The following is a 57,671-nucleotide window of genomic DNA, read 5'->3' as shown; positions in this document are numbered from 1 at the left end:
GGGTATCGACACGCTGCGGCCCTTGCGTCGGAGCGCTATTTGATAGTTGCAAGCGCCAAAAACCTGCAAAAGACCGATGCAGCTGCAATGGCAGCAACCCAGTAGCCCTTCGTCACGCAGGATCAAAAAATGTCTGTCTCATCTTTAGGCGCATCTATAGCGCAACCCATTCCAAACGACTCCGTTCGCGCCCATAAACCGGACACGGTCATCGACTTTGAGAGGGGGCCAACCGATACCATTATCGAGATGCTCGATGACATCATCCCAGCCGAGCAGAGAAGCCCGCTTTCGTCGGAACAGTTGAGGTTTGGACTGAAGGGGGTTGAGGAAGCATTCAAGACAATCATTACAGAGCGAGAAGATCAAGCCGACTTGCACGCTTATACAGCCTTTAGGGAAATCCTAAAGGAGACATACGATGAAGATTTCGTGATTGATATGGAGATGTTCGAAGGCTCAAAGCATTCGTCAGATTCCGACACATTCATACAACGCGCCCTGACCATCCTTAATTGGATCAGTGATTGCCTAGGCAAACTGGCCAACAACGAATTCGAAGGCAATCTCGGACGCTGGGCGAGCAACTTGACCATTTCCGGCCTACGCACCGGCCTGGTCACCGGTGCCCTTACGGTGATCAGGCAACTGTCCGGGTTCATCCTGGAAAAAACCCTCCAATCCAATGCCGCTTCGCCGCTGACACGCAGCGTGATGGGCGGGGTTACCCAGTGCATCGGGCCACTGCTGAACATCCTCGGTGCGATTCGGGACGAGTGCAAGGGAACCGCAAACGCCGAAACGCGCCTGGCGCGCGCCATCACTCTCGGAATGTCAACCTTGGCTCTGGTCGCTGCCATAGCGGCGCCCTCCGCACTGCCAGCATTGGCATCCTCCGGCTCGGCCATGTTGTTCTATACGTTTGCCCAGGATCTGGTGAGCCTGTTTTGTCCCACCGGCGACAATACAAAACCCAACCCCAGCGGCACGGCGGCAGCAGGCGTGCTGAACGGTATGCTCCAGTTCCTGTCCTTTACCGGCATGAACTACACCGCCCCACACTCAGGTGCCGGGTATGCCATGGCCCAAGGTAACAAGCCTCCATCGTCAGAAACGGAAGGCTTTACCTTTCAACTGTGGGCCTGGATGGAACAACAGGCCAATACGCCGCATGATCCAAATCTGTCGGCTGAGGCCCGGGCCGAGCAAATTGTCGAATCCCTGGCCCCGGAACTAGGAGACGATTTATTACGGGGCGTCTACAACGCCGGGGCCGACGTCGCCGGGCAACTGCTCATGGGCACAGCAATGCACGCCTTGAAAAAGGATCCGTCTGAAGAAGCCTTTCGTGTCAAGCCCTTGGAATTACGAATACCCTCTGTCGAGCAGGTGAAAGATCAGCTCCTGTCCACCAATGCGATACGAACCTCCATCGGCCAGATAATCGTGGCCGTCGTCACCTCGGCATCCCGATACTTTTCAACTTTGCCCATCTCAAAAGAAATGGTCGACCATATTGCCAACGCGCTAGTCGCCGCCGTCGTGTTCGCGGTACGTCCCGGCACGGCTTACGTCAACGCACGCACCACTCCCGCAGCAAACGCTTGATTCATCGGCTTGCCTGGAATACGCGCAACCGTGGCGAGGGAGCTTGCTCCCGCTGGGCTGCGCAGCAGCCCCAAGAAAGGGCCGCTTCGCGCCCCAGCGGGAGCAAGCTCCCTCGCCACGAAATCACTGTTTACCTTCTCTTCCTTTACCAGGTGGGCATCGCCCATTTTGCCGCCTTCACCACTCACTCTTCTCCCAAGCCTCATCCCCCATCGGCTGGAACACATCCCGCATAAAACCCTTGACGAAAACATCCATCCCGAACGCCAACCCATTGGCCCCACTGACCTCCTTATAGATCTGCGACTTTTCCAACCCCTCGTCCTTCAATCGCACCAAGACCTGCAAGGTGATCGCCATCAACGCCTGGGCGGTGGGGTACGCCGCCGTTGTGCCATCCGGCCCGCGCAACGTACGGAGGAATTCATGAATCGCCTTTTCCCCCTGCCCCTCCATCGCCAGCAGCAATTGATACAAATGCTCGAACTCGGGATCGGGGCGTTTGCTGTCAGGTGCTTGCTCGCGGGCCGCCAGCAGCCGCGATTCCAGGGTCTGGACCGACTCATTCACGTCGTGATCGAACAGGCTGGAAACCATCATGGATTCAATCTTCATGGCGAAGCTCGGCAGGGTCGGTTGGCGCGAAATCGGTGAAGCTTGCGTACACGTCCGCCAGCGCCTGCCTTGAGGCCTGATCCAACAAGCGCACCGTCTCCGGCAGGTTGGCGAGGCTCGCCAGCAACCGGGGCGCCAGCCGTTCCCGGCTCGCCTCGACATCGAATTCCAACAGTTGATCCGCCAGCCGCAGCACATAGCGATCCTGCGGGTGATATTCCACAATCAGCTCGCCGGTCCAGCACCGGCCCAGGGTTTCGCGCAGCGCAGGACCACGCGGACGACAATGCAGCGGCAACAACAAATGCAGCACCGCGCCCAAGTCTCCCGGTTGCCCGGCCAGCCAGCGCTCCAGCATTTCATCCAGCCACTCGGGGCGACTCAAGGCTTGCCCGAGCAGATCACCGGCGGCCCGGGCCAGGTCGTTGCGCAATTGCAGCCCGAGGGTTTGCGTCTTCAGCAAAGTGTCAGCCAGGTGCCCGCTCGCCCGCAGAATGCCCTCGGCATAACCTTGTTGGAACGCCAGCGCGTGCACGGCATCGGCCTCACGGCGGGCCTGCTCGACACATTCGCGCGCGCGGCGCTGGGCTTCGAGCTGCAAGGCGTGACGGCGACGGGCGGCGACGATGTCTTCGCGAGCCAGGTGCACCTCTTCGCCAACAGGCACGTCAGTCAGGGTTCGGATGGAGTCGAGCATGCTGCACCGCCAAAAAGAACAGGGTGGGATCAGGTTGGGTGACCGGCCATCGCCGGTGCATGCGAACAACCGATTCGGAAAATTGCAATTCCAGGCGTTCGAGTAACGGACGAGGAACATGCTCGCTCCAGCTCCACAACGCATTGAGGCCGGCCGCTTCGACCTGCTCCACTGAAACCTTAGCGCGCTCGATCGGCAGGCCGCCTCGCGGACCCAGGCTGAAGCTGGCGAACCGGCGAACCGCCCCGGGCAAGCCCAGCAGCACCGCGCCGCGCGCCAGGTCGGGCATCAGGCGATAAGCGCCCATCAACAGGGCGATATAAGGCAGTTGCCGCCAGTGGCGAACCCATTGTTTCGCCACGCCGCTCAACGGCATCGAAGGCCACGGGCCTTGCAGTTCCAGCCCTTCGAGCACGATGCGGTTGAGCACGGCATGGGCTTCGATTCCGTCGAATCCCGCCGGTACAACCAGACGCTGGGGGTGCAGATACCCCAAGGGCTCGACGAGAATTCGCTCCAGCAACTCAAGCTCCGACATCACGCCGCCCTGCGCTTGACTGGCGATAGACCCAAGCGCCGCCACCGGCCAACAGCACCGCGCTGATCGCCGCCAACCACCACGGCCACGGCGAATGCCCCCGCGTCACAGCCACCGACGGCGCGACATGCTGGGTCGCCGAGCGCTTGGACAGCACCACCGAGACGTTTTCGTACTCCACCGTCGCGAAACTGTTCTTGAGAAAACGCTTGATGTCGGTGATCAGCAACTGCGGTTCGACATCGCGCTCATGCAGCACCACCGCCGAGAGATGGACAGGCGGCGACTTGCGCCCGCCCTCGCCGGCATCCAGGTCATAACTGACATGGACCCGAGCCGACACCACGCCTTCGAGCACACCCAGCGACTGTTCGATGCGCTGCTCCAGCGCCGAATACAACCGGGCTTTTTCCGCGCGGGGCGAAGCCACCAGGGAATCGGCAGGAAACATCTCGGACACTTGCAAGCGCGGCCGGGAAGGCAACGAATAAAGATTGAGCAGATCGACCGCCGCGGAAAAATCGAGGGCGTCGATTTTTACCGCATAACCGGTTTTACCGGTGTCGACTTTCACCGCCGCAATGTTGTTGCGTTGCAACACCGACAGCACTTCATTGGCCTGCTGCTGATCCAACCCTTCCAGCAGGTTCGGCTGGCGACACCCCGCCAGCGCCAGGCACAACAGCAGCACCAGGACGCTCGTCTTCATGATGCCCGCAACAGGGTTTCTGCCGTGCCCACGGCTTTGCGCACCAGCACGTTGAGCAAGTTGATATCCACGTTGTATTGCCCCGTCAGTTCCTGCAGCTGCGCCAGTACTTCAGGGTCGGTGATGTCCGGGCGCTGCAACAACTGATCGATCGCCGAGACCTCCTGTTGGCTATCGACTGCCGAACCGGCAAACGCTTCGATCAATCGCGATTCAAGTGAAACGACCGGACCTTCCTGCGGGCCACGCAGTTCAATGAAGGCAGACCGCTGGATAAGCGACAGGTCAAGACTCTGGATGGACATACAATGCACTCATGAAAATGGCCATCTTCATGAGCGATGGCCGGTCGAAAGGGAAAGCGTCAGCGCGCCGCCTGGATGATCGCCATGTCGATATCCTTGAAGCCCTTGATCGTGTTGGTCTGGGCGTTGCGAAATACCGTGTAGGAGGAGAACGCGGTCTGGTACGCCGCCAGTTTTCCAGGGTCCGAGGCGTCGAGCTTGAGCTCATCCAGCGCATGATCCAGGGCCTCCTTCAGGCCTTGGGCGCCACGCTCGAACGCAGCGGCTTGTTCGCCGAGAAAGTCGTCAGGAAATTCGGGAAGGAAGGGCGGGATACCAGCCATGAGTCACCTATTTTGCTTATCGGAAAAAAGCCAGGACGAAGGGCTCGTCTTGACGTAGCCCTGCGGGCCGGTTTGGAACGACTTGCCCTTGAGCGCGTCGTCCCTGAGCTCGACCGTGAAGTGCACGTAGCGATCACCCCACTGCCGGTAGAAATCTTCGACGTACTGGCGCGCAGCGGCCAGCTCGACGTCCTGCAGATTGCCGCCGATGGCGTACGAGACAGCATCCGTGTGTTCGACCCGGCTGAACGTCAGCGCAAGACGCTGCAAACCGCCCTGCGCAAGGTCGGCGAGCAGCGCGTCGTCCTGCATCTGCACCACTACGTCGCGGGCATAAGGCGCCGCCGCGAGCAGCGCATCGAGCAGCTTGGCCTGCTGGTCGGGCGTCAGCAGGTTGCGTTGCGCGCTGAGCAGCAGGCGCGGCTGCGACGGTTCCTTGAGATCGAGAAAATGCCAGGCCAATTGCGGATCGTGATCAACCAGTACTTGCTCCAGCCGACGCCGCTCCTGATCCGGCAGCAGGACCTTGCCGTGCAGGCTGGCATGCCGCGCCAGCACCTGTCGGCTCCAACCGGCATCGCGCTCCGAAGACACGAAGACATAAACCCCATCGTCACGACCGCGCAGCACCTGGACCGGCGCGCTGGCGCCGGCGATCAGGGCTCGAATATCGGTTTCAGGCGCCGGCCCCGGCATCGAGCCAATGCTGACCGCCACGACCAACGCAACCAGCGCCAGGGCACCGCCGCCCCATCGGGTCCAACGGGCATCAGGCCAACGGATGGCAGCGCCACCAGCGCGTGGGTTGTCCTGTGGCTGAGCGAGGCATTCGGGCGTCCAGGGTTGATCCCCAGGGCGCAGCGCCACTTGCAACCCGCCAAGCGGCACCCTGGCCTGGAACGCACAGTGGCGCATTTCGACCGAGTCACCGAGCAAACGCACCGGCACACCGTCCGGCGTGGCTTGGTCGGCCAGCACCTCGAAGTTGCAGCCGCTTTCCTCCAGGGGAATAAAAATGGCATCCGCCGGCACGCTGGCAGCACGTGCGCCATCCCCCCACATCGCCACGGCCCCGACGACGAACAGGGTCGTGCCCTCGCCAAGCGGAAACTCGCAGCCCTGCAACGGACCGTTGAGGATCCGCAGGACGCAGGGCTGTAATGGGAGGGCCGTCGGGACTGTCACCGTCCAAACTCCAGGAAGGTCGAATGAGCAGGTAGGTTAGAGGGGGCGGTCGCGGGATTCCTGATCCAATTCTGTCGATTGCGTGGTGGCATAGGATCAGAATCCCTCACAACGCCATCACTCTCGCCTCCGAGTGATCACCTGATAGCGCTGCCAGACCTTACGCGCATAGCGCAGCCGCGCGGCCTGGCGATGGGGCGAGTTGCCGGCGTTATAAGCACCGACTGCCGTCCAGTTATAGCCATAGCGGGCGATAAATCCGGCGAGCACCGACGCACCGACTTCCACCGACAGGCAAGGCTCATCCAGCAGGCGCTGCTCGGTAATCCCCTCGGTACTGAGGCGTGACAGATGAATGCTGTTGATCTGCATCAGCCCGATATCGCGGGTGCCGTTGCGGTTGTGATTGATGGCGTCAGGGCGCAGGCCTGATTCGACATCGGCAATCGCTTGGAGCAGTTCAGGTTCGATGGCATGCATCTGCCCCGCCTTGTTCCAGCACCAGGCGTGCGCCTGGGCCATGCCGAATCCCAGGCCAAGATACACCGGCAGGCACAGCCAGGTTTTCCGGCGCCGCTTCATGCCAGGCGCCTCTCGCCAATCCACGTCAGTTGCTCGTGAACGCGCACCCGCAGGATCTGCGCCCGGACACAGTCCGGATCATGTTCCAGGCATTGTTCGAGTATCTGCAGCGCCTGCTCGTTGCGCCGCCAGAACCAGTGATGCCACGCATGAAAGTACAGCACGTCGACCTGATCGGCCGACAGCAGGCAGCGCCGGAACAACACCTGGGCCGCCTGCTCGCAGCCACGCAAACTGGTGAGCAACGCCAAACGCGTCAATGCCGGAATGCTGCCGGGGTCCAGCATCAACGCACTGGACACCGCCGAATTCGCCTCTTCAATTGCCCGTACCGGGTCGCCCAGGCCCATCATCACCCGCCCCAGCCACACATCCGCCAAGCCACACCAGGGCGGCGCGTACCCGGCGTCGAGTTTCAAACACTGCCTGAACAATACAAGGGCATCGCGCAGGCTTTGCGCCGTGTGCTGCTGCACGCTGCACAACCCGTTGAGATACGCCACCGCCGCCGAATAGGACCCGCAGCGATCACCGACCGGCCGCAACCCGGGAACACGCTGGGCAACCAGGCTCGTCAACACACCCAGCGCCTCCCCAAGATCACAGGCATCCAGCGTCTGCCCATGCAGCAGAGACTGATCGCCGCCACGAATCAACTCGACCGACCAGTGTTGCAACCCGCCCGCACCGATAAAACGCCCGTTCAAGCAATAATCCGCCGGCAACCGCCCGGCCAACGCCCGCACATCATCCGCGGCCCCGCAGGCCGTGATCACCCCAGAGGGAATGACATGCAACGCCTCGCCGAACGCCGTGGTCAGCTGGCGAATCATCAGGTCTTGTAGATCCAGCGCGGCGATCTCGTCCAGATTGCGCAAAGGCAACACCGCCAACGACGGCGCTACCGCCCTCGCCTGGCTCGCCACGTCGAGCTCGACCACGGAACCGGTGAACCGATAGCCCTGGCCATACACCGTGGCGATGTAATCCTTGTTCTCCTTGAACAACTTGCGCAACGCGTAGACACACCGGGTCAACGACTCCTCCGCCGCATCCATCCTGGGCCAGACCTGGTCCAGCAGATAATCCTTACTCACGACCGTGCCCGCCGATTTCAACAACAGGCGCAGCACGTGCAATTCTTTGGGTGGAACATGAACTCCTTGTCCATCTCGCATCAGCGTTCCGTCGCTTTGCAGTAGCCAGTGGTCAAAAACGAATGACTTGACTGGGGTTTGATCAGTTGCACTGTCCATACGTTGAGACTTCTCTATAGAAAGTTACTGAAGCGCGATTGAGCCTGTGGTGGGCACAGGCTCGGGATGACGAGCTGCGTGACTATAGGAAGATGTGTGGGCGAATTCCGCAGGAAAATTACCTAGCGCTCCGACGATAACACGACAAACACCGTAGGAATATTCACATCCCTTCTAGTTTAAATAGTTATCCGATTTCCCTGCCACCCCTGACGATATTTACCCTCGATATCCATTTTCCAGCTGAAAACCAACCATCAATAACGCAGACCTTTATACGGAGAAAACAGCGCAACCGATCAGCGATAACAAACTGAAAAAATGACGCACCGCAACGACGATGAGCTTTTTTTGAATGCGCGGCTCGCGCCCTTTATTTCAATATGCAAAAGTATTTCCAAGAAAACTCTGAAAAATACTGACAACCGATAAAGTTGCTCCAATCACTTTTAAGAATGAGGCGAAAGCTATGGGTGTTTTTTTGGGGCCGGTCAGCGCACCGGCAACCAGATCGATTGCAGGGGGGAATCTGGAGCAACAAGTAAACAACAGATTGCCTGGAGCGCTCGTATCTACATTAAATCGAAGTAATAGCTTTCATGAACTTCGGCAAGTAGCGACTCCAACGGACCCCAGGAAACTTGAACCGCTGAATCAGGAAGAAAAAAGGCTGCTGTTAGTCGAGGTTACAAATCAGCTCGCAGGAAATGCAAGCCCAAAAGAAGAGCCGGTAGTGCACATCATAACCGGTCAAATGGGAGCGGGGAAATCAACGATTACAAACAACATTTCCACCGAGCTTAAAGGCGACTGCCTAATTATCGACTATGACGAACTAAAACAGTATATACCGGGATATACAGAAAAATCATCAAAGGGTTATCCAGGCACTGTACCTGGCTGTAAGGAAGCAGCACGCTATTTGGAAGACGGACTAAGAAAATATGGATTTGAAAACAGGCTAAACATGGTAACGCAAGCATCGATACAAGGAAACGGCACAGAAATGCTTACGTTGGTGAAGGCTTGCAAAGAAAACGGTTTTCGTACGTCCCTAACAGTTCTCGCTGTCGACAAGGCCACCAGTAACGTAGGGATACTCTCAAGATATGAGTCAGCATTAAAAGATATAAACTTGGGAGAACCTCCATCTGGAGGAGCAAGAAGAACGCCTGCGGAATATCATGAAGACGCCTATAAAAGCCTTACTAATCCGGAAAGGTATGAAGAACTCTCCTCGAAGTTGGACGAGGTAAAAGTTTGCGCAAGAAATGGAGACCCTCATTACCAATCCACTACAGCCATTTCACCTACAGAAATTGTGAGGGCAATTGAGAAAGGAAGACAAGACAAGACTCAGCAAAATCATGCCAAGTTATTTGAAAACCTGTCAAATGCCGTCAGCTTCAACTTAAATTACAGCAATCCAGAACTGAGACAATAAATACCACTCCACACTGCCTATCATTTAACATCTGAAAAGTCACCGATATTTGTTATCCCCTTCGTTGGAGACTCAAAAAATCGGTGACCCGATAAAAATCACGCTTTGGTGCTTTTTAATTTATGCCTTCGACTTGAGCTGCATGTTTATTCGATACACTTCACGCAGCTTTTCCCTGCTCACGACTGCACTCGCCGACTTCAGCAGCAGGTTGCAGCACGTGCAATTTTTTGGGTGGAACATGAACTCCTTGTCCATCTCGCATCAGCGTTCCGTCGCTTTGCAGTAGCCAGTGGTCAAAAACGAATGACTTGGCTGGGGTTTGATCAGTTGCACTGTCCATACGTTGAGACTTCTCTATAGAAAGTTACTGAAGCGCGATTGAGCCTGTGGCGGGCACAGGCTCGCGATGGCGAGCTGCGTGACTATAGGAAGTTGAGTCAGAGCATGCCGTAGGATAAAAAGCCCGCAGCATGACGAAAACACAACAAAAGCCGTAGGAATACTCTTCAAGCATGTATTTTACCCGCCCGCACAACCATCTTCAGCAGACCGCTACCCACAGTTGACACAAGGAGCAAATCACTACATCGCATCGAGTTTTGACATAATTAATTGGGACGACGCCAAGGATTACCAACGAATTCAACGTCTATTCCATCAAATTGTTTTTTACCCCAAGCAGCAGTATACATGAAGTACTTTCCTGATTTAGTCTTGGGCACCGAATCCAAAACAGCCATCATAATATCATCGTCCTTCACACCCTCATCTTTTAGAATCGATATCAGCGTATCAAGTTTTAGAGCATTGGTATCTAACTCGCCAGCCGGCAGTCGCTGATTGACCCGGACATGAATATGGAGACCTGCCGTTTTATTCCCATAAATCGGACTATGCAGATAAAAATCAACTCTATCTTTATCGGTCACCTCAAACACCTTGAAGAGATAGTCTAATGCACCAACCTTAAACTCCTCCAACATTGACAAGTGCGCTTTCTTTACATCTATTGCATTGGTGATATGACCTAAACCTGTTCTTGTCTTGTACTCATCAATTGTTTCCCTACGCGAACAGTCACCCTCGGCAGCACTTCCACTGATATTGAACAGCTTTTCAAATACCAACTGAGCCTCATAGACCTTCGGCGGCACCCAGTAAGCCACCAAAGCAAAGCCTCCTTTATTCAAAGTATCTTTCCTGACAGAGCCAGGCTCAGGAAAAACTTCAAATTTCCCAGGAATATGCTTTGAGTTAGGCATTATGAAAATTCCACCAACCTCTTCAGAGAACCGAGTAGCGGCAAACTGCTCAGGACATTTAAAAAAACTTTGCGCCTTTTTGCTTTCTGGATTAGTCAGAAATTCGTGAACAAAATCCGGCACTACTTTATTTTCGCCATACCGTGCCACCCGCAATTTCAAAGCTTGCAAAGCTACAAGCCCCACCTCGTCACGGTCATATTTCTTTGCAGACTTTTCAGGCACTTTATAAGTACCACTGTCTGAAGCTACCCCTCGCAATGAAACGCGACCTCGCTCCCCACCGAGCTCTTCCTTGGCGGGTTCAGCCCATACATTGGGAACCTCCTTAAACTTCAAACCGCTAAGTTTCATTTCCTCAACAGAAAACTCTAAATAGCTACCCTCAGCGCCCCCAGAAAAATTGATTCGCCCACAACCATCTAACTCCTTAACCACATCATCAATATTAAATATACGAAGATCCGTTTCCAAGGGGTGCTGCGGAACATTAACCCTGATATGAACATGAAATCCGCAGCTATTTTTCAGATAAAAAGGGCCATGTGTATAAATTTCGACATTCTCCACTGCCGCATCACACTTATACTGCTCCTCAAGATGAACTATCGCCTGCTCCCTAAGCTCTTTTAACAAGGGCACATGTTCCCTTCTAAGATTTAACGGAACGGAGAGAAAATCCACTCCAGACCGAAGCTTATAAGTCTCATTTGACTCTTGAGTGGAACGTCTCTCTTGCCTATTAGTGCTAGTAGAATCTGAAGCCTCCACAGCTGGAGCGTTGTCGGGAATCGCTGTGTCAGGAAATAATTTCTGAAACATCGGGTATCGTTCGTATGTGCATGGAGGTATCCAATAAGCGACCAACCCGAACCCTGCTTTCCCTCGAGTTCGCTCTAGAATAGTTGCCGAATCATCCGTATAGCTTTGTCCTCTCTCCGGTATATTGCTCTGATTAGGTGAAATGATAAACCCTCCCAATCGAGGGTGAAATGACGTGGTGCAAAATTGCTCCGGGCGCTGTAGATACCCTTCAGTTCGCCCCCCGGGCTCCCCCCTTAAAAACGCATCTATGAAACCCGGAACGCCGCCAAATACCGAAGACTTATTATACAACTCCAATCGCAACCTTATACTTTCATCAGCTACCAACCCAACAGTTGGCTTATTATATTTTTTTGCCGCCTTCTCTGACGGCCTCGGTATTTCTGGCATCCTAGACAACTTTGCCAAATCATAGCAATCATGAGTTTTGGGAATCAGCCTGCGATCGGAACCCTCAATCTGACCAGTTCCCCTTCGACTCAACTCGCTTAGAGAAACATAATCCTCTGCCTCCCAGCCCTTATGAATAGCTGGAGCAGCATTTGAAGCGGAAACCGCAATTAACTCCGATTTCAACAATGAAGCCTTGGCGTCCACACCGACACGAGGCACACTACTTATCACTTCAGCCTCTATGCGCATCACCCCCTCCTAAACCATTTACCTTTTATACACAAAGCAAGTTAATCAGTTGTCAATCAAGGACTGCTCAGCCCAAACCAAACAGCAAATATCATCCACCACCCTCAAGTTTGCCACCTCACGTTCGGGTAGCACGATACCGAACGCATCGTTCAGCATCATCACTATTTCCAACAACTCGATCGAATCCACATACAGGTCCTCAACTAAACTTGAGCCGAGCACAATCACTCCATAATCCATCGAAAAATAGTCCGACAGAAGCTCAATGACTTTCCCCTCTGTTTCAAATCGAACACTGAACCCCACCAAAAGCATTTTCCCCGCCATGTAGATGAACGCTCACAGACCAACCATAGCCCTTAGCTAATTTCTGATTTTATTCAAAAATTCAACATCGCCCGCAACATATCCGCATACTGATTCAAATGCGCCGACAACGTCTTATTGAAATTGTCATGATAAGAATTGGCATTCGAATACTTCTGCGTAAACGACTGCAGCATATTCTTCATGCGTTCCTCCTGGGCGTTGAAGCCGGTTTGCCAGGCGTTGAATTTGGCGGTATCCCAGGTCTCCGTGCCGCCGCCCGACGGCAGACTACTTTTCATCGTTGTCAGTGGCCCGGTGTCGATGACGACACACCAAGGACCGTTCGGGGCGGGATTCTGCTTGAGGCAACTCGCAGGTAGGCCCAGTGCCTTGAGCCAGTTTTCTGCTTCTTCCTTAGTGGCGCCTGTTTCAGGTGGTTTTGGAAAGAGGATGGCAGCGGAGTTGGGTAGGGAATACTTTACGATCAGTCTATCCAATGCATTGCGCAACGCGCCCACATTCAACTTGACCTCCTTGCCGTCGTTCGCCCCTACGATCCAATCCTTCATCATCGCGGTGATGTCAGTGTTGAAGTCGGAAAAGAAGTCCGAATAGGCCGCAATGATGTGCTCGTAGCCTGCGAGGTAACTGTTCTTGATCAGGTCGATCAGTTCGAGCAGTTTGTCAAAAAAGTCATTCGATGAGTTGATCGCCGCGTCCAAAGCCTCCGCGATCTCACGGGGCTTCTTCTCTTCCAGATGTTCCTGGAGGGCGCGAAGGATCCTGCTTTGTTCGTCATTGAGCGGCTGGCGCTGGCTTTCATCCATGAGCCCTGTTTTCTGGCTGTGGGTCATCACCGCACAGCATTGGCGCATCTGCCCGGCCCACATTTGCGCTCGGTCACGCTTGGAGTGGATCTGTTCGACGAACTCCGCGATCAGGTGTTGTGCTGTGGTCTCGGCGGCCGTGCCTTCCAGAGGCTTGGCGATGATCGACGGGCACTTGAGCAAATGGCCCAGGCTGCGATTCATTGCGTTCATGGACCGATCGAGTAGATTCGTCAGGGAACTGACCGTTTGAATCTCAGCGGGTACGTCCACAGGCGACGCGGTATCCGTGATGGCCTCCACGTTCGGCAGCAATACGATAGGCGAACGAATCGATTGGGTAATTTCCATAGACCTCTCTCCTTTACACCGTCATGGCGCGGATAACATCACTGCGCGATTGAAACAGCTGCATCACCATCTCCATCAGCTTCTGCAACAACGCAGCCTCGGCCGCGTCTTTCTGGCCAATCTCGTCACTCAGGCTCTTCTGGCTGTTCTGCGCGCTTTGCATCAGCATTTCTTTCTCCCGGGCGGCGTGCTCGTTCATGCGCACGATGTTCGCCACCACCTGGCTCATGCTCATCGACATGGCATTGAGCGCGCGGCCGATTTCCAGTTTCTTTTCGATGCCTTTGCTGCCCATCTGGCTCAGCCAGTCGGAGGTCTCACTGACTGTTTGGACTTTGGCAATTTCCTTGTCGAACCAGGCTTGATCCTTGGGTGACAGGGGCGCCCCCTTGGGTTTGAAATCGACCAGCGTCGGACGACCGAAATCATCGAACGTCCTGATCTTATAGGTGGTGTCCGAATTCCAGTCAGTGCGGTTGCGCTCAAGCGTGAGGTCACGCTCGATGTTCTTGGCATGCAGGGCGTTAGGCTTGTGCAGGTTCAGCCGGTTCTGGGGATCTGTTTCACTCAGCCATTTGGCGTTGCGACCAACCTCCTGCGCCTTGACGATTTCCTTGTCGAACCACTTCAGGTCCTCGGGCGATCTGGACGGGGCATTGAGTTTGAAATCGACTGTCGTCGGGCGGCCAAAATCGTCAAGGGTATTGATTTTGTAGGTGGTCTGCGGATTCCACTCGCCGCGACTGCGTTCAACCTTGAGGCCGCGTTCGATATTGCGAGCGTCCATGGCGTTACGCTTGTGCAGGTCGATGTCGGCGTGCTTCAACTTCTGGCCCTGGAAGGTCTTGACCATGGCGAACCCGGCGATGGCACCGGACACCACTGCGGCGGTGATGGCACTGTTCAGCGCCGCTTTGCCGGACTCAATAATGGCCGCGCCTTGGGACTTCGCCGCATCGGAGGCCATGACGCTGAAGTGGCCGCGCAGTTGTGCATTGGCGACCCGTGCGATGTTCAGGGCGATGATCGCGGCCACCAGCACGTTGGCGTGTTTCTCCCAGGCGCCCGGGTCAAAGGCCAGGTCGTTACGTACTTCATCGCTGACCATCGACAAGGCTTCAGCGAGGTCTTCCCAATCCGATTCCGTGGGTTGATACGCATCGATCGCACGTTCGAGTTCCGCAGCCGAAGGCACGGTGAAATTGCCGTTCTGGAGCACCTGCCTTGCGGTGATCGTGTCGAATATCGGAGCGTTTGAAAGACTTTTATTTATGCGATCCTTCGAAACCAGGTCTTGGGCGATCAACTCGCTCAACCCTGTATTGTTATTCCGACCGTGTTCAATGAGGGTAGGGATGCCCCGGTTCGTAGCAACGATAGCGATCATCAGACATACCTTTCGAAAGTAATGTTAAACATGCCGAACCATCTGCAAGCTGACGGAATGGCTGCGCTGCATATCGGCAAACAAATGCTCGATCTGGCGAGTTCGCTCCTGCATCGCCTGCCCATAGTTTTCGACCACCTGGGTCAGGTAGGCGCTGATCTCCTCACTGATGGTCATGCTTACCCGCACATCGGCCAGGAGCACGGCCGCCTGGGCCTGGTGCCAGCTGCTCTTGATTTGCAGCCCGCCCTGCACCGCCACATTGCCCAACTCGGTGACGGCCTGAGCGATCTCCAGGTTGGCGGCGTAACGCGCCAGCAATACTGGATCAGCGCCATTGGTGATGAAGCCGCGCAATTGGGTGAGCATCTGGGTCAACGTGTTGCCGACCGAGGTTGCCACTTGCTTCATCGCTTGCATCGCGGCGGGCGTGGCTTGGGCGACCACCGAAGCCAGTTTCGAGGCGACGGCACTGACCATCGGCCCGATCACTTGCACCCCGACCATCGCCAACAACACGACAGCCGCCAAGGTCGAAGCGATGCCTTGGATCATGCCGGCGATCTGGGCGATTTTCTTGGCCGTGTCTTCATCCACACCCAGGCCGATCAGCAATTTGGTGTAGATCTCGGTGAACAGCTTGATGGCTTCTTGCATGACGATGGTCAGGGGCTTCATGGCTTCAGCCATGAACGACACGCCGGTTTTGTCCTGGATCACCGAGTCAGCAATCATCACCGCCGCGCCGACCACGCCCACGGCGATGAGCACCGGATTGGCGGTCAACACCCCGGCGACGATGGTCGCGACCGTCAGGATCGCCCCGACGATCTTGCCGATGCAGCCCATGGTCTTTTGCAGAGCCTCGGCCTTGCGGACTTCTTCCAGGTATTTTTCCGACTCACGCTCCATGTGTGCCTGAAGCCTGGCTTGCAGTTCCTGGAACAGCTCTTGGCTGAGTTCCTCCTTGTTCTGCGCCGATTCGCCGAGCAGCTCGATGATTTTCAAGCGGTTCAACAGCGCCAGCGCGCTGCTGCTGAGGGCCTTTTCATCGGTTGGCTTGGGTGTCGAACTATTCACGCTGAACGCGACCACTTTCGCGAATACCGTGCCCACGGCCTTGGCACAGGCATTGGCAACTTCGATCAGCTTCAGATGCGCGTCGGTCGCCACATTGAAGGCTTGGGTATGGCTCGCCACTTCGCCTTTTAGCTGGTCGCGACGGGCCAGTTCCTGTGCATATTCAGGCGATTGAGGGTCCAGTTGCGCCAGCCGCGCCTCGCTTTCATCCAGCAGTCCCTGGAAGTGCAAGACCCGATCGCGCAGTTGTTCGAGGTGTTCCTGGCTGCTGCCGACATTGCCCTCGGCGGCCTCCATCGCCTGGACGGCAGCGGTGTATTCAGCCGAGAGATTTTCATGGGCCTGTTGCTTGGCGCCAGCCATGCTCTGCAGCATCGCCAGGCGATTTTTCAGTTTCTTGACGTCGACCTCGCCGATCAGCTCGCTGATCATCGCCATCAATAACGTGAACAGATCGCCGCTGGTTTCCTGTTTATTGCCATCGGCGCGCGGCGCTGGCGGGTGCAATGCGGGCCGACCGGTACTGGCGGCGGACGGGCCGTCGTGGCCTTCGTATTTCACTGACATCAGGTCCGCCAGCGCTTTCTGGCCGGCCTCCTGAAAATCCGCGGTCCTGGCGGCCTTGCTGGCCGCCGCGCCGTATTTTTCAAAGGCCTCGCTGCGGCTCATCGCGCCGTGAAGCGCCGGGTTGAAAGCAGTCCTTATTTCACTCATGTTCAGTCCTCCGAACAGTGCTGTTCCATGTGGGCCAGGGTGTCGAGATACACCTTGGCTTGCTCGCGCAGATCGTCTTGCGTGGCTTGCTCAAGCACATACTCGAAACACAACCGGGCCTTGCCGACCTTGCCCAGGGCCAAGTGACATTGGCCGGTGTACAACATCGGTCGGTAGTCGTTCTTGCCTTGGGCGAAAGCGATGGCATACAGGTCGATTGCTTTCTGGTGGTTTTGCTTGAGCTGATGCACTGCAGCCAGTCCCATCCAGTAATGGCTGTTGTAGAAGTCGTAGATGCACAGGAAGTGGAAGAACTTCTCGGCATCGTCCAGCCGCCCCTGTTCGTAGAACTGGAAGGCGAAGGCATAGAGACCGTCCATGTGCTCGTCACTGAGGCCTTGCACGTCTTTCAACGCCGCCCCACCGAGCACTGCATCGACGACGTCCAGGGCCACCTGCTCGTCTTGTTTGTTATCACGACTCATCAGCCACACTCCTGAAAAAACGTCAGCGTCGCTGACCGGTGCATTGGGCCAAAACGCCGGCAAGCACGCTGCCAAATTGCGCTCATGCCATGACGAGGCTGCTTTTGTGGCGAGGGAGCTTGCTCCCGCTGGGCTGCGCAGCAGCCCCTCCAAAACGCCACTCAATCCACCTGAAACACCGCGTCGCCAGCCTTTGGGGCCGCTGCGCGCTGGAGCGCCAGCCCGGCCCAGCGGGAGCAAGCTCCCTCGCCACAGGGTCAGGTGCCAGGCACTAGTGATGGGCCCTTCAATCGAGCGGAGTCGCACAGCCCTCCTCCCTGGCCACAAAGGACTGTGCCTGGCTTTGCCTGGCCTCACGCCTGCTCGACTTGCTCAAGCCAAATCAGTAGGCGCAGTACTTCCTCGATTTCCTGTACTTGGAGAAAGCTGTAGCGCTGGTGGGTCTTGAAGATCCGCCGAGCCAAGGCGACGTCGTTAACCACCGGCACGCCCACCTCCTTGGCGTACGCCCGAACCGCCAGGGCGCGCTGGTTGGTTTCCATCAGGGAGATAAACGGCAGCAACGTGATCTCCGGGCGGAAATACACGCCGATGGCGATGTGGGTCGGGTTGGCGATGATCATCCGCGAGCTGCGCACATCGGACTTGACCTGCTCCGACAACAGCTCCATGTGCAGGTCGCGACGACGGCCCTTGATCTGTGGGTTGCCGTCCTGCTCCTTGTGTTCGCGCTTGACCGAATCCTTGTCCATCATCTGGTCTTTCATGAACAACCAGTATTCGCTGAGGGCATCGAGCACGACGATCAGCAGCACGCAAACGAGGAATGCCAGCACCAACACCAGCAACAAACGCCCCCAGATCGCGAACAGCGCCGGTGCCTCGGCAAACAATTGGGCGAACAGCAACTGGCGCTGGGTGATCCAGACGATCCACAGCGCCATGGCGAAACTGCCCAGGTACAGCAGCGCCTTGAGCGTGTCCTTGACCGTGCGCAGGCTGAACAGCTTCTTGAAGCCATTGACCGGGTTCAACGCCCCCAGATTCAGCTTCAACGCTTCACTGGCCAAGGTAAAACCGCTTTGCAGCAAGGCCGGCAAGGCACTGGTCAGCACGCACACCAGCAACAACGGCAGCAACGCCTCGAGGCCGACCAGCACCAGCATCGCCGAGTAGGCTTGCAGGTCGGCGTCAAAATCGCTGGCGATGATGCGTCGGTAGACCTCCATGACTTCGACCAGCGAGCTGTTGAAGACCATGTAGGTGATGCCACACAGGGTCAGGCAGGTGATCACCAGGTCCTTGGCCTTGAACGTCTGCCCTTTGCGCGCGGCATCCCTGAGGCGTTTGGCGGTGGGTTTTTCAGTCTTCGAGGCGCTAGTGGATGACATCAGCCTCCTCCCCGCCCAAATACTTCGCCAAGCCGTCGGACATCATGCCCATGCGCAGAACTTCATCGGGCAGGTGCACGCCGAAATACAGCATCAGCACCACCAACGCCACCAGGCTCTTGACCGTCAGCGACACCGAGAAAGCGTTCATCTGCGGCGCATAGCGCGAGAGCAAGCCGAGCAACGCCTCGCTGACCAGCAAGGTCGCCACCACCGGCGCGCTGATGACCAGGGTCTTGCTCACCAGCGCATCGAGCAATGAATAGAGTGCAGGCAGGTGCAGCTCACAACTGCTCGCTGGCACGCAAAGGCGATAACTGTGGCCGACGGTTTCGAGCATCAACAACAGGCCGCCACCTTCGAGATACACCGCCGCGGCAAACAGCTGGAGGAAATTCGCCAGCTCCGAGGTGTCGACACCGTTGGCCGGGTCCACCGTACTGCTGAGCATGGCCCCGCGCTGGTTGTCGATCAGGTTGCCCATGGCGTGCAACACCCAGAACGGCCAACACAGCAGTACACCCAGCAGCACACCAATACCCGCCTCGCGCAGCACCAGGCCGAGGAACGCCACGCTGTCGAGGGCAGGCGTAAGCACGCCGACGTAGCGCCAGAAGCCCAGCGCCACCAGCACAATCACCGCCTGGCGCGTGACACCGGTCAGCACGCTGCTATTGAGAAACGGCAACATGAAGAAAATCGGCGCCAGACGCGCCACGCCCAACACCGCCGCAGCGAACCAGGCATACAGCTCGAAAAACAACGCCACCGACATCGGCCTAACTCAACGCCAGGCGAATGACTTCACGACTGAAATCCAGCAAGGTTTCGCCGTACCATCCCGAAAGCAGGAACAGGCACGCCGCCACCGCCAGCAGCTTGAAACCAAACGGCAGCGTCTGTTCCTGCAACTGGGTCACGGTCTGGATCAACCCGACCACCAGGCCGACCACCGTGGCGGCGATGATTGGCCAGGCCACCATCAGCAGGATCAGGTACAGGGTTTTGTTGCCGGCATAGACCAGATCGTTCATCGGTGCACCTAGACCAGCAAGGTCAGGTATTGCTTGACCAGCCCGGTCGACAGCAATGCCCAACCGTCCAGCGCGACAAACAGCACCAGCTTGATCGGCACGGAAATGATCACCGGGCTCATCATCATCATGCCCAGCGCCAGCAGGATGCTGGAGATCACCAGGTCGACGATCACGAAGGGCAGGTACAGATAGAAGCCGATCTTGAAGGCGCTCTTGATTTCACTCAGCGCATAGGCCGGCAGCAGCGCAAACAGCGAGGGCTCAACCTCTTCATCGGCGGGCAGGCCTGGGTCGTTCTCATCCTGGAGTGCCTGGGCTCGTTCGAAAAACTGCGCCAACTCCGGGTCGGTGTATTTGCGCAGGTAATCCTTGTAGCTGCCCAGGCCGTTCTCGGCGAAATCCACCACCGAGGCGATGTCGGTAAAGGCCACTGCCTCGGTCTTGTAGTAGTCATGGCCCTGCTTCATGACCGGCGTCATGACGAAGATCGCCAGCATCAGGGCAATCGCATTGAGCGCCATGTTCGATGGCACCTGCTGCAGGCCCAACGCGTTGCGTACGATGACGAAGACGATGGAGAACTTGATGTAGCAGGTGCCCGCCGCCACCAGGAACGGCAGCAGCGAGGCGAACGCCAGCAGCGCGATCAGCGAGACGTCATTCATCGGCGCCGACCCGATAGACCTGGAGCAATTCGACACCCAACTGGCCGTCCAACTGCACCAGTTCCCCGCTGGCCACCGGCTTGCCGTTGGCGCGCACCTCGATGTGCCGCGCCGCGTCCTCGGCCAGCGGGATCAACTGCCCGTCGATGATGCGCGACAGCGTCGCCAGGTCGGTTTCATGGCTGGCGAGCAGGAACTCCAGGCGCACCGGGAGCGCTCCCAGGTCTATCGCCGCATCGGTTTCTGTCGGGGCATCTGGATTGGCATCGGTCACGCTCGGTTGCATGTGTAGACCCTCCTGGGTAAAGGTGAAAGTGCCAAGGCAACGGTCGGCCAGACAGCACCGCTGAGTGCGCTGGACGATGCGCAATACATCGCCCTTACGCAGGCGTAGCCGGTCGGTTTGACTCACCTGGCTGACGCCGAGGATCAGTTCCAGGCGCAACGGCAATTCATCTAGCCATGCTCCGACGCCCACGCGCTCGCTGGCAGCAGGTGTCGGTGCAAGTTGCAGGAACCACACGCGCCCCCGAGGGGTTTCGAGCCAGGGCAGCTCGCGGATGGGCAATCGCCCCGGGGCGAAGCACGTGATGTCGCCCAGCGCCTGGTATTGCAGCTCGTCTATTTCCAGTGACAAAGGACGCGGCACTGCGCGAAACAATTCGAGGATATTCGTCAACGGTGTTTCCACCTTCAACAACGACTGCAACGATGGCAACGCTCGATTCAACCAATCATGGGCCGCGATCAGCCCTTGCCAGTCGCCGCCGTCGCCCTGGGCGCAAAAACGCAAATAACCGCACTCCCCTGGCACCTGGCCCAAACCCGCCTCATGACCGGCGCGCCGCCAGCGTTGAATCGCCTGCGCCTGGGCGTGCGCCAACGGCTCGATCCGTCGTAGCTGCAAGGCCCTCATACCGGACGCTCAGCCTGTTCGTCCGGGTCTTCGTCCGGCGCCTGCTGCGAACCCTGGCGCGGCTGCTCGTCGCCACTGTCGGCCAACCGCCAGGCCGGCTCACGAGCCAGTTCGAAAGGCGCCTTGAGTTGCTCAAGCACTTGGGCGTTGCTGGGGTTGAGCGTGAAGTTCCGAGCGGGCTCATCGGGCAGCCGAGTAATCGTTACCTGTCCATGGGCAGCCCCTTTGTTGAACGGTACTTGCAGCACACCCCGGTTCGTGTCCGGCAGCGCCTCGACCATGATCTCAAGCATCGGCGGCGCGGGCGGGAGCACCGGTGAAGGGATGGCCGCAAGCGCAACGGCTGGCGTTGGGCGCACGTCTTGGAAGCCCTGCGGAATGTGAGGCGACTGCTGTTCATCGAGACGGGATGCCGGGCGGGCACGAGGCGCAGTGAGAGGTTCGACCGTTGACGGCGCGATCGGCACTGGCGTCGTGGCCTTGTCGACGGCAGAAGCCAAAGGCTGCAGGCGTTGCGGCAACGGGTGCTGTGCCAATTTTCCGAGCTGCAGGTGAGGCGGTGGGTAAGCCACGGTTTCCCGGGCGATCAAGGGTTTTCCATCGGGCTCGACCGCCAGCGTATCCTGGACAACCGACCGTGCCTCATCGCCCTCAACCACCAGCACGCCCTGACCGACACTCGGCGCCTGCCGGGCCAGCGCCCGGGCGGCTTCGATCATGGGTCGCTGAGGCGGCAGGATCAGCGACGCCATCAGGTCCAATACGCCTTGCGGCAGTTCATCCTCTTGCACCGGGACAAGTGGGTCCAGCAACTGATCCAACGAACCTTCGTCGACGGGCTCCAGTGCCTGGACCGGTCGGGTGGGAACCGCAAGAACCTGATTCATCGTCGTACCCCAATCATCTCTTCCAGCTCCCGCTCTTCCCGGCGCACCGCCTCTAACCGCTGCACACGCAACAGTTGCTGGACGGAGCGCTCATACGTGTCGTGTTTACGTTGCAGCCCACGCAATTGCTCGCGCTGCACCTGCAATTGCTGCTCGACCTGCCGACATTGCTGGTCCACGCGGTCACGCTCGACACGCAACAGATCGATGCGCCGACGAATGACCGCCTGGGTTCGCAACAGCGCCAACAACTGACCGTGATCCATCACGCAGTCATTCGCCCGATGACTGATCAACAACCGTTGCAGCGCGGCCTCTTGCTCCTCGAAACCGGACTGTTCCTGCAACAGCGGCTGCAACTGACGCTGGACGCGCAACAGCGCCTGCTCGCCGCGTTGCCGACGGAACTGACTGAAGGCCAGCAGGCGTCGTCGATCAAGCAATGATTTCATGCAGGCTCCGCAGGGTTTCATCCGGTTCGCTACGTTGCTCCGTCGACTGGCGCAACCATTGGCCGAGGGCTTCGCGACGTTGCAGCGCGTGGTCATTGGCCGCGTCCACGCCTGGGCTGTATTCGCCCATGTCGAGAAACACCTGAAGTTGCTCAATCCGCGCCAGGGTGTCCCGGGTCGCGGCCGCCAGTTGCCGAACCTCTGGCGAGGTGACTTGCGTCGCCACCCGGCTGACGCTGCGCAAGACATCGATGGCCGGGTAGTGCCCCTTGGCGGCCAAGGCCCGGCTGAGGTAGATGTGGCCATCGAGGATGGAGCGAATCTCCTCGGCGATCGGGTCCGGCTCGTCGTCACTTTCCAGCAGCACCGTGTACCAGGCGGTGATGCTGCCCGAAGCGGTCACACCCGGACGTTCGAGCAAGCGCGGCAAGGCATCGAACACCGAGGCCGGATAACCCCGCCGCGCCGGTGCTTCACCGGCCGCCAAGGCCAGGTCGCGGCGAGCGCGGGCGTAGCGCGTCAACGAGTCCAGCAACAGCACCACGCGCCGGCCCTGGTCGCGAAAATACTCGGCGATGGTGGTGGCCTGCAGCGCCGAGTTGCAACGATCCACCGAGGAAAAATCCGACGTGGCGTACACCACCACGCAACGGGAATGCTTGGGCGACTGGCGCAGATGCTCGATGAACTCGGTGACTTCGCGCCCGCGTTCGCCAATCAGACCGATCACGAAAACATCCGCGTCGGTGTGTTCGATCAGCATGTTGATCAAGGTGGTTTTGCCGGAGCCGGCGGCGGCAAAAATGCCGATGCGCTGGCCGACACCGCAGGTCAGCAAGCCATCGATGACCCGAATGCCGGTGCGCAACGGCTCCACCACCGGCCGCCGTTGCTGGTACGACGGTGGGTCGGCATCCACCGCACAGTCGCGCTGGGCCACCGCTGTCGACGGCGCCAGGCGCTCGACGATAACGCCCCGGGGATCGACCACACTGCCGAGCAAGGCGTCACTGCAGGTCAGCTGCAAGGTCGAGCCGGTGGGCACGATCATCGACTCCCGGGACAAGCCTTTCGCCTCGCCCAGCAAACTGAGCAGCACCGCACCAGGCTTGAAGCCGATGACCTGCGCCCGAGCGGCAACCTCGGGCGCGCGCCAATGCCGGCGCACTTCACAGACTTCGCCGACCACCACCTCGCTCAGTGCGGCTTCGATCAATGGGCCGCTCAAACGCAAGGGATGGGCCGCCCGTCTTTCCAGGTGGATGCTCATCGACGCAGGATTTCCAACAGCCGTTCAATGGCTTGCACGAAGGAATCCAGCGCTTGGGCCAAGTGCTCGGCAGCGTTCAAGGCATAGGCACTGGCCATAAAACGCAACTCCAGCCGCCCTTCGACATCGCACAAGTGCAATTGCCCAGTACGGGAAAACGGGTTGCCTTCGAGCAGGAACTGCATCAGGTCAAAAGCACAATAATTCAATGACGATGGCGTCGCTTCGGCGACCGCTGCCCAGACCCACACATCACCTTCCACCTCAGCCACACTGATATCCGGCAGATTCTTCATCTGCATTTCTATCGTGCTGTGGCTGTCGAAATGCCCTATCTGACTGTCCACGCAGCCGCTGTGTCTTAGCGCTTCGCGTAATAGGCCGGCAATATCCATTGGTACCATTTGCAAAAATTTCCTTTACAGCGTCTTGATGACATTGACCGAGACCGTCTCGGACACCTCGCCGAACGACATCACGTCCAGCTCCCGAAAACGCCCTTCGATCAGTTTCTTGATGTAGCGCCGCACATCGACCGAACACAGCAGCACCATGTCCTTGTGGGCGATGTGCACGCTGTCCAGGCCGACACTGAGGCGGTCCATCAGTTCTTCCGATTCGGCCGGTTCCAGGTTGAGGAAACTGCCGCCCGAGGTTTGCCGGATGCCCCGGCGCACCACGTCTTCGAACTCCGCCGACAACAGCAGCACGCGCAGGTCGTTGCCCTGGGCAAACTTGTTGCTGATGTAGCGGGCCATGGCGCCGCGCACATGCTCGACCAGCGCCAGCACATCCTTTTCCCGAGAGGCCCAATGGGCGAGGGTTTCGAGGATCAGCTTCATGTTGCGCACGGAGATGCGCTCGCCGATCAAGCGCTGCAACACCTCGGCGATCTTCTGCACCGTGACGTGGCGATAGACTTCCTTGAGCAGGTCGGGGTAGCGCGCTTCCATTTCGTCGAGCAGTTGCTTGGTTTCCTGCACGCCGAAAAATTCCTGGATGTTGCGCGCCAGCAGCGTGACCAGGCAGCGATAGCATTCTTCGTCGGCAGGCCGCAGGTGGTAACCCAACTGCTGCACGCGCTCGCGGTCGGCGGCGGTGATCCAGACGCCACCGAGGCGATTGCTGTCGTTACCGCGCACCAGGGCGAAACCCAACGGTTCCAGCTCCGGCGAATAATCCAGCAGGCGCCAGTGATCGAAGTGAATATCGAACTGCTCGGCGCGCACTTCATTGATCAGCACCGCCACTTGATGGACCGGCAGCGCCTCGCTGGCCCGTAACCGCGGCTCGGGAATGCGCAGCCCGTAATCGACGAAGAACTGGCTGCGAAAGCGCGCCGCCCACCGCTCCTTCTCCAACGCTTGCAGGCGTGCCGTGGGCACCAGCAGCATCAGGGCGATGGTTTCGGTGGCAACGTTGTCGACGTCATCGAGCAATCCCGACTCACCCTGCGCCGCGCCTGGCTCGGCAGGTTCGCTGCGGCTTTCGCCCGAGCTGGCCTGGCGCAAGGACTTGCGGTGGCGCACAAACACCACCAACCCCAGCACACTGGCAATCGAGAGAAACGTCAGCAATGGAAAACCGGGCAAGAGGCCCACGCCCACCGCCAGCAACGCGGTGACGCCCAGGACGAACGGGTTGCCGAGCATCTGGGCAAGCATGTTGCGCCCCAGGTTGCTGTCATCACCGTTGACGCGGGTGACGATGAAGCCCGCGCCGATGGCGATCAGCAGCGCGGGGATCTGCGCGACCAGGCCATCGCCGATGGTCAACAGCGTGTAGGTGGACAAGGCCGTGGACATGTCCATGCCCAATTGCCCCATGCCGATGGCCATGCCGCCGATGAAGTTGACGAAGATAATGATGATGCCGGCGATGGCATCGCCCTTGATGAATTTCATCGCCCCGTCGAACGAACCGTACAGCTGGCTTTCGCGCTCCAGCACGCTGCGTTTTTCCCGGGCCTGGGCCGCGTCGATGGCGCCGGCCTTGAGGTCGCCGTCGATGCTCATCTGCTTGCCGGGCATGCCGTCCAGGGAAAAGCGCGCCGCCACTTCGGCGACCCGCTCCGAACCCTTCGTAATCACGATGAACTGGACAATGGTGACGATGGAAAAAATCACGAAACCCACCACCAGGCTTTCGCCGATCACGAAGTCGCCGAACGATGCGATGATCTCGCCGGCATCGGCCTGGCTGAGAATCAGCCGGCTGGTGCTGATCGACAGCGCCAGGCGGAACAAGGTCGTCAACAGCAGCAGCGCTGGGAACGTCGAATAGCTGAGGATGCGTTCGATGTAGAACGAGCCCATGAACACCAACAACGAGATGACGATGTTCAGGCCGATGAGAAAATCCACCAACACCGTCGGCAAGGGGATGATCAGCATGGCGATGATCATCACCATCAAGGTGAGGATCAGCAGCTCCGGGCGCGCGCCGACATTGCGCAAGAACACGTTGAGCATTCAGGCCTGGCTCCGGGACAAGATCATGGGCGGCCACCGGGCAGTCGCTGTTCGATGAGTTCGTGGGCATAGGCGACGTCGGCCAGGCGGGTGAACTGGATGGCCAGGCGTTGCGGCGCTTCTTCATCGGCAAACAGCGGCGGCGGCAGTTGCAGGCTGAGCCGTCGCACGGTTTGCAGCAGCGTCGAGCGCTCGCGGTGGGCACTGAGCAACACCTGCTCGCCCAACACACCGAGCAACAGCTGGTCGAGGTCATCGGGGTAGGTCAACACGCCGAACAGGAACACCAGCCAGTCGGCTTCATGGGGGTTGTGCCGACAGATGAGCGCATCGCCAAGCACGGCGCCGATGAACAGCCCATCGGCCGAACGCAAGCGCTTGAGGTCGGTCACCCGGGTCAGCAACTGGCCAAACTCGATGCGCGAGCAACTGGGGTCCTGGGCGCTGATGTCGGTGAGCAGCGCGGCTTCGATGAAGGCCAGCACATTCATGCGTTGTGCCGGGCCGTAGAGGGCAATCCAGTCCTGGTAGCAACTGAGCGGGCCTTCGTCGGACTCGAGAAAATCCCGATAGGTCTCGCGTAGCAGGCCGGCCCTGACCGCCATGCTCTTGCCGAACATCCTGGCCTTGAGCGCGGCGTTGATCCCCGCGTTCAGGCGCTTGGGCGAGCCTTGGGCGACCACCGTCTGCAAGAGGGTTTCGAGGCGCTGGCGGGTGCGGGTTTCCAGGTTGCGGCGGCGTAACAACGCCCGCAACACCAGCGCCAGGTCGCTGTCATCGGGGAACAGGCTGCGCGCCATTTGCAGCAACCAAGCCACGGGTTTGTCCGCCAGCCGCGCCAGGCTCAGCACCTGCCGGGCCTTGGGCACGGTGTCGTCCTCGAGCACGCGTTCGAAGGTGTCGGTCAGGGTCTCGGACTTGAGTTCGAACAAACGCCGGCCACGGAACTGCGTCAGCGCCGCCGACAGCTCGTCGCTGATCTGCACGATGCGCTGGGCCACGGCCGCCGTTGCGCTGTCGTCCTGCGCCGTCTCGGCGTCGACTTGTGGTTGTGGCTGTTCGGCGGCCTTCTCGGCGTTCAATCGAGCCTGGGCAGCCCGGCCGCCCATGGAAACCGGGGGCAGGATCATGGCTCGGACATCCGGAAGTACATTCGACGCACGCGCTCATGTTGCTCGGGGGTCAGCAACGGCATGTCCAGTTCCACGGGTTCAAGAGCGTCGCGAATCTCCTTGGGCTGAATCAAAAACACCCGCACCGTGTTGGCCGAGCGGCCCTGGCGATAGCTGAACAAGCGGCCGATCCACGGGATCGACCCCAGCACCGGCACGCGTCCGACCTGCTCGCCATGGTCATCGCGAGTGAAACCGCCCACCAGCAGGCTCTTGCCCTGGGGCACGCGGGCCACGGTACTGATGCGCGTACGCCCGACCGTCGGCAGGGCACTCTGCTGCTCACCCCGGCCGGGATTCTCGACTTCATTGCCGTCCTCGATATTGAGGGACATCTCGATCTCGTCGGCCTGGGCGAAACGTGGCAGCACATTCACCAGCGTGCCGTAAGTGATGTGCTGCAGATCGACGCTGCGCTCCCCCACCAGCGGGGCGTAGAAGGTACGGTTGTTGTCGAAGATCGCCGGCACGTTTTCCTGTGTCAGGATCACCGGTCGCGAGACCACGTTCGCCCGCTGGGTGCGCTCCAGCGCCATGACCTGGGTCACGAACGACGCGCCGTCGAGGGTGGTGGCCGAGCCGGCGTTGAGCGAGGCGCTGAACTGCCCGCCTGATTTCACCGCGCCCTGCCAGTTGATGCCCAATTGATTGAGTTCGTCCTTGTGCAGGTCGATGATCCACAGCGACAGCTCGACATGGCGTTTCGGCGTGTCCAGGGCATTGACCAGGTTCTCGATAAAGCGCACCTGCTCGGGCAGCCCCTTGACCAACAGGCTGTTGGTGTCCGGGTAAGCGACCACACGAATGTTGCCGGCGGCCACCTCGCGCGCAATGATTCGCGGTGCCGTCGGGTCCTGGTCCGAAGAGGTGTTCGCCAGGCCTTCGAGGGGAAACACTGGCATCGCCCCCCGCGAGCGCTGCTCGGGAGCTTGTGCCACCGATGGCTCGACCTGCTGCTTCTCGCCACGCAACAAGTCCTCGATCACGGTGGCCAGTCCCGGGATCGTCACCTTGTCGTCACGCAGCTCATAGTTACGGTCGCTGACGAAGGTGTTGCGCACATGGATGACGCCAATCTGCTGCTTGCCCAGCAACAGTTCCGAGCGCTGGTTGTCCATCAGCCCGGCCGCTTGCACCACCAGGTCGACATACATCGGCGGGCCCGACACATGGAACGTCCGCAGTCCGTCGTGACGCAGCGGATAACGTGCATCGTGCAAGCCTGAACGGCCGAGGAACCCTTGGAGCTTGGCGACGGTGAGGGTTTGGAGCGACATCATCGCGCTCTTGATTTCCGAGGCGTCATACAGGTAGATCGCCTGGCCATCGCTGTACCAGATCAACCCCATCTGCGCGCTGACCCGCTCGAACGTGCGTTGCGGCGTGCGCAGGTCGAACGAACCACCAATGCGCTTGGCTGCCGCGGCCTTGCTGACGATCACCGGCTTGCCCAATGACCCGGACAGCTCGCTGAAAAAGGTCCGCGCGCTCTGTTCGCGAGCCTCGAAGGTATAGACATCGGCCCTTGCGGCACCGGATGCGAGCAGCATCACAGCGCTAAGGCAGACGAATAAAAGGAATGGGGATAACGCTTGGCGGCTCATCGACTCACTTGCCTGGAAGGTAGGTGATATCCGCCAGGCTGCTGGGTGCGAAGCCCACCAGTTCGCGGATCTCCTTGGAAAAATGTGACGACGAAGCAAAGCCGAACTCCAGCGCGACATCGGTCAACGAGCCGTCCTGAAGACTCATGTTCAACAGCGCCTGGGCCGTGCGCCAGCCACGCAAGGCCGGTTTGGCGGCAGAGCCCAGGGCTTGGCGACAGAGCCTGCGAAAATGCGAAACCGATACGCCGTAGCGTTGCGCCAGCGTGTTCAGTTTTTCGCTGTGGGTGCCTTGCTCCAGAAGGAAACGCACGAGCCCGTAGCTCTCGTGATGACGCAGCAGGTGGGCGACCGCGTGATAGGCCGGCGTGCCGTTCATCGCTTGGCCGATGTACCAGCGTTCGAGCCGTTGCGGCGAGCGGACGGTTTCCTCCGCCACCGGCAACAGGGCCCATGGCTCCGCGTGCAGCCGTTGCCCGGCATCCACCAGGGCATCGCTCATGTCCAGGAACGCCTGCAGCTTGACCAGCGTCGCTTCGCAAACCGGCGTGACATGCAACTCACCGCCACAGAAGCGCAGCGAATCGCTCTGCACCACCAACCCCTCCCAACCGACGGGCAGGCAGTGGCTGCGGCCCAACCGCCCGGCGCTCAGTTGAACCTGGGCCCGGGCCACGCGCAGGTGCAGCACGCGTTCGCCCAGATCAGGCAATGCCGTGGCGAGAATGGATGTGTCCTGCATGCCGTCTCCTTTGCTACGTGGCGTTGGAAGGACCGACAGGATGAAAGACACGACGCCTGGAATCTTGATGGGAAGGTGATGAGGGCTCGGCTGGCATATGCCTTGCACCATTACTGCTCATCGGCGCCGGTGCCAAAGGCCAAATGAGTGCCAGACTGATTAAGTGGAAGGTGATGCACGATGAATGAAGTTCCAGCCAACCCCCTGGCCTGGGTCAACGGCAGCGATGCCCCGGAAAAGAGCGCGGTCAACCTCGGCTTCATGGCCTTGAGCGACTGTGCCCCGGTGGTGGTGGCCGCCACCCAGGGCTTCGCCCAACCCTACGGCTTGACCCTGAATCTCAAGCGCCAGGCCTCCTGGGCCAACCTGCGGGACAAGCTGGTCAGCGGTGAAATCGACGCCGCCCACAGCCTGTATGGCCTGGTCTATGCGGTGCACCTGGGCATTGGCGGGGTCGCGCCGACCGACATGGCGGTGCTGATGGGGCTGAACCAGAACGGCCAGAGCATAAACTTGTCCCATGGCTTGCAGGCCCAAGGCGTGACCAGTCCTGAAGCACTGGAACGGCACGTGCACCAAACTCGCCCGAAACTGACCTTCGCCCAGACTTTCCCCACCGGCACCCACGCCATGTGGCTCTATTACTGGCTCGCCGCCCAGGGCATCCACCCGTTGTCGGATGTCGACAGCGTGGTCGTGCCTCCGCCGCAAATGATCGCGCACCTGCAAGCCGGGCGTATCGACGGGTTTTGCGTCGGCGAGCCCTGGTGCGCCAGCGCGGTGAAGCAGAACCTCGGTTTTACCCTGGCGACTACCCAGACCATCTGGCCCGATCACCCGGAAAAAGTCCTCGGTTGTACCCGCGCGTTCGTCGAGCAGTACCCCAATACCGCCCGGGCCCTGGTGATGGCGATCCTCGAAGCCAGCCGCTTCATCGAACAAAGCAACGAAAACCGTCGCAGCACCGCGCAACTGTTAAGTGCGCCCGAATACCTCGACGCCCCGCTGGACTGCATCGAGCCGCGCCTGCTGGGCATCTATGCCGACGGCTTGGGCAACAGCTGGCAGGATCCCCACGCGATGCGCTTCCATGGCGACGGCGAGGTGAACCTGCCGTACCTGTCCGACGGCATGTGGTTCATGACCCAGTTCCGTCGCTGGGGCTTGCTGCGCGAAGACCCGGATTACCTGGCCGTGGCCCGGGACGTCCAGCAACTCACGCTGTACCGTGAAGCCTGTGGGGCGCTGGACATTGCGTCCCCAAGCCAGGACATGCGCAGCAGCCAACTGATCGATGGCACCACCTGGGACGGCTCGGACCCGGCCGGGTACGCCCGCAGCTTCAAACTGCACGCCTTGAGCGATGCGGCTCCCCTTCTCGCCAGCCGCTGACAGGAGCCACGACCATGCTGCGTATCCTGCTGATCAACGACACCGCGAAAAAAGTCGGCCGTCTCAAGGCTGCCCTGATCGAAGCCGGCTTCGAAGTGATCGACGAATCCGGCCTGACCATCGACCTGCCGGCGCGCGTCGAAACGGTGCGTCCGGACGTGATCCTGATCGATACCGAGTCACCCGGGCGCGATGTGATGGAGCAAGTGGTGCTGGTCAGTCGCGACCAGCCACGACCGATCGTCATGTTTACCGACGAGCACGACCCCAATGTAATGCGCCAGGCGATCAAGTCGGGCGTCAGCGCCTACATCGTCGAAGGCATCCACGCCGCGCGCCTGCAACCGATCCTCGACGTGGCCATGGCCCGCTTCGAAAGCGACCAGGCCCTGCGCGCCCAACTCCTGGCCCGGGACCAGCAACTGGCCGAACGCAAGCGCATCGAACTGGCCAAGGGCATGCTGATGAAGATGAAGGAATGCAACGAGGAGCAGGCCTACACCCTGATGCGCCGCCAGGCCATGAGCCGCCAGCAGAAGCTGATCCAGGTGGCGGAGCAGATCATCGCCATGAATGAATTGCTCGGCTGAAAGCCTAGTAGCGCCGTGCCTGCCGCCATCGCGAGCAAGCTCGCTCCCACATGGGTTCCAGGGTGAACGCAGCATTTGGGAACAACCCCAATCCACTGTGGGAGCGGGCTTGCTCGCGAAAGCGGTCTTACTTCCAACATTGATATCGACTGCCCCACCGTCTTCGCGAGCAAGCCCGCTCCCACAGGGTTTGCGGGGTGAGCACGGACATTTGCGAACAACTACAATCCCTGTGGGAGCGAGCCTGCTCGCGAAGGGCCCTCCCCCTTACCTCACAGGTTGGCACAGATCTCGCTTAAGCAACCCCACAGGTAACCAACGGCGGTTGCCCCACCTACGACAAAGACGTCGCACACCCTCCTTGCCTCTCTGGCGATCCGGGTTGCGGCGTTTTTTTGTTTTGGCCCTTCGGGGCCGGTGGTGCGACCACAGGCGGCGCACTGCTCTAAGCACTGACTCATTTCTCGAGACTTTTACAGCTGAGGTGCGCGATGAATTCAAGCTTCTGGAAATCCGGCCACACCCCGACACTGTTCGCGGCCTTTCTTTATTTCGACCTGAGTTTCATGGTCTGGTACCTGCTCGGGCCACTGGCGGTACAGATCTCCGCCGACCTGCACCTGACCACCCAGCAACGCGGCCTGATGGTAGCGACACCGATCCTGGCCGGCGCCGTGCTGCGCCTGTTCATGGGCCTGCTGGCCGACCGGATTTCACCCAAGACCGCCGGCATGGTTGGCCAGGTGATCGTGATCGGTGCGCTGTTCTGCGCCTGGAAACTGGGCATCCACAGCTACGAACAAGCCCTGCTGCTGGGCCTGTTCCTCGGTGTGGCCGGCGCTTCGTTCGCCGTCGCCCTGCCCCTGGCCTCCCAGTGGTATCCGCCGCAACACCAGGGCAAGGCCATGGGCATCGCCGGGGCTGGCAACTCGGGCACCGTGCTCGCCGCGTTGATCGCACCGGTCATGGCCGTGGCCTTCGGCTGGACCAACGTGTTCGGCTTCGCACTGATCCCGCTGGTGCTGACCCTGGTCCTCTTCGCCTGGCTGGCCAAGAACGCCCCCGAGCGACCAAAAGCCAAATCCATGGCCGACTACCTCAAGGCCCTGGGCGACCGCGACAGCTGGTGGTTCATGTTCTTCTACAGCGTGACCTTCGGCGGCTTCATCGGCCTGGCCAGCGCCCTGCCCGGCTACTTCAACGACCAATATGGCCTGAGCCCCGTCACCGCCGGCTACTACACCGCTGCCTGCGTCTTCGGTGGCAGTCTGATGCGTCCCTTGGGCGGCGCCCTGGCGGACCGTTTTGGCGGCATCCGCACTTTGCTCGGCATGTACACCGTAGCGGCCGTCTGCATCGCCGCGGTGGGCTTCAACCTGCCGAGTTCCTATGCGGCCCTGGCCCTGTTCGTTTGCACCATGCTCGGCTTGGGTGCGGGCAACGGCGCGGTGTTCCAACTGGTGCCACAACGCTTCCGTCGCGAAATCGGCGTGATGACCGGGCTGATCGGCATGGCCGGCGGCATCGGCGGCTTCGCCCTGGCGGCGGGCATGGGCGCGATCAAGCAAAGCACCGGCAGCTATCAACTGGCGCTGTGGTTGTTCGCCAGCCTCGGTGTCCTGGCCTGGTTCGGCCTGTATGGCGTCAAGCGTCGCTGGAGAACCACTTGGGGTTCGGCAGCCGTCACCGCTGCTCGGGTATAACCTGCAACCATGAGCCTGCAATTGAGTTTTGCCGAGGCCAGCGCCATCGGCCCGCGGGAAGAAAACCAGGACGCCCTGCGCCTGGTCACGCCCGCCCCGGCCCTGGCTGCCAGCAAGGGTTACCTGTTCGCCATCGCCGACGGCGTGAGCCAATGCGCCGATGGTGGGCTGGCCGCCCGTTCGACCTTGCAGGCCCTGGCCCTGGACTACTATTCCACGCCGCAAACCTGGGGCGTGGCCCAAGCGCTGGACCGGCTGTTGCTGGCCCAGAACCGCTGGCTGCAGGCCAACGGCGGCGGGCAACCGCTGCTCACCACCGTGAGCGCCCTGGTCCTGCGGGGCCGGCGCTTCACCTTGGCCCACGTCGGCGATTGCCGGGTCTACCGCTGGCATGCCGATCACCTGCAACGGGTCAGCGAGGATCACGTCTGGGAACAGCAGGGCATGCAGCATGTGCTGAAGCGGGCCCTGGGGCTGGACCAACACCTGATCCTCGACTTTCTCGACGGTGAACTGCGCACCGACGAAACCTTCGTGTTGCTCAGCGACGGCGTCTGGGCGGTCTTGGGGGACATGGCCATCGCCGCCATCCTTCGCGACCAACCCGACCTGCACCTCGCTGCGCAGACGCTGGTCAACGCCGCGCACCTGGCCGGTAGCCAGGACAATGCCAGCGCGTTGTTGGTGCGGGTCGATGCCCTCGGCGAAGCCAGCATTGGCGATGCCTTGATCCAGCTCCAGCAATGGCCCTTGCCGCCGGCGCTGAAACCGGGCCAGGTGTTCGAGGGCTGGCAGATCGAAAGCCTGCTCGGCCAGAGCCAGCAATCGTTGCTTTACCGGGTGCACGACGGCCAAGGCCAACCTTGGCTGCTGAAAACCTTGCCCGTGCAGCTACGGGACGATAGCCGGGCCGGTCAGGCCTTGCTCTCGGAGGAATGGTTTCTCAAACGCGTCGCCGGGCGGCAGTTTCCCGAAGTCCATGGGGTGCCCCAACGTCAGCATCTGTACTACGTAATGCGTGAATATCCGGGCGCGACCCTGGCCGAGCTGTTCAACCAGGGCGGTCCGCTGCCCCTGGCCCAATGGCAGGACCTGGCGCAGCGGCTGGTGCGGGCGGTGGGCCTGTTGCATCGGCGGCAGATCTACCACCGCGACATCAAGCCGGAAAACCTGCACCTGGGCGACGACGGGGAATTGCGCTTGCTGGATTTTGGCCTGGCGTATTGCCCGGGCTTGTCCGAGGACCAGGCCAACGTGCTGCCCGGCACACCCAGTTACATTGCCCCGGAAGCCTTCGGCGGCGCCGCGCCCACGGCGCAACAGGATTTGTATGCCGTCGGCGTGACCTTGTATTTCCTGCTGACCGGGCATTATCCCTACGGCGAGATCGAAGCCTTCCAGCGCCCGCGCTTCGGCGTGCCGGTCAGTGCCAGCCGCTATCGGCCGGACTTGGCCGAATGGCTTGGGCAGAGCCTGGAACGCGCGGTCGCGGCGGATCCGGGTCAGCGTTTTGAGACGGCCGAGGAATGGCTATTGCTGCTGGAGCAGGGCGAGCGCCGCAGCTTGAGCGTCAGGCCCAGGCCGTTGCTGGAAAGAGAGCCGCTGAAGGTCTGGCGGACATTGGCGCTGGTGTCGTTGGTGGTGAATGTGGTGCTGTTGTTTTTGGTATTCCACTCATGACCGTGGCGAGGGAGCTTGCTCCCGCTCGAGCGCGCAGCGGTCGCCTTTTTTTGGGTCTGCTTCGCAGCCCAGCGGGAGCAAGCTCCCTCGCCACAAAAACTTTTCGCTCGCCCTAGCGCGCTCCATTACCGGGCAACACGCTTTGATTCGGTGCAATAAATCCCTCCCCAATCCGCTCAACCAGCCCGCCGCTCAATAAATCCACGCCTTCGCGCCACTTGGCACAACCACTGCATTACCTACACCACCATACATAAAGCAACGCCTCCAACGATGAAGGCGGTGCTTCCCGAGAGAACGGGACCAGGACAAAGGCGTCCTCGCTAGCTTGCTAGCGGGACGCCTTTTTTTGTTTTCGTAAAAATTGCCGAGCCAGTCCGATCGCCGTGATGAAACGGACATGAGCTTGCGGAGAACCCTGATGAAAAAACTCAAACTGGTGATGATCGGCAACGGCATGGCCGGGGTTCGCACCCTCGAGGAACTGCTCAAGCTGAGCAACGAGCTGTACGACATCACGGTGTTCGGCGCCGAACCCCACACCAACTACAACCGCATCCTGCTCTCGCCGGTGCTGGCCGGTGAGCAGACGTTCGAAGAGATCGTGCTCAACGACCTGAGCTGGTACCTGGACAACAACATCAAGCTGCTGCTCAACCGTAAAGTGGTGGAGATCGACCGGGTCAAGCGCCGGGTCATCGCCGAAGACGGCAGCGAAGCCGAATACGACCGCCTGCTGATCGCCACCGGTTCCACGCCGTTCATCTTGCCGATCCCCGGCAACACCCTTGAAGGGGTGATTGGTTACCGCGACATCGCCGACACCCAGGCGATGATCGACACCGCCAAGACCCACAAGCACGCCGTGGTCATCGGCGGCGGCCTGCTGGGCCTGGAAGCGGCCAACGGCTTGAAGCTGCGGGGTATGGACGTGACCGTCGTCCACATCGGTGAATGGCTGCTGGAACGGCAACTGGACAAGACCAGCGGCCAACTGCTGCAGACCGCCCTGGAAAACCGTGGCCTGAAATTCCGCCTCTGCGAACAGACCCAGGCCTTGCACGACGCCGGCAATGGCCGGGTCGGCTCGGTCCAGTTCAAGAACGGCGACATCATCCCCGCCGACCTGGTGGTGATGGCCGCCGGCATCCGTCCCAATACCGAACTGGCGGAAAAATCCGGCATCCCCTGCAACCGCGGGATCCTGGTCAACGACACCATGCAAACCTACGACCCGCGCATCTACGCCATCGGTGAATGCGCCAGCCACCGCGGCACCGCCTACGGCCTGGTGGCGCCGCTGTTCGAACAGGCCAAGGTCTGCGCCAACCACCTCGCGCAATTGGGCTTCGCCACTTACAAGGGTTCGGTCACGTCGACCAAGTTGAAAGTCACCGGCATCGACCTGTTTTCCGCCGGCGACTTCATGGGCGGCGAAGGCACCGAGACCATCACCCTTTCCGACCCGATCGGCGGCGTCTACAAGAAACTGGTGATTAAGGATGACGTGCTGGTGGGTGCCTGCCTGTACGGCGATACCGCGGACGGCGGCTGGTATTTCCGGCAGATTCGTGAGAACCACGGCATCAGCGAGATCCGCGATCACCTGATGTTTGGGGAAAACGCTTTAGGCGATGTAGGCCACCAAGGCCAGGACAAAGCCATGAGCATGGCCGACACCGCCGAAGTCTGCGGCTGCAACGGCGTGTGCAAGGGCACCATCGTCAAGGCGATCCAGGAGCACGGGCTGTTCAGCGTCGATGACGTGAAAAAACACACCAAGGCCGCCAGTTCCTGCGGCTCTTGCGCCGGCCTGGTGGAGCAGATCCTGATCAACACCGTGGGCGGCGCGGCGGACGTCAAGCCAAAAAGCGAAAAAGCCATCTGCGGTTGCAGCGACCTCAACCACGGCCAGATCCGCCAGGCGATCCGCGACCAGCACCTGCTGACCATCGCCGGCACCATGAGCTACCTGAACTGGCGCACCCCGAACGGCTGCGCCACCTGCCGCCCGGCGTTGAACTACTACCTGATATCCACCTGGCCCGGCGAAGCCCACGACGACCCACAGTCGCGCCTGATCAACGAACGCGCCCACGCCAACATCCAGAAAGACGGCACCTACTCGGTGGTCCCGCGGATGTGGGGAGGCGTGACCAACCCCTCCGAGCTGCGGCGCATTGCCGACGTCGCCGATAAATACAACGTGCCGATGGTCAAGGTCACCGGCGGCCAGCGCATCGACTTGCTGGGCATCAAGAAACAAGACTTGCCCGGCGTCTGGAAAGACCTCGACATGCCGTCCGGCCACGCCTACGGCAAGTCCATCCGCACCGTGAAGACCTGCGTGGGCAGCGAGTTCTGCCGCTTCGGTACGCAGAACTCCACCCAGTTGGGCATCGAGCTGGAACACGACCTGTTCAATATGTGGTCGCCGCACAAGGTGAAGCTGGCGGTCTCCGGTTGCCCACGCAACTGCTCTGAAGCCGGCATCAAGGACGTGGGAATTATCGGCGTCGATTCCGGCTGGGAGATGTACATCGGTGGCAACGGCGGGATCAAGACCGAAGTCGCGGAGTTTTTCGTCAAGCTCAAGACCGCCGAGGAAGTGCGTGAATACAACGGCGCGTTCCTGCAGTTGTACCGCGAGGAAGCCTTCTACCTCGAACGCACCGTGCATTACATGCAGCGGGTCGGCATGGAGCACATCAAGAAAGCCGTGCTGGAAGACCCCGAGCGGCGCAAGGCCCTCCACGAACGCCTGAAGTTTTCCCTGTCGCTGGAACAGGACCCTTGGAAACAGCGCCTGGAACAGCCTCAGTTGAAGAAAGAGTTCGAAGTCATCCCCGTGAAGAACCTGGAGGTGCCGGCATGAACTGGCTGGATATCTGCGCACTGGAAGAGATCAATATCCTCGGTTCGCGCATCATCAATGGTCCCAAAGGCGATATCGCGATTTTTCGTACCAGCGACGATGAAGTGTTCGCCCTCGATGACCGTTGCCCGCACAAGGGTGGCCCGCTGTCCCAAGGGTTGGTCTACGGCAAGCGCGTGGCCTGCCCGCTGCACAACTGGCAGATCGACCTGGAAACCGGCCTGGCCCAAGCCCCGGACGTGGGCTGCGCCCATCATCATTCGGCCCGGGTCGAAAACGGCCGGGTGCAACTGGCCCTGCGGGACGCGAGCTGATGAACCGCCAGATCACTGCCTCGACCTGCTGTTATTGCGGGGTCGGCTGCGGCGTCCTGATCGAGCATGACGGCGAGCGCATCCTCGGCGTCAGCGGCGATCCCGCCCACCCGGCCAACTTCGGCAAACTGTGCAGCAAGGGTTCGACCCTGCACCTGACCGGCGACCTCGCCGCCCGCGCCCTGTACCCGGAGCTGCGCCTGGGCAAAGGCCTGGCCCGGGCCCGAACCGGCTGGAACAGCGCCCTGGATCACGCCGCCAGCGTCTTCGCCGACACCATCGCCGAGCACGGCCCCGACAGCGTGGCGTTCTACATCTCCGGCCAGTTGTTGACCGAGGACTACTACGCCTTCAACAAACTCGCCCGGGCATTGGTGGGTACCAACAATATCGACAGCAATTCGCGGCTGTGCATGTCTTCCGCCGTGGTGGGCTACAAGCGCAGCCTCGGTGCCGACGCCCCACCCTGCAGCTACGAAGACCTGGAGTTGAGCGACTGCGTGATGATCGTCGGCAGTAACATGGCCTACGCCCATCCCATCCTGTTTCGCCGCCTCGAAGAGGCAAAATCCCGCCGGCCGCAGATGAAAATCATCGTCATCGACCCCCGGCGCACCGACACCTGCGACCTGGCGGACCTGCACCTGGCGATCTTGCCGGGCACCGATGTTGCTTTGTTCCATGGGATTTTGCACCTGCTGCTGTGGGAAGACTGGGTCGACCGCGACTTCATCAAGGCCCATACCGAAGGTCTGGCGGACCTGAAGAACCTGGTCCGCGACTACACCCCGGCGATGGTCGCCCAGTTGTGCGGCATCAGCGCCGAACAACTGCACCAGTGTGCCGAATGGGTCGGCACGTCGCCGAGCTTCCTGTCGTTGTGGTGCATGGGCCTGAACCAGTCCACCGCCGGCAGCGCCAAAAACAGCGCATTGATCAACCTCCATCTGGCCACCGGACAAATCGGCCGGCCGGGGGCGGGCCCGTTCTCGCTGACCGGCCAACCCAACGCCATGGGCGGACGGGAAACCGGCAGCCTGTCGAACCTGCTGCCAGGCCATCGTGAAGCCGCCAACCCGGAGCATCGTGCCGACGTCGCCCGTTATTGGGGTGTGGAGCAATTGCCCGCCACCACCGGCTTGAGCGCCATCGAGTTGTTCGAGCAGGTGCGCAGCGGCAAGATCAAGGCCTTGTGGATCGCCTGCACCAACCCGGCCCAGTCGATGCCCGACCAGACGGCGGTACGTGAGGCCCTGCAAGCCTGCCCGTTCGTGGTACTACAGGAAGCCTTCCGCACCACCGAGACCGCCACGTTTGCCGATCTACTGTTGCCGGCGGCCAGTTGGGGCGAGAAAGAAGGTTCGGTGACCAACTCCGAACGGCGCATTTCCCACGTCCGTCGGGCCATCGACGCACCCGGTGAAGCGCGCCCGGACTGGGCTATCACCGTGGATTTCGCACAACGCCTGGAGAAACGCCTACGCCCGGGCCAACCCAGCCTGTTCGCCTTCGACACCCCGGCCCAGCTGTTCGATGAGTACAAACAGCTGACCCGTGGCCGCGACCTGGACTTGTCCGGCATCAGCCATGCCCTGATCGACCGCCTCGGCCCTCAGCAATGGCCCTTCCCGGAAGGCGCCACGGTTGGGACGGCGCGACTGTACGTGGACGGGATTTTCCCGACCGACAGCGGCCGGGCGCACTTCGTGGCCGATCCCTATCGCGCCGCCAAGGAACTGCGTGACGCCCGCTACCCATTGACCCTCAACACCGGCCGCTTGCGTGACCAATGGCACGGCATGAGCCGTACCGGTACCGCCGCGCAGTTGTTTGGCCATGTGAACGAAGCCGTGCTCAGCCTGCACCCCGACGAACTGCTCCGGCACCGCCTGCAAGCGGGCGACCTGGTCAACCTCAAGAGCCGTCGCGGCAGTGTGATCGTGGCCGTGGACAGCGACGACAGCGTGCGCCCCGGCCAGGCGTTCCTGCCCATGCATTGGGGCGATCGGTTCCTCAAGGGCGGCGTGAATAGCCTGACGCAACCGGCCTTCGACCCCTTGTCGAAACAACCGGAACTCAAGCACAGCGGCGTGCGCCTGGAACCGGTGAACCTGCCTTGGCAGCTTTTCGCTTTGATCGAGGGCGATGTTCAACAGCATCTGGAGGCCCTGCGCCCCCTGTGCGAGGCGTTTTCCTACGTCAGCCTGAGCCTGACCGGCCGTGAACGTCCCGCGCTGTTGATTCGCGCTGCCAGCGCCGTCGCGCCTGAACCGCAACTGCTCCAGGCCATCGACGAGCAATTGGGCCTGATCGACGGGCCGGTGCTGGCCTACGACGACCCGCGTCGCTCCATCGGTAAACGGGTGCGCATCGAAAACGGTCGCATCACCGCCATTCGCCTGGCCGGTGAAACCCTGGCCCGGCATTGGCTGCAGAACTTGTGGCTGGAAGGCCGTGCCGATGAACAACTGCGGCGCTGGCTGCTGGCGCCGTTGAGCGCGCCACCGGGCAATGTCGGCGCCGCAACGGGTGGCAGCAAAACGTTGTGCAACTGCATGAACGTCAGCCAGCGCGCGGTCTGCGCAGGCATCGAGCGTGGCCTGGACTTGCAGGGGTTAAAACAAGAGCTGGGCTGTGGCACGCAATGCGGTTCCTGCGTACCGGAAATCAAGCGTCTGCTGGTTGCCACTGCGCAACCGCTGGCGGCTATCTCGTGAGGAAAACACTATGAACGCAAAAGTCTGGCTGGTGGGTGCAGGTCCCGGTGACCCTGAATTACTGACCCTCAAAGCCGTGCGCGCCTTGGGCGAGGCCGACGTGGTGTTGATCGACGACCTGGTCAATGCCGCGGTGCTGGAGCATTGCCCCGCCGCACGCATCATCGCCGTGGGCAAGCGCGGCGGCTGCCGCTCCACCCCCCAGGCCTTCATTCATCGATTGATGCTGCGTTACGCCCGCCAGGGCAAATGCGTGGTGCGCCTCAAGGGCGGCGACCCGTGCATCTTCGGCCGCGGCGGTGAAGAGGCGCAGTGGCTACGCGAGCATGGCGTCGAGGTAGAGATGGTCAACGGCATCACCGCCGGCCTCGCGGGGGCGACCCAATGCGATATTCCACTGACCCTGCGCGGGATTGCCCGGGGCGTGACCCTGGTCACGGCCCACACCCAGGACGGCAGCAGCCTGAACTGGCAAGCCCTGGCCCAAAGCGGGACCACTTTGGTGGTGTATATGGGCGTGGCGAAGCTGAGCGAGATCCGCGAGCAACTGCTGGCCGGCGGCTTGGCGGCGGACACGCCCGTGGCCATGATCGAAAACGCCTCCCTGCCCCACCAGCGTGACTGCCGCAGCGACCTGGCCTCGATGGAAGCCGCTGCCAGCGCCTTCCAGCTCAAGAGCCCGGCGATACTGGTGATTGGCGCCGTGGCCGAAGCAGCCGAATTGGCCGCCTCACCGCCGGCTTTGGCCCAGGTTTACGCCCTCTAGCAGACACCCATCAGATCTGTGGGAGCAAAGCTTGCTCGCGATGACGGTGGTTCAGTTAGACATGCATTGACTGACACACCTCCATCGCGAGCAGGCTCGCTCCCACAATTGGAACGGGGTATGACCGAAGAGCCAGGTCGGCTGTCAGGCCGCCTCGCGAGCAAGCTTTGCTCCCACAGATAAGATGGGTGTACGACCGAAAGAGCCAGGTCGGCTATCAGGCCGCCTCGCTTTTGCTTTTGATCTGGAGGCCCCGTTAACCACGCTGGCCGAACGCAGGCATTGTGGAGTGGGCAACCCGGCATGGATGCCGGGTTAGCCGCGCTGGGCCATGGATGGCCCTTCGCGGCGGCCCACGGAGCAATGCCGGAGTGAGGGCACACCGAGCCTAGGCGAGGTGCCGAGTGGTGGGGCAAGCCTTTTTTGCTTACTTTTTTTGGCGTTTGAAAAAAAGTGAGCCGCCGTAAGGGCGGAACCCTAAGTAGCCGTTACCGCAGCAACGGATATGTACCCGATCAGCCATCAGACCGCTATCGCGAGCAAGCTCGCTCCCACAGGTCTCCCACAGGTCTTGTGTTCCCCCCATCTCCATGAATCGCAGGCAAAGAAAAACCCGGCCGAGGCCGGGTTTTTCCAAAGCTGTGGGCTAATTACTTAGCTTGAGCTTCAACCTGCGCTTCTACGCGACGGTTAACTGCACGACCAGCGTCAGTGGCGTTGTCGGCAACTGGGCGGGATTCGCCGTAGCCAACAGACTGAACGCGGGACGATTCAACACCGTACTGGTTGGTCAGAACGTTCTTAACGGCGTTTGCACGACGCTCAGACAGCTTCTGGTTGTAAGCGTCAGGACCGACGGAGTCAGTGTGACCTTCAACAGTAGTGCTGGTAGCTGGGTACTGCTTCATGAAATCAGCCAGGTTCTTGATGTCGCCGTAGCTGTTTTCTTTAACGACCGACTTGTCGAAGTCGAACTTGACGTCCAGCTCAACACGAACGACTTCAGCAACAGCTGGGCAGCCATCAGCGTCAACAGTTACGTTGGCTGGGGTGTCAGGGCACTTGTCGACGTTGTCGCACACGCCATCGTTGTCGCTGTCGGAGCAGACTTCAGCAGGTGCTGGAACTGGAGCAGCAGCTGGCTTGGAGCCGCCACCGAAGTTCACACCGATACCAACGCTAGGCGCCCACTCGGTGTCGCCCTGGTCGATGTTGTACTGAGCTTCAACGCCAGCACGGGCGTAGAAGTTGTCAGTGAAATACAGCTTGGCGCCGCCACCAACGTTGGCGAAGGTAGAACGGTTACGACCGTTGCTGCCATTCTGGTCGATGCTCTGGTCGGAGAAACCGGCCGAAACATAAGGACGCAGCATGTCGCCTGGGTTGTTGAAGTGGTACAGAGCGTCCAGAGCGGTGTTCGCGCCCTTAACGTTAGTGCCGTCTTCGGTACGTGCGTTGTGCACTTCGTCGTAGGCCAGACGCAGTTCAACGTCGTCGGTCAGGAAGTAACCAACCGAACCGCCGAACAGGTTGCCGTTGTTCTTGAAATCACGAGCGCTGTCGAACATTTCTTTCTTGGCGAAGCCTTCGATTTCAACTGCGCCTTGGCCTTGTGCCAGAGCGCCGAACGAAGTGGCAGCAATCAAAGAACCAATGGCAAAGCCCAAGGTGTTTTTCAGTTTCATCCGTTAAATCCCCATCTGGTGATTGTGAAGCAGTCCCGCAAACCGGGGGACAACTCGGCGGCAAGTCTATCAGAACTTGCCTACACGTAAGAGATATTTGCGCCGAACTAAGTTTCAGCAATGCCTGCAAATTTCTCACGCAATTTGTCAAGAGCGCGCTTGTAACGCATTTTTGTCGCGCTCAAACCCATATGCATTATGTCTGCGATCTCCTGGAATTCCAGCTCTGCGACAAATCGTAGCACCAGAATTTCCCGGTCGATCGGGTTTACATAGACCAGCCAGCGATCGAGTCCACCCTTTTCCTCGGGCTTGGGCGCCTTATCTTCCGACGCTTCCTCGAGAGGGTCCAGGCTCAACGCGTCCATCAAGCGACGCTTTCGCCGTTCCTTGCGATACTGCGTGATGCATTCGTTGTACGTGATGCTATAAAGCCATGTCTTGAACTTCGATTTCCCCTCGAAGTTCTTCAGGCCATACAGCACCTTCAACATCACCTCCTGACAGACATCGTCAGCATCACGATCGTTCCCGAGATAGCGCGCACAAACGTTAAATAAAGTTCTCTGGTAACGACGCATCAACTCTTCATAGGCGCGTGTTACGTGAAACAGCTCCGTATGCGCGCGCGCGACCAACTCCTCATCGGAGAGATCACGGGGGTCGTAGCGCGTGGATAGCGATTGGGGTTTGTTCAAAACAAGTCGGGCCGACAGTCTAGGTCAATGTGCGCCGGAGCCTGGGCTAGCAGGCATTTCGCGGCGGCATACATTAGCAGGATTTGCCGGGTTAGCGGCTACTCACATGCTGTTCCAGCAAGATCCGATTGGAAAGCGACACCAACTCGCCCTCCTCGGTCAGCAATGTGGTTTTCACCGTGCCGATCTCTTCGATCTGGCCTTCGACCTCGCCAACACGCACTTGTTGCCCAACCTCATACAATTCACGCACATAGATTCCCGCAAGAATCTGACCGGCGATCTCCCGGCTTCCCAATCCCATTGCCAGCGCAACCGCCAGACCAACGGTTATCAATACAATCACGATCACATGGTTGAGCAGGTCAGTCTTGACCTCCAACTGGCTGATCGCCACCGAAATACTGATGATAATCACCAGCCCCTGGGCGATACGCCCCACGCCAGCGGCGTAATCCAGCCCGACGCCTTCGGCCGCACCGCGCACCAGCCCATTGGCCAGTTGCGCCAGCAGGACACCGACCAGCAATACCAGCGCGGCACCAAAAACCTTCGGCAAATACAATGCGAGCATATCGAGCGTAGCCGAAACTCGCTCAAGGCCAAGGGATTCTGCTGCGGAAACCAGGAAAATCAGCAATACGAACCAGTACACGATCTTGCCGACCAGGGTCGAGATCGGCACTTGGATGCCGCCACGGGACAGCAGCTTGGTCAGGCCGGTGCCGCCCATCAGGCGATCGAGACCCAGCTTGGCGAGCAGCTTGGACAGCAGCGTGTCCAGCAACTTGGCCACGACAAAACCCAGCAACAGCACCACCAGCGCGCCGAAGAGGTTCGGGATGAAGTTAGCTACCTTGGTCCACAACGCAGTCATTGCCGTGACGAGGCTCTGGGTCCAGAGATCAAGTTCCATATTCAATCAGCCTTATCAGCGGTGCGAGTAACAGGTTTACGGCGGGAAACCGGCGAGACATGGGCCGATCCATTATTCAGGGCGATCATCAGCGCGGGCAACCAGCGGCCCAGCAGGCTGAACAGATCCCCCGCGCCAACCTGGCGGTTGGCGGTTTTCAGTACACGCCCCAAGCATGCGTCGTCGTCCCGGCTGGACGGCGAAGCCTTGAGCATGTCGCGCAAAGACTGTTCAAACGGATCGTGCATACGCACCTCTCGTGATGTCTGTGGAAGACGCGATCACATTTCGTCGGGTCACATGAAACCCCATCACACCCAGCGCAAACGGCGGAACAACCACCACTGCCCCGTCGCGACGCAGATCATCAGCAGGCACGCGACCATGAAACCGTAGGGGCTTTCGGAAAACGGAATGCCACCGACGTTGATACCTAAAAGGCCGGTGAGAAAACTCATCGGCAGGAAAATCCCGGTGATGATGCCGAAGCGGTACATGGTGCGGTTCATGCGCACCGACAGGCGCCGGTCTTCGGCCTCCAGCACAAGCCCCACGCGCTCTCGGGTCAATTCCAGCTCTTCGAGATAACGGGTCAGGCTGTTGTTCAATTCGTTCCAATAGTCGCCATCGTCCTCGACGAACCAGGGCAACTTGATCCTCGACATCTGGCCGAAGATATCTCGCTGTGGCGCCAGGAATCGCTTGAGTCCGGCAGCCCTTCGACGGATGTGCAAAATGGCGTCATGCTCGGGAGCATACCGTTCGTCGGCGTCGAGTTTTTCTTCCTCGCCATCGACGATTTCCGAGAGGCAAGTGACCAGGTCCTGCACCTTGTCGGTGAGGTATTGCGCCATATAAAGGATAAGTTCGGAAGCGTTCTCGGGCCCCTTGCCCTCGGCCAGTTGCGCCAACAGTTCATCGGTGGCGCGCAACGGTCGCAGACGCAGGGAGATCACCCGCTGGGCGGACGCGAAGATCCGTACCGAGACCATGTCTTCAGGCTCGGCGCCCGGGTTGAGGTTGATCCCCCGCAGGAACAGCAGCAGTTCGGCGTTGGGCAACGGCAACAACCGCGGCCGGGTGTTTTCTTCCAGCAGCAGGTCGCAGTTGAATTCGCTCAGGCCGCTGGATTTGCGCAGCCAGGTGTGGGTTTGCGGATGACTGCGATCCCAGTGCAGCCATAGGCTTTCGTGGGGCAGCAGCTGCAAATCGTCGAGTTCGGTCCGGGCTATGGAACGCGCGCCGCCTTTACCGTCCAGCACCAGGGCATGCACCAGCCCCCATTGCGCGTTTTCTTCCTCGAACATCCTCATCCCTTATGGCTGCGGTACTTTATTCAGGCATCTTCAGTGGGCTTGGCGAAACGATCACGCCATTGTTGTCGGCATAGACATACTCGCCCGGGCGGAACGTCACGCCGGCAAAGGTCACTGCTATATTGAGCTCGCCGACACCACGCCGGTCGGTCTTCATCGGATGGCTGGCCAGGGCCTGGACCCCGAGGTCGGTCTGGGCGATGACGTCGACGTCGCGGATGCAGCCGTAGATCACCAGGCCTTCCCAGCCATTCTTAGCCGCTTTCTCGGCCAACATGTCACCCAGCAGGGCCCGGCGCAGCGACCCGCCGCCATCCACAACCAGCACTTTACCCTTGCCATCGAGTTCAACCTGCTCCTTGACCCGCGAGTTGTCCTCGAAGCACTTGATGGTCACGATTTCGCCGCCGAAGGAATCGCGGCCACCGAAATTGCTGAACATCGGCTCCAACACCTGCACCAGTTCCGGGTAGGCGTCGCACAGGTCGGGCGTGAGGTAATGGTTCATCGAACAACTCCTGAAAGGCTGGAACGTCAGATTGAATGGCAACCGTTTGTGACCGGAACCGCTTGAAGCGTCATATCTTAGCCGCAAGCAGACCAGAGCGAAATGCCCTTGTCAGAGCCTTCGCCTCAAACCGCCTCGGCCAACTGGGGCTGTTCACCCAGCAAGGGCGCCTGCTGATCCTCGAGCCAGCGCGCCACCAACGGCCAGACCTCAAGGTGGGCGGCCTTGCTGACCAGCATCTCGACGTGACCGAAATCGTCAGTGAAACCCTGTCCTCGACCCAGGCAGACAAACTGCTTGTGCGTGGAACCGATCTGATCGAAGAGTTTGCGGCACGCCCAAGTCGGGTCCTGGTGATCGCCCGCGGCACTCACCGCCAGCACCGGCAACTGAACATCGGCCAAACCGGCCCACCAGTTCTTCTCGGCATCGCCGAAACGCCCGAACAGGCCGTACCAGCGCATGCTTTCCAGGGCCAGGCCAATGGGCTCGTCCTCGGGGCCGCGCTTGAGCCTTGAACCGGACAACTGGGCAAAGCGCTTGAGGATGAAGCGGCCGCTCCATTCCACCGGCGGAATCTTCAGCGGCCAGTAGGTGCGGCTGACCTGGGTGCCGAAAAACGCCGCGGATGCCACCGCGGGCTCGCCCAGGTAGTGGCCGCCCAAGGCTGCCGCCAGGGTGATGCCCCCCAGGGAATGACCGATCCAGTGAGGCACTTGCCCACTCTGCTCACGCACGAAGGCGCCGATGGCCGGCAGGTCGTAACGGGCGTAGTCAGCCACCCGATTGTGGCGATAACCCTGGTTACGCTGGGATAAGCCATGGCCGCGCATTTCGGGGATCCAGACATCGAATCCCAGGCGCGTCAGGTACGCGCCCAGGCCGAGGCCTTTGGGCGAATACCAGAAACGCCGGTTGGAAAAACTGCCGTGCAACAAAATCACCGGGACACCACGGGTTTCGCCGGGATCAGCCATGCCCAGCCGGGTGACGGCCAGTTCGACGCTGGCGTCCGGGCTGTTGCCGGGTTTCAAGCGATAGACGTCTTCGCTCAGATCACCGCGCCGCTCGGCGCTGATCAGGGCGACAGGAAAGAGGTTGCTGCTGCTTTGCATAATCTTCTTGCACAAAAAAGGGCGGCTTCCTTGTGGAGCCCGCCCTACTTCAATCAAAAGGGGCCCGGATAATGCCCATCAGTTGAGCCCCCTGTGGGAGCGGGCTTGCTCGCGAAGACGGCGGAACAGTCAACATGGATGTTGTCTGACGCACCGCTTTCGCGAGCAAGCCCGCTCCCACAGGTTCTGCGACTAACTGACGGGCTTTAGTCGATCAGGCCCCTTCACTCGATCAGACCGCAGCCTGCCCCTCGGCCAGGAAGAACCAGGTTTCCAACACGGAGTCCGGGTTCAACGAAACGCTTTCGATGCCCTGCTCCATCAGCCATTTGGCCAGGTCCGGGTGGTCCGAAGGGCCCTGGCCGCAGATGCCGATGTACTTGCCGGCCTTGTTGCAGGCGGCAATGGCATTGGCCAGCAGCTTCTTGACCGCCGGGTTCCGCTCGTCGAACAGGTGGGCGATGATCCCGGAATCGCGGTCCAGGCCCAGGGTCAGCTGGGTCAGGTCGTTGGAACCGATGGAGAAACCGTCGAAGAACTCAAGGAATTCTTCAGCCAGGATGGCGTTGGACGGCAGCTCGCACATCATGATCACGCGCAGGCCATTGTCGCCACGGGCCAGGCCGTTTTCCGCCAGCAGGTCAACCACCTGGCTCGCTTCACCGAGGGTCCGCACGAACGGCACCATGATCTCGACGTTGGTCAGGCCCATCTCGTTGCGCACGCGCTTGAGGGCGCGGCATTCGAGTTCAAAGCAATCGCGGAACGATTCGCTGATGTAGCGCGACGCACCCCGGAAGCCCAGCATCGGGTTCTCTTCTTCCGGCTCGTAGAGCTTGCCGCCGATCAGGTTGGCGTATTCGTTGGACTTGAAGTCCGACAGGCGCACGATGACTTTTTTCGGCCAGAACGCCGCCGCCAGGGTGCTGATGCCTTCCACCAGCTTCTCGACGTAGAAACCGACCGGATCGTCGTAGCCGGCAATGCGCTTGTCGACGCTGTCCTTGATGTCCTGGGGCAGGCCGTCGTAGTTTAGCAGTGCCTTGGGGTGCACGCCGATCATGCGGTTGATGATGAACTCCAGGCGGGCCAGGCCCACGCCGGCGTTCGGCAATTGCGCGAAGTCGAAGGCACGATCCGGATTGCCGACGTTCATCATGATCTTGAACGGCAGCTCCGGCATGGCGTCCACGGAGTTCTTCTTGATGTCGAAGCCCAGTTCGCCCTCGAAGATGTAGCCGGTGTCGCCTTCGGCGCAGGAAACAGTCACGCCCTGGCCGTCCTTGAGCAGTTGGGTGGCGTTGCCGCAACCGACCACTGCCGGGATTCCCAGTTCACGGGCGATGATCGCCGCGTGGCAGGTACGCCCGCCGCGGTTGGTGACGATGGCACTGGCGCGCTTCATCACCGGTTCCCAGTCCGGGTCGGTCATGTCGGATACCAATACGTCGCCGGCCTGGACCTTGTCCATCTCCGAGACGTCCTTGATGATCCGCACCTTGCCCGCGCCGATGCGTTGGCCGATGGCCCGGCCTTCCACCAGCACGGTGCCGGTTTCCTTGAGCAGGTAGCGCTCCATGACGTTGGCCTGGGTGCGGCTCTTCACGGTTTCCGGACGGGCCTGCACGATGTACAGCTTGCCGTCGTCACCGTCCTTGGCCCACTCGATGTCCATCGGGCACTTGTAGTGCTGCTCGATGATCATCGCCTGCTTGGCCAGCTCGCTGACTTCAGCGTCGGTCAGGCAGAAACGCGCGCGCTCGGCCTTGTCCACGTCGACGGTCTTCACCGAGCGACCGGCCTTGGCTTCGTCGCCGTAGATCATCTTGATGGCCTTGCTGCCCAGGTTGCGGCGCAGGATGGCCGGGCGACCGGCTTGCAGCGTGCCTTTGTGAACGTAGAACTCATCCGGGTTCACCGCGCCTTGCACGACGGTTTCACCCAGGCCGTAGGCGCCGGTGATGAACACCACGTCACGGAAGCCCGACTCGGTGTCGAGGGTGAACATCACGCCGGCGGTGCCGGTTTCGGAGCGGACCATGCGCTGCACACCCGCGGAGAGGGCGACCAATTTGTGGTCGAAGCCCTGGTGCACGCGGTAGGAAATGGCACGGTCGTTGAAAAGGGAGGCGAAGACTTCCTTGGCGGCGCGGATGACGTTTTCCACGCCACGGATGTTCAGGAAGGTTTCCTGCTGGCCGGCGAAGGAGGCATCCGGGAGGTCTTCGGCGGTGGCCGAGGAACGCACGGCGACGGCGATGTCGGGATTGCCTTCGGACAGCTTGGCGAAAGCGGTGCGGATCTCGGCGTTCAGTTTCTCGGGGAACTCGGCTTCCATGATCCATTGGCGGATCTGGGCACCGGTCTTGGCCAGGGCATTGACGTCGTCGACGTCCAGGGCATCGAGCGCATCGTGGATCTGCTTGTTCAGGCCGCTCAGTTCCAGGAAATCACGATAAGCCTGGGCGGTCGTGGCGAAGCCACCTGGCACCGATACGCCGGCACCGGCGAGGTTGCTGATCATCTCGCCCAGGGATGCGTTCTTGCCCCCCACATGCTCCACATCATGGACGCCGAGCTTATCGAGGGAAACTACGTACTCTACCAAGGTGATCTCTCCACTAACTGTGTTGGAAAAGCTCAAGGCACCGGCGGCTCCAGGGGAGCGCTTGCCGGCGATATGGCCTGGACCTGGAAAATAAGTGAGAATGCGGGCCAATGGTGGCCGGCAAATCGCGCCTATCATATCCAAGAATCGTCACTAGCTCACTAGCTTAAGGCCCAAGGCGCAAATGAAACGATCTGCTTTCTTTATCTCCGACGGCACCGGCATCACGGCCGAAACGCTAGGCCAAAGCCTGTTGGCACAGTTCGAAAACATTACCTTCGCCAAATTCATACGTCCGTACATCGACAGCGTCGACAAGGCGCGGGCCATGGTACAGCAAATCAATAAAGCCGCCGAAACCGACGGTTTCCGCCCGATCATCTTCGATACCATCGTCAATCAGGACATCCGTGAGATTCTCGCAACGTCCAATGGTTTCATGATCGATATTTTTTCCACCTTCCTGGCGCCCCTGGAACAGGAACTGAGCGAGCATTCTTCCTACTCGGTCGGCAAGTCCCATTCCATCGGCCACAACTCCAACTACATGGAGCGGATCGAGGCGGTCAACTTCGCGCTGGACAACGATGACGGCGCCCGCACGCATTATTACGACAAGGCCGACCTGATCCTAGTGGGTGTGTCGCGTTGTGGTAAGACACCGACGTGCCTGTACATGGCGATGCAATTTGGCATCCGCGCGGCCAACTATCCGCTGACCGAAGACGACATGGAGCGCCTGCAACTGCCCAGCGCCCTGCGCGCCCACCAGCACAAGCTGTTCGGCCTGACCATCGACCCGGACCGCCTCACCGCGATCCGCAACGAGCGCAAGCCCAACAGTCGTTATTCAAGCTACGCCCAGTGCGAATTCGAAGTGCGCGAGGTGGAAAACCTGTTCCGGCGGGAGAACATTCCCCATATCAACTCCACGCATTTTTCCGTGGAAGAGATTTCGGCGAAGATCCTGGTGGAGAAAGGGGTGGAGCGGAGGTTCAAGTAATCCTCAGGTACACCATAAAACCTGTGGGAGCGGGCTTGCTCGCGAAAGCGGTGTGTCAGGCAACATCAATGTTGACTGCTCCGCCGTCTTCGCGAGCAAGCCCGCTCCCACAGGGGTTGCGGTGTTTGGTGGATCAATGTTTCAACCGCTTGACCAACACCTTCCCCACTTCCAGCGCCGACGCCGGGTTCTGGCCGGTGATCAACTCACGATCCATGACCACATGGGACGTCCAGGGTGATGTGTTGCTGCTGTATTGGCCGCCCGCCTGCTCCAACGCATTCTGCGGATAGAACTTCATGCTCCCGCCACCTAGCAGCCCCTTGGCCAATTCTTCCTCCTGATTGCTGATCACCGTCATCTTGTACCCGGCATAGATCCAGCCGGCCTTGGCCGAGGCTTGGCCTTTGGCTGCCAACTGGCCAACGAAGCCCTGGGCATCGGTGATGGTCGACAGCAACGCGATCGGGCCATGGCAGACCAGCGCGGTGGTCTTGCCCTGGTCATGAAAATGCGTCAGCACCCGCCCCAACGGCGCGCTCGTGAGCAAATCCTGCATCGGTGCATGCCCGCCTGGGATGTACAGGGCATCGAACCGGTCCAGGCCGATCTGCTCGACACGGGCCAGGCTGATCACCGGTGAGTCCTTGGCCGACGTGATCTTCAACTGCCCCAACAACGCCTGGTAGCGCTCCAGCTCCGCCGAGTCATTGTTGAAATACATTTTGTCCACCGAGGAACGGTCCAGCGTCGGCGCCTTGCCCTCGGGCGTTGCGAACGTCACCTGGTGACCCGCCTCCAGCAAGAGTTTCACCGGTTGCAGCAATTCGTTGAGGTAGAACCCGGTGGAGAAGACCTGGCCATTTTTCAGGTCCAGATGATCGGCGTCCGACAGGACCACCAGCACGTTATCGGCATGGGCCGCGACGCTGATGCCTGCCAGAACGACAGACGTTGCCAAGGTAGTGATTTTTTTCATGATGACTCCAGGACGCTTCGATAAAAGATGCGCTCACTGTATTGATGCGCTTAGCGGCGATAAACTGGCTGCCCGGAACATCACCTGGCCCCTGGAGGCAACAATGCCCCGTCGATTCGATCATCTGGCCGACGTGGAAGCCTTCGTCACGGTCGTGGAAAAAGGCACTCTCAGCGCTGGCGCCGTGGCGCTGGGAACCACGCCTTCGGTCCTGAGCCGCGCCATCTCCCGCCTCGAAGCCCGGCTCGGCGTGCAACTGTTGCGTCGTACGACCCGGCGGCTGAACCTGACCGATGCCGGCACGTTGTACCTGGAACAATCGCGCTCGGCCTTTGCCCTGATTGACGATGCGGAGCGGCGAATCCAAGGCCAGGACGGCGTCCTGAGCGGTCGCGTGCGCCTGAGCGTGCCGACCACCTACGGCCATTACCGCCTGCCGTCGCTGCTGTCGCGTTTCATCCAGGCTTTTCCACAGGTTCGGGTCGAGCTGAGCATTACCAACCGTAATGTCGATCTGGTGGCCGAGGGGTATGACCTGGCGATCCGCCTCGGGCCATTGCCGGACAGCGGGCTGGTCGGCCGCAAGCTCGAAGACGCCCGCCTTTGCCTGGTGGCCGCGCCGCACTACCTGGCACGCGCCGGAACGCCCCGGCACGTCGATGAACTGGCGGCCCACGCCTGCCTGCCGTTCGTGATGCCCAGCAGCGGACGCATCGCACCTTGGCTATTTCGCGAAAACCAGCAAGATCGGGAATGGCTGCCGGCGGGCAATGTCCAGGTGTCCGACGATGTATTGGGCATCGTGTCCCTGGCCCAGGCCGGGATGGGGATCTGCCAGACCTATGAATTCATCGTCCGGGAGCGAATCGAGCGCGGGGAACTGGTGGTGTTGCTGGAAGACGTTGGCGGGCGCAGCCGACCGTTTTCAATCATCTATCCGCCCCATCGGCAATTGCCAGCGGCGGCACGGGCGTTGATTGATTTTCTGATGGGTGAATCTTGAACACACGCAACATGTGGGAGCGGGCTTGCTCGCGAAGGCGGCGTGTCAGGCAATAATTGGCTAACTGACAGACCGCCTTCGCGAGCAAGCCCGCTCCCACAAAAGAGCATTCCATATCGGCTTAGTTAAGCACTGCCGCCTGCTCTTCCATCTTCTTGCGCAAGCTCAGCGGGCGCATGTCGGTCCAGACTTCTTCGATGTAGGCCAGGCATTCCTTCTTGAACCCGCTCTTGCCAACGGTGCGCCAGCCTTCGGGCACGGCCTTGTAGTCTGGCCAGATCGAATACTGTTCTTCGTGGTTGACCACGACCTGAAAGACGATGTCCTCGCGGTCGAATACTGAAGTCATGGGTGTCTCTCCATCTATGCTCGAGGTTCGCTGCGTCACATGCGCAGCCAGGATATGAAAGGAACGTATAGGGTCGGGTGAAAATTAACGATCGGTGATCGCCGCCTGCAGGGCTCGCCCGAAAATCTCGGCGACCCGGTCGATTTCCGCCCGGGTGATGATCAACGGTGGCAGGAACCGCACCACGCTACCCTGCCGACCGCCCAGTTCCAGGATCAGCCCGCGCTTGAGGCATTCGCGTTGCAGGCGTGGCGCCAGCTGTGCGTGTACCGGCGGATGACCCAGGGCATCCCGCTTACCCGCCGGATCAACCAGTTCAACGCCGAGCATCAGCCCGCGACCGCGGATATCGCCCAGTTGCGGGAAGTCCCGCTGGAGGATGTGCAGGTGCTCGCTCAAGCGTTCGCCCATGGCCGCGGCATGGGCCGGCAGGTCGTGCTCTTGCAGGTAGCGCATCACTGCGGAACCGGCGGCCATGGCCATCTGGTTGCCACGAAAGGTGCCGGCGTGAGCGCCCGGCAGCCAGGTGTCGAGCCAATCGCGGTAAACCACCACCGCCAGCGGCAGGCTGCCGCCGATGGCCTTGGACAGCACGACCACGTCGGGGATGATCCCGGCATGTTCGAAGGCAAACATTTTGCCGGTACGGCCGAAGCCGCTCTGGATTTCGTCGACGATCAACGCCACCCCGGCCTGCTCGGTGATTCGCCGCAAGCCGCGCAGCCAGTCCAGGTCGGCGGGAATGACCCCGCCCTCACCCTGCACCACCTCGACGATGACCGCCGCTGGCAATTGCACGCCGGCCTCCGGGTCGTGCAGCAGGTTTTCCAGGTAATGCAGATTGGCCTTGACGCCCTCGGCACCGCCCAGCCCAAACGGGCAGCGGTAATCGTAGGGGTACGGCATGAACTGCACGCCGTTGCTGAGCAAGGCGCCCAAGGGTTTCTTCGGTCCCAGGCTGCCCATCAGGCTCAATGCGCCCTGGCTCATGCCGTGGTAACCGCCCTGGAACGACAGCACGGTGCTGCGTCCGGTGGCGGTGCGCACCAGTTTGAGGGCAGCTTCCACCGCGTCGGTCCCGGTGGGGCCGCAGAATTGGATCTTCGCCTCGGCAGCCAGCGGCGCCGGCAACAGGCCGAACAGATCCTGGACGAAGCGGTCCTTGACCGGCGTGGTCAGGTCCAGGGTGTGCAACGGCAACTCATCGGCCAACACCTGCTGGATCGCTTCGATCACCACCGGGTGGTTATGCCCCAGCGCCAGCGTGCCGGCACCGGCCAGGCAATCGATGAAGGTGCGGCCTTCGACGTCCTCGACGTACAACCCCTTGGCGCGCTTGAGGGCCAGGGGGATCCGCCGTGGATAGCTGCGGGCATTGGACTCCTGCCGACTCTGGCGAGCCAGCAGCGGCGACTCATTGAACTGGTAGAGCGTCTCGGCCGGCACGGGGCTGACCCGCGCCGGCTGTGCTTCGATAAGGCTGTTGGCGACTGACATCTCTCGACCCCGCAATAGGTAGTGACCCAAACGGCACACCGGGCAGGTGCGCATCCGGTCGGGGCGCACATGCAGGTTTCCTGTTGTGGAGACGCATCAGCCACGGGGGGATTTACTCTCGGACAGCACTTTCGCCGTCGGCGCGATCAGTGGCTTGTGCATCGCGACGGCCTTGACCCCGCCAAGGGCAAAGGCCTCGGCGCTTTGCTCGAAGCCCAGGTGTCGATAGAAGGCCTGGCTGGAACGGGTGCTGTTGAGGCGCACCCGGGCCACCCCGCGCCCGCGCAGCCAGGTCTCGATGTCTCCCACCAGCGCCTGGCCGACACCCCGGCGGAAGGATTCCGGTTGCACGTAGCAGAAGGCGATCCGGCCACTGGCCGTGGCCATGGCGACACCCGCCGGGCGACCCTGCAAACGTGCCAGGGTCAGGCGCAACCGTGGGTCGATCAGCCAGGGGCGAATATGCGCGAGAGTGTTGTGGCGCACCCAGGCGGCCACGACAGAGGGATCGTTGCGGTGTTCGGCGGCACACCCGACCCGGATGGAGCGCTCGGCGATCCGGCTGATGATGCCGGCATCGCTGGGCGTGGCCGTGCAGATTTCAATGAAGGTATCCATGGCGCGGTTTTCCTCAGTCCTTGAGTCGAGCTGAAAAAAACATAGACCTGGATCAGGTGGGCGCGCCAATCGCAGGTCGTTACAGCAGATGTACAACGACCATGCCGAGAGATTACCGATGCTCTTGGGACCTAGCCTGGCTCATTGTGGCGAGGGAGCTTGCTCCCGCTGGGCTGCGCAGCAGCCCTAAAGCCAGAGGACACAGTGAGCCTGGTAGTCCGCGGCGGCGGATTTGAGCCCGCTTCGCGGTCCAGCGGGAGCAAGCTCCCTCGCCACGCAATCACCTACTTAACAACGGTTGCCTGCACCGGCATCGTCAATTCGACCCGCAACCCATCCGGGCGGCTGTCGAAATGCAGGCCACAGCCGCAACGCTGGACGATGGCCTGGACGATCGCCAGCCCCAGTCCGCAGCCGGTGCTCTGGCCGTTGCGCCAGAAGCGCTGGGTCAAGTGCTGGATGTCGTCGGCGGCGATGCCGGGGCCATGGTCGCGGACTTGGAAGCGCACGCGCTGGCCGATCATTTCCAGGCTCAGTTCCACATCGGTATCGTCCGGGGTATGGCGCAGGGCGTTATCCAGCAGATTGCGCAAGGCGGCAATGGAGAGCACCGCCGGCATCTGCACGGGTGCGTCGGACAGCCCTGGGGCCAGGTGCAGCTTGATGCGCCGGGACTCACAGCCGGCAGAGTCCTGGATCGCCAACCGCGCGACCTGCTCGGCGTTGCAGTGCACGCCATCGTCGAACGACAGGCTGCCTTCGACCCGCGCCAGCAACAGCAACTGTTCAAGGGTGCGGTGCAAGCGGTCGGCGCCCTCTTCGGCCCGGGCCAGGGACTGGTCGCGGGCAACCCCTTCGGTCATGCGCGCCACTTGCAGGTGCGTCTTGATGGCGGTCAACGGGCTGCGCAGTTCGTGAGCGGCGTCGCCGGTTAGTCGTCGCTCGCGCTCGATGGCCTTGCCGATGCGCTGGAACAATTGGTTCTGGGTTTCCAGCAACGGCTGCAACTCGCTGGGCAGCGGATGGATCTGCAAGGGCTCCAGGGAATCGGCATTGCGCCGCATCAGCGCATCGCGCATGCGATTGAGCGGTGCCAGGCCCTGGCCGATGCCCAGCCACAACAGGCACAGGCAACCGAGCAGCGCCACCCCCACCGGCACCGAGGCGGCCAGCAACACCGACATGTTCAAGGCTTCCCGTTCGATCTGGCGGTCGGCGGTGGTGATGCGCAAGTCGCCCCGGGCCAGGGTGAAGCTGCGCCAGGGCGCGCCGTCGATCATCTGGTCGTGGAAGCCCATTTTTTCGGCTTCCAGGGCCTGTTCCGGGGTGCCGTGGCTGCGGGCCAGGATCTCGCCGCGCAAAGAGCTGACCTGGCAGGCCATGCCGCCGGGAATGCTCAGTTGCTCGGCGCTGAAATGCGTACCGTCACCCTTGGTCGGCAAGGGCGGCAGTTGCTCCAGCAACCCGGCCACCATCCGCGCCGAGGCCACCAGGCGCTGGTCGAGGGAGAACATCATCTGGTTGCGCAGATCACTGAGCATCCACGCCGCGGCCAGGGCCCAGATCAGGGCAAAGGCCGCGC

54 protein-coding genes (1 of these 54 cut by a window edge) are annotated in these 57,671 nt (G+C 60.5%); 12 read left to right on the top strand and 42 right to left on the bottom strand.

All coding sequences use genetic code 11. The features are described from left to right. Positions 1-129: 129 nt before the first annotated feature. Positions 130-1,608, top strand: a complete 1,479-nt coding sequence (locus HU715_RS04225) for a hypothetical protein (protein WP_225917552.1) — start codon at positions 130-132, stop codon at positions 1,606-1,608. Between the two features lie 177 nt (positions 1,609-1,785). On the opposite strand, the gene HU715_RS04220 is transcribed toward HU715_RS04225, so the two are convergent. The 9 genes from HU715_RS04220 to HU715_RS04180 form a co-directional block, all read right to left on the bottom strand. Continuing rightward, positions 1,786-2,223 carry a hypothetical protein gene (locus HU715_RS04220; RefSeq protein ID WP_225917551.1) on the bottom strand — a complete coding sequence of 146 codons (438 nt, stop codon included), beginning with the start codon at positions 2,221-2,223 and terminating at the stop codon, positions 1,786-1,788. Beyond that, positions 2,213-2,920, bottom strand: coding sequence for an oxygen-regulated invasion protein OrgB (locus tag HU715_RS04215; RefSeq protein WP_186705273.1), 708 nt, complete (start codon positions 2,918-2,920; stop codon positions 2,213-2,215). The genes HU715_RS04220 and HU715_RS04215 overlap by 11 nt, the downstream gene beginning before the upstream one ends. Next, entirely contained in the window at positions 2,892-3,458 is a 567-nt protein-coding gene (locus HU715_RS04210; RefSeq protein ID WP_186705274.1) for an OrgA/MxiK family T3SS sorting platform protein, read from the bottom strand. The genes HU715_RS04215 and HU715_RS04210 overlap by 29 nt, the downstream gene beginning before the upstream one ends. Continuing rightward, entirely contained in the window at positions 3,445-4,167 is a 723-nt protein-coding gene (locus tag HU715_RS04205; RefSeq protein ID WP_186705275.1) for an EscJ/YscJ/HrcJ family type III secretion inner membrane ring protein, read from the bottom strand. The genes HU715_RS04210 and HU715_RS04205 overlap by 14 nt, the downstream gene beginning before the upstream one ends. Then, positions 4,164-4,472 carry a type III secretion system inner rod subunit SctI gene (gene sctI / locus HU715_RS04200; protein ID WP_186705276.1) on the bottom strand — a complete coding sequence of 103 codons (309 nt, stop codon included), beginning with the start codon at positions 4,470-4,472 and terminating at the stop codon, positions 4,164-4,166. The genes HU715_RS04205 and sctI overlap by 4 nt, the downstream gene beginning before the upstream one ends. A gap of 59 nt (positions 4,473-4,531) precedes the next feature. Beyond that, entirely contained in the window at positions 4,532-4,795 is a 264-nt protein-coding gene (sctF, locus tag HU715_RS04195) for a type III secretion system needle filament subunit SctF (RefSeq protein WP_186705277.1), read from the bottom strand. Positions 4,796-4,798: 3 nt separating this feature from the next. After that, the gene (locus HU715_RS04190) at positions 4,799-5,980 is read right to left on the bottom strand and encodes a PrgH/EprH family type III secretion apparatus protein (protein ID WP_186705278.1); all 1,182 of its coding nucleotides are present in this window, start codon (positions 5,978-5,980) and stop codon (positions 4,799-4,801) included. 117 nt (positions 5,981-6,097) lie between these two features. After that, on the bottom strand, positions 6,098-6,562 hold the full coding sequence (locus HU715_RS04185) for a transglycosylase SLT domain-containing protein (protein WP_272971642.1): 465 nt from the start codon (positions 6,560-6,562) through the stop codon (positions 6,098-6,100). Then, positions 6,559-7,818 carry a winged helix-turn-helix domain-containing protein gene (locus HU715_RS04180; protein WP_186705279.1) on the bottom strand — a complete coding sequence of 420 codons (1,260 nt, stop codon included), beginning with the start codon at positions 7,816-7,818 and terminating at the stop codon, positions 6,559-6,561. Before HU715_RS04180 ends, HU715_RS04185 begins: the two co-directional genes overlap by 4 nt. A 469-nt stretch (positions 7,819-8,287) precedes the next feature. Between HU715_RS04180 and HU715_RS04175 the strand changes: the two genes are divergently transcribed. Then, a complete protein-coding gene (locus tag HU715_RS04175; RefSeq protein ID WP_186705280.1) occupies positions 8,288-9,262 on the top strand; it encodes a zeta toxin family protein in 975 nt (324 codons plus the stop codon). A gap of 160 nt (positions 9,263-9,422) precedes the next feature. Here HU715_RS04175 and HU715_RS04170 read toward each other — a convergent pair whose 3' ends face one another. From HU715_RS04170 to HU715_RS04070, 20 genes are all read right to left on the bottom strand, one after another. Beyond that, positions 9,423-9,605, bottom strand: a complete 183-nt coding sequence (locus HU715_RS04170) for a hypothetical protein (protein ID WP_225917549.1) — start codon at positions 9,603-9,605, stop codon at positions 9,423-9,425. Positions 9,606-9,873: 268 nt separating this feature from the next. Next, positions 9,874-11,994: a hypothetical protein gene (locus tag HU715_RS04165; RefSeq protein WP_186705281.1), complete on the bottom strand. Its 2,121-nt coding sequence runs from the start codon at positions 11,992-11,994 to the stop codon at positions 9,874-9,876. A 45-nt stretch (positions 11,995-12,039) separates the two neighbouring features. Continuing rightward, on the bottom strand, positions 12,040-12,324 hold the full coding sequence (locus HU715_RS04160) for a phosphopantetheine-binding protein (protein WP_225917548.1): 285 nt from the start codon (positions 12,322-12,324) through the stop codon (positions 12,040-12,042). Positions 12,325-12,377: 53 nt separating this feature from the next. Continuing rightward, positions 12,378-13,484, bottom strand: a complete 1,107-nt coding sequence (locus HU715_RS04155; protein WP_186705282.1) for an IpaD/SipD/SspD family type III secretion system needle tip protein — start codon at positions 13,482-13,484, stop codon at positions 12,378-12,380. 13 nt (positions 13,485-13,497) lie between these two features. Next, positions 13,498-14,871: an IpaC/SipC family type III secretion system effector gene (locus HU715_RS27235; protein WP_225917547.1), complete on the bottom strand. Its 1,374-nt coding sequence runs from the start codon at positions 14,869-14,871 to the stop codon at positions 13,498-13,500. 24 nt (positions 14,872-14,895) lie between these two features. Next, positions 14,896-16,665 carry a type III secretion system translocon subunit SseC family protein gene (gene sctE, locus HU715_RS04140; protein WP_186705283.1) on the bottom strand — a complete coding sequence of 590 codons (1,770 nt, stop codon included), beginning with the start codon at positions 16,663-16,665 and terminating at the stop codon, positions 14,896-14,898. Between the two features lie 2 nt (positions 16,666-16,667). Then, positions 16,668-17,150, bottom strand: a complete 483-nt coding sequence (sicA, locus tag HU715_RS04135; RefSeq protein WP_186705284.1) for a type III secretion system translocator chaperone SicA — start codon at positions 17,148-17,150, stop codon at positions 16,668-16,670. Positions 17,151-17,503: 353 nt separating this feature from the next. Beyond that, the gene (locus HU715_RS04130; RefSeq protein WP_186705285.1) at positions 17,504-18,541 is read right to left on the bottom strand and encodes an EscU/YscU/HrcU family type III secretion system export apparatus switch protein; all 1,038 of its coding nucleotides are present in this window, start codon (positions 18,539-18,541) and stop codon (positions 17,504-17,506) included. After that, entirely contained in the window at positions 18,528-19,316 is a 789-nt protein-coding gene (gene sctT, locus HU715_RS04125; RefSeq protein WP_186705286.1) for a type III secretion system export apparatus subunit SctT, read from the bottom strand. Before sctT ends, HU715_RS04130 begins: the two co-directional genes overlap by 14 nt. A gap of 4 nt (positions 19,317-19,320) precedes the next feature. Continuing rightward, positions 19,321-19,575 carry an EscS/YscS/HrcS family type III secretion system export apparatus protein gene (locus HU715_RS04120; RefSeq protein ID WP_186705287.1) on the bottom strand — a complete coding sequence of 85 codons (255 nt, stop codon included), beginning with the start codon at positions 19,573-19,575 and terminating at the stop codon, positions 19,321-19,323. Positions 19,576-19,583: 8 nt separating this feature from the next. Continuing rightward, positions 19,584-20,243 carry an EscR/YscR/HrcR family type III secretion system export apparatus protein gene (locus tag HU715_RS04115; protein ID WP_186705288.1) on the bottom strand — a complete coding sequence of 220 codons (660 nt, stop codon included), beginning with the start codon at positions 20,241-20,243 and terminating at the stop codon, positions 19,584-19,586. After that, positions 20,236-21,159, bottom strand: a complete 924-nt coding sequence (locus tag HU715_RS04110; protein ID WP_186705289.1) for a FliM/FliN family flagellar motor switch protein — start codon at positions 21,157-21,159, stop codon at positions 20,236-20,238. Before HU715_RS04110 ends, HU715_RS04115 begins: the two co-directional genes overlap by 8 nt. Further along, positions 21,156-22,046, bottom strand: a complete 891-nt coding sequence (locus HU715_RS04105) for a SpaN/EivJ family type III secretion system needle length determinant (protein ID WP_186705290.1) — start codon at positions 22,044-22,046, stop codon at positions 21,156-21,158. Before HU715_RS04105 ends, HU715_RS04110 begins: the two co-directional genes overlap by 4 nt. After that, a complete protein-coding gene (locus tag HU715_RS04100) occupies positions 22,043-22,498 on the bottom strand; it encodes a SpaM family type III secretion system protein (RefSeq protein WP_186705291.1) in 456 nt (151 codons plus the stop codon). Before HU715_RS04100 ends, HU715_RS04105 begins: the two co-directional genes overlap by 4 nt. After that, positions 22,482-23,768 (bottom strand): type III secretion system ATPase SctN, encoded by a 1,287-nt coding sequence (gene sctN, locus HU715_RS04095; RefSeq protein ID WP_186705292.1) that lies wholly within the window; start codon positions 23,766-23,768, stop codon positions 22,482-22,484. The genes HU715_RS04100 and sctN overlap by 17 nt, the downstream gene beginning before the upstream one ends. Beyond that, positions 23,765-24,172 carry an InvB/SpaK family type III secretion system chaperone gene (locus HU715_RS04090; RefSeq protein ID WP_186705293.1) on the bottom strand — a complete coding sequence of 136 codons (408 nt, stop codon included), beginning with the start codon at positions 24,170-24,172 and terminating at the stop codon, positions 23,765-23,767. The genes sctN and HU715_RS04090 overlap by 4 nt, the downstream gene beginning before the upstream one ends. Before the next feature lie 15 nt (positions 24,173-24,187). After that, complete coding sequence (locus HU715_RS04085; protein WP_186705294.1) at positions 24,188-26,239, bottom strand: EscV/YscV/HrcV family type III secretion system export apparatus protein; 2,052 nt, start codon at positions 26,237-26,239, stop codon at positions 24,188-24,190. A 23-nt stretch (positions 26,240-26,262) separates the two neighbouring features. Beyond that, positions 26,263-27,369, bottom strand: coding sequence for a type III secretion system gatekeeper subunit SctW (sctW, locus tag HU715_RS04080; protein ID WP_186705295.1), 1,107 nt, complete (start codon positions 27,367-27,369; stop codon positions 26,263-26,265). Continuing rightward, complete coding sequence (gene sctC, locus HU715_RS04075; protein ID WP_225917546.1) at positions 27,366-28,961, bottom strand: type III secretion system outer membrane ring subunit SctC; 1,596 nt, start codon at positions 28,959-28,961, stop codon at positions 27,366-27,368. The genes sctW and sctC overlap by 4 nt, the downstream gene beginning before the upstream one ends. Positions 28,962-29,019: 58 nt before the next feature. After that, positions 29,020-29,757, bottom strand: a complete 738-nt coding sequence (locus HU715_RS04070) for a helix-turn-helix domain-containing protein (protein WP_186705297.1) — start codon at positions 29,755-29,757, stop codon at positions 29,020-29,022. A gap of 180 nt (positions 29,758-29,937) precedes the next feature. Here HU715_RS04070 and HU715_RS04065 point away from each other — a divergent pair, with 180 nt between their 5' ends. From HU715_RS04065 to cobA, 8 genes are all read left to right on the top strand, one after another. Continuing rightward, positions 29,938-31,149 carry a CmpA/NrtA family ABC transporter substrate-binding protein gene (locus HU715_RS04065; RefSeq protein ID WP_186705298.1) on the top strand — a complete coding sequence of 404 codons (1,212 nt, stop codon included), beginning with the start codon at positions 29,938-29,940 and terminating at the stop codon, positions 31,147-31,149. A 14-nt stretch (positions 31,150-31,163) separates the two neighbouring features. Continuing rightward, positions 31,164-31,739, top strand: a complete 576-nt coding sequence (locus HU715_RS04060) for an ANTAR domain-containing response regulator (protein WP_003199539.1) — start codon at positions 31,164-31,166, stop codon at positions 31,737-31,739. Between the two features lie 491 nt (positions 31,740-32,230). Next, positions 32,231-33,442, top strand: coding sequence for a nitrate/nitrite transporter (locus tag HU715_RS04055; protein WP_053120618.1), 1,212 nt, complete (start codon positions 32,231-32,233; stop codon positions 33,440-33,442). Between the two features lie 9 nt (positions 33,443-33,451). After that, positions 33,452-35,122, top strand: coding sequence for a bifunctional protein-serine/threonine kinase/phosphatase (locus tag HU715_RS04050; RefSeq protein WP_186705299.1), 1,671 nt, complete (start codon positions 33,452-33,454; stop codon positions 35,120-35,122). A 421-nt stretch (positions 35,123-35,543) separates the two neighbouring features. Beyond that, positions 35,544-37,997: a nitrite reductase large subunit NirB gene (gene nirB, locus HU715_RS04045; protein ID WP_186705300.1), complete on the top strand. Its 2,454-nt coding sequence runs from the start codon at positions 35,544-35,546 to the stop codon at positions 37,995-37,997. After that, positions 37,994-38,311, top strand: coding sequence for a nitrite reductase small subunit NirD (gene nirD / locus HU715_RS04040; protein ID WP_186705301.1), 318 nt, complete (start codon positions 37,994-37,996; stop codon positions 38,309-38,311). Before nirB ends, nirD begins: the two co-directional genes overlap by 4 nt. Beyond that, entirely contained in the window at positions 38,311-41,028 is a 2,718-nt protein-coding gene (locus HU715_RS04035) for a nitrate reductase (RefSeq protein ID WP_186705302.1), read from the top strand. The genes nirD and HU715_RS04035 overlap by 1 nt, the downstream gene beginning before the upstream one ends. A 10-nt stretch (positions 41,029-41,038) precedes the next feature. Next, positions 41,039-41,794 (top strand): uroporphyrinogen-III C-methyltransferase, encoded by a 756-nt coding sequence (cobA, locus tag HU715_RS04030; RefSeq protein ID WP_186705303.1) that lies wholly within the window; start codon positions 41,039-41,041, stop codon positions 41,792-41,794. Between the two features lie 650 nt (positions 41,795-42,444). On the opposite strand, the gene HU715_RS04025 is transcribed toward cobA, so the two are convergent. The 8 genes from HU715_RS04025 to ppsA form a co-directional block, all read right to left on the bottom strand. Then, a complete protein-coding gene (locus HU715_RS04025) occupies positions 42,445-43,479 on the bottom strand; it encodes an OmpA family protein (protein WP_186705304.1) in 1,035 nt (344 codons plus the stop codon). A gap of 107 nt (positions 43,480-43,586) precedes the next feature. Next, positions 43,587-44,177, bottom strand: a complete 591-nt coding sequence (gene sigX / locus HU715_RS04020) for an RNA polymerase sigma factor SigX (protein WP_003183614.1) — start codon at positions 44,175-44,177, stop codon at positions 43,587-43,589. 91 nt (positions 44,178-44,268) lie between these two features. After that, a complete protein-coding gene (locus tag HU715_RS04015) occupies positions 44,269-45,093 on the bottom strand; it encodes a mechanosensitive ion channel family protein (RefSeq protein WP_003199523.1) in 825 nt (274 codons plus the stop codon). 2 nt (positions 45,094-45,095) lie between these two features. Then, positions 45,096-45,341, bottom strand: a complete 246-nt coding sequence (locus HU715_RS04010) for a hypothetical protein (protein ID WP_014337331.1) — start codon at positions 45,339-45,341, stop codon at positions 45,096-45,098. A gap of 63 nt (positions 45,342-45,404) precedes the next feature. Next, positions 45,405-46,400, bottom strand: a complete 996-nt coding sequence (cmaX, locus tag HU715_RS04005) for a divalent cation transporter CmaX (protein WP_186705305.1) — start codon at positions 46,398-46,400, stop codon at positions 45,405-45,407. A gap of 25 nt (positions 46,401-46,425) precedes the next feature. Further along, positions 46,426-46,917: a ribonuclease E activity regulator RraA gene (gene rraA / locus HU715_RS04000; protein ID WP_186705306.1), complete on the bottom strand. Its 492-nt coding sequence runs from the start codon at positions 46,915-46,917 to the stop codon at positions 46,426-46,428. 125 nt (positions 46,918-47,042) lie between these two features. After that, positions 47,043-48,032, bottom strand: coding sequence for an alpha/beta fold hydrolase (locus HU715_RS03995; RefSeq protein WP_186705307.1), 990 nt, complete (start codon positions 48,030-48,032; stop codon positions 47,043-47,045). A gap of 232 nt (positions 48,033-48,264) precedes the next feature. Further along, positions 48,265-50,640, bottom strand: a complete 2,376-nt coding sequence (gene ppsA / locus HU715_RS03990) for a phosphoenolpyruvate synthase (protein ID WP_186705308.1) — start codon at positions 50,638-50,640, stop codon at positions 48,265-48,267. A 184-nt stretch (positions 50,641-50,824) separates the two neighbouring features. Here ppsA and ppsR point away from each other — a divergent pair, with 184 nt between their 5' ends. Continuing rightward, on the top strand, positions 50,825-51,643 hold the full coding sequence (ppsR, locus tag HU715_RS03985) for a posphoenolpyruvate synthetase regulatory kinase/phosphorylase PpsR (RefSeq protein ID WP_003199510.1): 819 nt from the start codon (positions 50,825-50,827) through the stop codon (positions 51,641-51,643). 133 nt (positions 51,644-51,776) lie between these two features. Here ppsR and HU715_RS03980 read toward each other — a convergent pair whose 3' ends face one another. Then, complete coding sequence (locus HU715_RS03980; protein ID WP_186705309.1) at positions 51,777-52,622, bottom strand: type 1 glutamine amidotransferase domain-containing protein; 846 nt, start codon at positions 52,620-52,622, stop codon at positions 51,777-51,779. A 103-nt stretch (positions 52,623-52,725) separates the two neighbouring features. On the opposite strand from HU715_RS03980, the gene HU715_RS03975 reads away from it, so the two are divergent. Then, on the top strand, positions 52,726-53,625 hold the full coding sequence (locus HU715_RS03975) for a LysR family transcriptional regulator (protein WP_186705310.1): 900 nt from the start codon (positions 52,726-52,728) through the stop codon (positions 53,623-53,625). Between the two features lie 121 nt (positions 53,626-53,746). Here HU715_RS03975 and HU715_RS03970 read toward each other — a convergent pair whose 3' ends face one another. The 4 genes from HU715_RS03970 to HU715_RS03955 form a co-directional block, all read right to left on the bottom strand. Next, on the bottom strand, positions 53,747-53,974 hold the full coding sequence (locus HU715_RS03970) for an MbtH family protein (RefSeq protein WP_018605637.1): 228 nt from the start codon (positions 53,972-53,974) through the stop codon (positions 53,747-53,749). Between the two features lie 84 nt (positions 53,975-54,058). After that, the gene (locus HU715_RS03965; RefSeq protein ID WP_186705311.1) at positions 54,059-55,471 is read right to left on the bottom strand and encodes an aspartate aminotransferase family protein; all 1,413 of its coding nucleotides are present in this window, start codon (positions 55,469-55,471) and stop codon (positions 54,059-54,061) included. A gap of 96 nt (positions 55,472-55,567) precedes the next feature. Beyond that, the gene (locus HU715_RS03960; protein WP_186705312.1) at positions 55,568-56,089 is read right to left on the bottom strand and encodes a GNAT family N-acetyltransferase; all 522 of its coding nucleotides are present in this window, start codon (positions 56,087-56,089) and stop codon (positions 55,568-55,570) included. A 284-nt stretch (positions 56,090-56,373) separates the two neighbouring features. Then, positions 56,374-57,671, bottom strand: the 3' portion of a protein-coding gene (locus HU715_RS03955; protein WP_186705313.1) for an ATP-binding protein. It continues 37 nt past the right edge of the window; 1,298 of the gene's 1,335 nt are visible here — the last part of the coding sequence; the start codon falls outside the window, past its right edge; its stop codon occupies positions 56,374-56,376.

The sequence above is a fragment of the Pseudomonas zanjanensis genome (assembly GCF_014268745.2).
Taxonomy (GTDB): domain Bacteria; phylum Pseudomonadota; class Gammaproteobacteria; order Pseudomonadales; family Pseudomonadaceae; genus Aquipseudomonas; species Aquipseudomonas zanjanensis.
This window is presented reverse-complemented; position numbering and strand designations above follow the sequence as displayed.

Coding starts and splice junctions, on each gene's coding strand:
- HU715_RS04225 (WP_225917552.1), top strand. CDS start 130: ATGTCTGTCTCATCTTTAGGCGCATCTATAGCGCAACCCATTCCAAAC.
- HU715_RS04220 (WP_225917551.1), bottom strand. CDS start 2,223: ATGAAGATTGAATCCATGATGGTTTCCAGCCTGTTCGATCACGACGTG.
- HU715_RS04215 (WP_186705273.1), bottom strand. CDS start 2,920: ATGCTCGACTCCATCCGAACCCTGACTGACGTGCCTGTTGGCGAAGAG.
- HU715_RS04210 (WP_186705274.1), bottom strand. CDS start 3,458: ATGTCGGAGCTTGAGTTGCTGGAGCGAATTCTCGTCGAGCCCTTGGGG.
- HU715_RS04205 (WP_186705275.1), bottom strand. CDS start 4,167: ATGAAGACGAGCGTCCTGGTGCTGCTGTTGTGCCTGGCGCTGGCGGGG.
- sctI (WP_186705276.1), bottom strand. CDS start 4,472: ATGTCCATCCAGAGTCTTGACCTGTCGCTTATCCAGCGGTCTGCCTTC.
- sctF (WP_186705277.1), bottom strand. CDS start 4,795: ATGGCTGGTATCCCGCCCTTCCTTCCCGAATTTCCTGACGACTTTCTC.
- HU715_RS04185 (WP_272971642.1), bottom strand. CDS start 6,562: ATGAAGCGGCGCCGGAAAACCTGGCTGTGCCTGCCGGTGTATCTTGGC.
- HU715_RS04180 (WP_186705279.1), bottom strand. CDS start 7,818: ATGGACAGTGCAACTGATCAAACCCCAGTCAAGTCATTCGTTTTTGAC.
- HU715_RS04175 (WP_186705280.1), top strand. CDS start 8,288: ATGGGTGTTTTTTTGGGGCCGGTCAGCGCACCGGCAACCAGATCGATT.
- HU715_RS04170 (WP_225917549.1), bottom strand. CDS start 9,605: ATGGACAGTGCAACTGATCAAACCCCAGCCAAGTCATTCGTTTTTGAC.
- HU715_RS04165 (WP_186705281.1), bottom strand. CDS start 11,994: ATGCGCATAGAGGCTGAAGTGATAAGTAGTGTGCCTCGTGTCGGTGTG.
- HU715_RS04160 (WP_225917548.1), bottom strand. CDS start 12,324: ATGGCGGGGAAAATGCTTTTGGTGGGGTTCAGTGTTCGATTTGAAACA.
- HU715_RS04155 (WP_186705282.1), bottom strand. CDS start 13,484: ATGGAAATTACCCAATCGATTCGTTCGCCTATCGTATTGCTGCCGAAC.
- HU715_RS27235 (WP_225917547.1), bottom strand. CDS start 14,871: ATGATCGCTATCGTTGCTACGAACCGGGGCATCCCTACCCTCATTGAA.
- sctE (WP_186705283.1), bottom strand. CDS start 16,665: ATGAGTGAAATAAGGACTGCTTTCAACCCGGCGCTTCACGGCGCGATG.
- sicA (WP_186705284.1), bottom strand. CDS start 17,150: ATGAGTCGTGATAACAAACAAGACGAGCAGGTGGCCCTGGACGTCGTC.
- HU715_RS04130 (WP_186705285.1), bottom strand. CDS start 18,541: ATGTCATCCACTAGCGCCTCGAAGACTGAAAAACCCACCGCCAAACGC.
- sctT (WP_186705286.1), bottom strand. CDS start 19,316: ATGTCGGTGGCGTTGTTTTTCGAGCTGTATGCCTGGTTCGCTGCGGCG.
- HU715_RS04120 (WP_186705287.1), bottom strand. CDS start 19,575: ATGAACGATCTGGTCTATGCCGGCAACAAAACCCTGTACCTGATCCTG.
- HU715_RS04115 (WP_186705288.1), bottom strand. CDS start 20,243: ATGAATGACGTCTCGCTGATCGCGCTGCTGGCGTTCGCCTCGCTGCTG.
- HU715_RS04110 (WP_186705289.1), bottom strand. CDS start 21,159: ATGAGGGCCTTGCAGCTACGACGGATCGAGCCGTTGGCGCACGCCCAG.
- HU715_RS04105 (WP_186705290.1), bottom strand. CDS start 22,046: ATGAATCAGGTTCTTGCGGTTCCCACCCGACCGGTCCAGGCACTGGAG.
- HU715_RS04100 (WP_186705291.1), bottom strand. CDS start 22,498: ATGAAATCATTGCTTGATCGACGACGCCTGCTGGCCTTCAGTCAGTTC.
- sctN (WP_186705292.1), bottom strand. CDS start 23,768: ATGAGCATCCACCTGGAAAGACGGGCGGCCCATCCCTTGCGTTTGAGC.
- HU715_RS04090 (WP_186705293.1), bottom strand. CDS start 24,172: ATGGTACCAATGGATATTGCCGGCCTATTACGCGAAGCGCTAAGACAC.
- HU715_RS04085 (WP_186705294.1), bottom strand. CDS start 26,239: ATGCTCAACGTGTTCTTGCGCAATGTCGGCGCGCGCCCGGAGCTGCTG.
- sctW (WP_186705295.1), bottom strand. CDS start 27,369: ATGATCCTGCCCCCGGTTTCCATGGGCGGCCGGGCTGCCCAGGCTCGA.
- sctC (WP_225917546.1), bottom strand. CDS start 28,961: ATGCTGCTCGCATCCGGTGCCGCAAGGGCCGATGTCTATACCTTCGAG.
- HU715_RS04070 (WP_186705297.1), bottom strand. CDS start 29,757: ATGCAGGACACATCCATTCTCGCCACGGCATTGCCTGATCTGGGCGAA.
- HU715_RS04065 (WP_186705298.1), top strand. CDS start 29,938: ATGAATGAAGTTCCAGCCAACCCCCTGGCCTGGGTCAACGGCAGCGAT.
- HU715_RS04060 (WP_003199539.1), top strand. CDS start 31,164: ATGCTGCGTATCCTGCTGATCAACGACACCGCGAAAAAAGTCGGCCGT.
- HU715_RS04055 (WP_053120618.1), top strand. CDS start 32,231: ATGAATTCAAGCTTCTGGAAATCCGGCCACACCCCGACACTGTTCGCG.
- HU715_RS04050 (WP_186705299.1), top strand. CDS start 33,452: ATGAGCCTGCAATTGAGTTTTGCCGAGGCCAGCGCCATCGGCCCGCGG.
- nirB (WP_186705300.1), top strand. CDS start 35,544: ATGAAAAAACTCAAACTGGTGATGATCGGCAACGGCATGGCCGGGGTT.
- nirD (WP_186705301.1), top strand. CDS start 37,994: ATGAACTGGCTGGATATCTGCGCACTGGAAGAGATCAATATCCTCGGT.
- HU715_RS04035 (WP_186705302.1), top strand. CDS start 38,311: ATGAACCGCCAGATCACTGCCTCGACCTGCTGTTATTGCGGGGTCGGC.
- cobA (WP_186705303.1), top strand. CDS start 41,039: ATGAACGCAAAAGTCTGGCTGGTGGGTGCAGGTCCCGGTGACCCTGAA.
- HU715_RS04025 (WP_186705304.1), bottom strand. CDS start 43,479: ATGAAACTGAAAAACACCTTGGGCTTTGCCATTGGTTCTTTGATTGCT.
- HU715_RS04015 (WP_003199523.1), bottom strand. CDS start 45,093: ATGGAACTTGATCTCTGGACCCAGAGCCTCGTCACGGCAATGACTGCG.
- HU715_RS04010 (WP_014337331.1), bottom strand. CDS start 45,341: ATGCACGATCCGTTTGAACAGTCTTTGCGCGACATGCTCAAGGCTTCG.
- cmaX (WP_186705305.1), bottom strand. CDS start 46,400: ATGTTCGAGGAAGAAAACGCGCAATGGGGGCTGGTGCATGCCCTGGTG.
- rraA (WP_186705306.1), bottom strand. CDS start 46,917: ATGAACCATTACCTCACGCCCGACCTGTGCGACGCCTACCCGGAACTG.
- HU715_RS03995 (WP_186705307.1), bottom strand. CDS start 48,032: ATGCAAAGCAGCAGCAACCTCTTTCCTGTCGCCCTGATCAGCGCCGAG.
- ppsR (WP_003199510.1), top strand. CDS start 50,825: ATGAAACGATCTGCTTTCTTTATCTCCGACGGCACCGGCATCACGGCC.
- HU715_RS03980 (WP_186705309.1), bottom strand. CDS start 52,622: ATGAAAAAAATCACTACCTTGGCAACGTCTGTCGTTCTGGCAGGCATC.
- HU715_RS03975 (WP_186705310.1), top strand. CDS start 52,726: ATGCCCCGTCGATTCGATCATCTGGCCGACGTGGAAGCCTTCGTCACG.
- HU715_RS03970 (WP_018605637.1), bottom strand. CDS start 53,974: ATGACTTCAGTATTCGACCGCGAGGACATCGTCTTTCAGGTCGTGGTC.
- HU715_RS03965 (WP_186705311.1), bottom strand. CDS start 55,471: ATGTCAGTCGCCAACAGCCTTATCGAAGCACAGCCGGCGCGGGTCAGC.
- HU715_RS03960 (WP_186705312.1), bottom strand. CDS start 56,089: ATGGATACCTTCATTGAAATCTGCACGGCCACGCCCAGCGATGCCGGC.